Source organism: Sphingomonas bisphenolicum, assembly GCF_024349785.1.
Classification (GTDB): domain Bacteria; phylum Pseudomonadota; class Alphaproteobacteria; order Sphingomonadales; family Sphingomonadaceae; genus Sphingobium; species Sphingobium bisphenolicum.
Genome location: NZ_AP018817.1, coordinates 54,966 through 110,995 on the forward strand (window position 1 = coordinate 54,966; position 56,030 = coordinate 110,995).

53 protein-coding genes, 2 tRNA genes and 1 pseudogene (1 of these 56 only partly in view) are annotated in these 56,030 nt (G+C 65.6%); 30 read left to right on the plus strand and 26 right to left on the minus strand.

The window, feature by feature from the left end; genetic code table 11:
- Positions 1-86: 86 nt before the first annotated feature.
- The 7 genes from SBA_RS00295 to SBA_RS00325 all read right to left on the minus strand — a co-directional run bounded on the left by SBA_RS00295 (position 87) and on the right by SBA_RS00325 (position 8,254).
- A complete protein-coding gene (locus tag SBA_RS00295) occupies positions 87-653 on the minus strand; it encodes a DUF1993 domain-containing protein (RefSeq protein ID WP_261935501.1) in 567 nt (188 codons plus the stop codon).
- A 10-nt stretch (positions 654-663) separates the two neighbouring features.
- Positions 664-1,581: an acetylglutamate kinase gene (gene argB / locus SBA_RS00300; RefSeq protein WP_066605722.1), complete on the minus strand. Its 918-nt coding sequence runs from the start codon at positions 1,579-1,581 to the stop codon at positions 664-666.
- Between the two features lie 303 nt (positions 1,582-1,884).
- Positions 1,885-2,559 (minus strand): queuosine precursor transporter, encoded by a 675-nt coding sequence (locus SBA_RS00305; RefSeq protein WP_261935502.1) that lies wholly within the window; start codon positions 2,557-2,559, stop codon positions 1,885-1,887.
- A gap of 135 nt (positions 2,560-2,694) precedes the next feature.
- On the minus strand, positions 2,695-4,212 hold the full coding sequence (locus tag SBA_RS00310) for a Ppx/GppA family phosphatase (protein WP_261935503.1): 1,518 nt from the start codon (positions 4,210-4,212) through the stop codon (positions 2,695-2,697).
- The gene (locus SBA_RS00315) at positions 4,212-6,350 is read right to left on the minus strand and encodes an RNA degradosome polyphosphate kinase (RefSeq protein WP_261935504.1); all 2,139 of its coding nucleotides are present in this window, start codon (positions 6,348-6,350) and stop codon (positions 4,212-4,214) included. The genes SBA_RS00310 and SBA_RS00315 overlap by 1 nt, the downstream gene beginning before the upstream one ends.
- A gap of 3 nt (positions 6,351-6,353) precedes the next feature.
- Entirely contained in the window at positions 6,354-6,992 is a 639-nt protein-coding gene (locus tag SBA_RS00320; RefSeq protein ID WP_261935505.1) for a P-loop NTPase family protein, read from the minus strand.
- The gene (locus tag SBA_RS00325; protein ID WP_224550239.1) at positions 6,989-8,254 is read right to left on the minus strand and encodes a heavy-metal-associated domain-containing protein; all 1,266 of its coding nucleotides are present in this window, start codon (positions 8,252-8,254) and stop codon (positions 6,989-6,991) included. The genes SBA_RS00320 and SBA_RS00325 overlap by 4 nt, the downstream gene beginning before the upstream one ends.
- A 133-nt stretch (positions 8,255-8,387) precedes the next feature.
- Between SBA_RS00325 and purM the strand changes: the two genes are divergently transcribed.
- From purM to nadB, 4 genes are all read left to right on the plus strand, one after another.
- On the plus strand, positions 8,388-9,482 hold the full coding sequence (purM, locus tag SBA_RS00330) for a phosphoribosylformylglycinamidine cyclo-ligase (RefSeq protein WP_261935506.1): 1,095 nt from the start codon (positions 8,388-8,390) through the stop codon (positions 9,480-9,482).
- Positions 9,483-9,533: 51 nt separating this feature from the next.
- The gene (gene purN, locus SBA_RS00335) at positions 9,534-10,484 is read left to right on the plus strand and encodes a phosphoribosylglycinamide formyltransferase (protein WP_261935507.1); all 951 of its coding nucleotides are present in this window, start codon (positions 9,534-9,536) and stop codon (positions 10,482-10,484) included.
- Between the two features lie 42 nt (positions 10,485-10,526).
- On the plus strand, positions 10,527-11,456 hold the full coding sequence (locus SBA_RS00340; protein WP_224550236.1) for an ABC transporter ATP-binding protein: 930 nt from the start codon (positions 10,527-10,529) through the stop codon (positions 11,454-11,456).
- Positions 11,457-11,586: 130 nt separating this feature from the next.
- On the plus strand, positions 11,587-13,191 hold the full coding sequence (gene nadB / locus SBA_RS00345) for an L-aspartate oxidase (protein ID WP_261935508.1): 1,605 nt from the start codon (positions 11,587-11,589) through the stop codon (positions 13,189-13,191).
- Here nadB and SBA_RS00350 read toward each other — a convergent pair.
- Positions 13,188-14,027 (minus strand): alpha/beta fold hydrolase, encoded by an 840-nt coding sequence (locus tag SBA_RS00350; protein WP_261935509.1) that lies wholly within the window; start codon positions 14,025-14,027, stop codon positions 13,188-13,190. The genes nadB and SBA_RS00350 overlap by 4 nt on opposite strands.
- A gap of 172 nt (positions 14,028-14,199) precedes the next feature.
- On the opposite strand from SBA_RS00350, the gene SBA_RS00355 reads away from it, so the two are divergent.
- Positions 14,200-15,336, plus strand: a complete 1,137-nt coding sequence (locus tag SBA_RS00355) for a serine hydrolase (RefSeq protein WP_261935510.1) — start codon at positions 14,200-14,202, stop codon at positions 15,334-15,336.
- A 9-nt stretch (positions 15,337-15,345) separates the two neighbouring features.
- On the opposite strand, the gene SBA_RS00360 is transcribed toward SBA_RS00355, so the two are convergent.
- Positions 15,346-16,167 (minus strand): transporter, encoded by an 822-nt coding sequence (locus SBA_RS00360; protein WP_390902424.1) that lies wholly within the window; start codon positions 16,165-16,167, stop codon positions 15,346-15,348.
- A gap of 117 nt (positions 16,168-16,284) precedes the next feature.
- Between SBA_RS00360 and SBA_RS00365 the strand changes: the two genes are divergently transcribed.
- The 5 genes from SBA_RS00365 to SBA_RS25240 are packed head-to-tail and all read left to right on the plus strand — an operon-like array spanning position 16,285 to position 21,781.
- Entirely contained in the window at positions 16,285-17,544 is a 1,260-nt protein-coding gene (locus SBA_RS00365) for a glycosyltransferase family 4 protein (RefSeq protein WP_261935511.1), read from the plus strand.
- A gap of 7 nt (positions 17,545-17,551) precedes the next feature.
- Positions 17,552-18,073 carry a sigma-70 family RNA polymerase sigma factor gene (locus SBA_RS00370; protein ID WP_261935512.1) on the plus strand — a complete coding sequence of 174 codons (522 nt, stop codon included), beginning with the start codon at positions 17,552-17,554 and terminating at the stop codon, positions 18,071-18,073.
- Positions 18,060-18,788 carry an anti-sigma factor family protein gene (locus SBA_RS00375; RefSeq protein WP_261935513.1) on the plus strand — a complete coding sequence of 243 codons (729 nt, stop codon included), beginning with the start codon at positions 18,060-18,062 and terminating at the stop codon, positions 18,786-18,788. Before SBA_RS00370 ends, SBA_RS00375 begins: the two co-directional genes overlap by 14 nt.
- A 39-nt stretch (positions 18,789-18,827) precedes the next feature.
- A complete protein-coding gene (gene polA, locus SBA_RS00380) occupies positions 18,828-21,608 on the plus strand; it encodes a DNA polymerase I (RefSeq protein ID WP_261935514.1) in 2,781 nt (926 codons plus the stop codon).
- Positions 21,605-21,781, plus strand: coding sequence for a hypothetical protein (locus SBA_RS25240; RefSeq protein ID WP_390902358.1), 177 nt, complete (start codon positions 21,605-21,607; stop codon positions 21,779-21,781). The genes polA and SBA_RS25240 overlap by 4 nt, the downstream gene beginning before the upstream one ends.
- Before the next feature lie 213 nt (positions 21,782-21,994).
- Here SBA_RS25240 and SBA_RS00385 read toward each other — a convergent pair whose 3' ends face one another.
- A complete protein-coding gene (locus SBA_RS00385; RefSeq protein WP_261935515.1) occupies positions 21,995-22,288 on the minus strand; it encodes a TFIIB-type zinc ribbon-containing protein in 294 nt (97 codons plus the stop codon).
- Between the two features lie 4 nt (positions 22,289-22,292).
- Positions 22,293-23,003, minus strand: a complete 711-nt coding sequence (locus tag SBA_RS00390; RefSeq protein WP_261935516.1) for a Bax inhibitor-1/YccA family protein — start codon at positions 23,001-23,003, stop codon at positions 22,293-22,295.
- 404 nt (positions 23,004-23,407) lie between these two features.
- Here SBA_RS00390 and cysS point away from each other — a divergent pair, with 404 nt between their 5' ends.
- From cysS to SBA_RS00405, 3 genes are all read left to right on the plus strand, one after another.
- Complete coding sequence (gene cysS, locus SBA_RS00395; RefSeq protein WP_261935517.1) at positions 23,408-24,922, plus strand: cysteine--tRNA ligase; 1,515 nt, start codon at positions 23,408-23,410, stop codon at positions 24,920-24,922.
- A gap of 85 nt (positions 24,923-25,007) precedes the next feature.
- Positions 25,008-27,611 (plus strand): CHAT domain-containing protein, encoded by a 2,604-nt coding sequence (locus SBA_RS00400; RefSeq protein ID WP_261935518.1) that lies wholly within the window; start codon positions 25,008-25,010, stop codon positions 27,609-27,611.
- Entirely contained in the window at positions 27,587-27,898 is a 312-nt protein-coding gene (locus SBA_RS00405; protein ID WP_261935519.1) for a CHAT domain-containing protein, read from the plus strand. Before SBA_RS00400 ends, SBA_RS00405 begins: the two co-directional genes overlap by 25 nt.
- On the opposite strand, the gene SBA_RS00410 is transcribed toward SBA_RS00405, so the two are convergent.
- A complete protein-coding gene (locus tag SBA_RS00410) occupies positions 27,895-29,760 on the minus strand; it encodes an ABC-F family ATP-binding cassette domain-containing protein (RefSeq protein ID WP_261935520.1) in 1,866 nt (621 codons plus the stop codon). The two genes, SBA_RS00405 and SBA_RS00410, sit on opposite strands and share 4 nt — an antisense overlap.
- A gap of 469 nt (positions 29,761-30,229) precedes the next feature.
- A complete protein-coding gene (locus SBA_RS00415) occupies positions 30,230-31,060 on the minus strand; it encodes a DUF7946 domain-containing protein (RefSeq protein ID WP_261935521.1) in 831 nt (276 codons plus the stop codon).
- A gap of 91 nt (positions 31,061-31,151) precedes the next feature.
- On the opposite strand from SBA_RS00415, the gene SBA_RS00420 reads away from it, so the two are divergent.
- Entirely contained in the window at positions 31,152-32,012 is an 861-nt protein-coding gene (locus SBA_RS00420) for a hypothetical protein (protein ID WP_261935522.1), read from the plus strand.
- A 107-nt stretch (positions 32,013-32,119) separates the two neighbouring features.
- Here SBA_RS00420 and SBA_RS00425 read toward each other — a convergent pair whose 3' ends face one another.
- The 4 genes from SBA_RS00425 to SBA_RS00440 all read right to left on the minus strand — a co-directional run bounded on the left by SBA_RS00425 (position 32,120) and on the right by SBA_RS00440 (position 35,139).
- Positions 32,120-34,393: a glycoside hydrolase family 3 N-terminal domain-containing protein gene (locus tag SBA_RS00425; protein ID WP_261935523.1), complete on the minus strand. Its 2,274-nt coding sequence runs from the start codon at positions 34,391-34,393 to the stop codon at positions 32,120-32,122.
- Positions 34,394-34,503: 110 nt separating this feature from the next.
- Positions 34,504-34,824, minus strand: a complete 321-nt coding sequence (locus SBA_RS00430; protein WP_261935524.1) for a DMT family transporter — start codon at positions 34,822-34,824, stop codon at positions 34,504-34,506.
- A gap of 100 nt (positions 34,825-34,924) precedes the next feature.
- Positions 34,925-35,000: transfer RNA gene (locus SBA_RS00435), tRNA-Lys, on the minus strand.
- Positions 35,001-35,052: 52 nt separating this feature from the next.
- Positions 35,053-35,139: transfer RNA gene (locus SBA_RS00440), tRNA-Tyr, on the minus strand.
- A 104-nt stretch (positions 35,140-35,243) separates the two neighbouring features.
- Here SBA_RS00440 and rlmB point away from each other — a divergent pair.
- Both rlmB and SBA_RS00450 read left to right on the plus strand, forming a co-directional pair.
- The gene (gene rlmB, locus SBA_RS00445) at positions 35,244-35,984 is read left to right on the plus strand and encodes a 23S rRNA (guanosine(2251)-2'-O)-methyltransferase RlmB (RefSeq protein ID WP_224550218.1); all 741 of its coding nucleotides are present in this window, start codon (positions 35,244-35,246) and stop codon (positions 35,982-35,984) included.
- 25 nt (positions 35,985-36,009) lie between these two features.
- Positions 36,010-36,762: a hypothetical protein gene (locus SBA_RS00450; RefSeq protein WP_261935525.1), complete on the plus strand. Its 753-nt coding sequence runs from the start codon at positions 36,010-36,012 to the stop codon at positions 36,760-36,762.
- Between the two features lie 146 nt (positions 36,763-36,908).
- Here the strand turns inward: SBA_RS00450 and SBA_RS00455 are convergent, their stop codons facing one another.
- A complete protein-coding gene (locus tag SBA_RS00455) occupies positions 36,909-37,226 on the minus strand; it encodes a 2Fe-2S iron-sulfur cluster-binding protein (protein ID WP_066605787.1) in 318 nt (105 codons plus the stop codon).
- A 76-nt stretch (positions 37,227-37,302) separates the two neighbouring features.
- Here SBA_RS00455 and SBA_RS00460 point away from each other — a divergent pair, with 76 nt between their 5' ends.
- The 3 genes from SBA_RS00460 to SBA_RS00470 all read left to right on the plus strand — a co-directional run bounded on the left by SBA_RS00460 (position 37,303) and on the right by SBA_RS00470 (position 38,671).
- Positions 37,303-37,920: a DNA-3-methyladenine glycosylase family protein gene (locus SBA_RS00460; RefSeq protein ID WP_224550216.1), complete on the plus strand. Its 618-nt coding sequence runs from the start codon at positions 37,303-37,305 to the stop codon at positions 37,918-37,920.
- 1 nt (position 37,921) lies between these two features.
- On the plus strand, positions 37,922-38,140 hold the full coding sequence (locus SBA_RS00465; RefSeq protein ID WP_261935526.1) for a DUF2188 domain-containing protein: 219 nt from the start codon (positions 37,922-37,924) through the stop codon (positions 38,138-38,140).
- Between the two features lie 96 nt (positions 38,141-38,236).
- Positions 38,237-38,671 carry a response regulator gene (locus SBA_RS00470; protein ID WP_224550214.1) on the plus strand — a complete coding sequence of 145 codons (435 nt, stop codon included), beginning with the start codon at positions 38,237-38,239 and terminating at the stop codon, positions 38,669-38,671.
- Here SBA_RS00470 and SBA_RS00475 read toward each other — a convergent pair.
- A complete protein-coding gene (locus SBA_RS00475) occupies positions 38,619-40,145 on the minus strand; it encodes a PAS domain-containing protein (protein ID WP_224550213.1) in 1,527 nt (508 codons plus the stop codon). The two genes, SBA_RS00470 and SBA_RS00475, sit on opposite strands and share 53 nt — an antisense overlap.
- Positions 40,138-41,421 carry a UDP-N-acetylglucosamine 1-carboxyvinyltransferase gene (gene murA / locus SBA_RS00480; RefSeq protein WP_261935527.1) on the minus strand — a complete coding sequence of 428 codons (1,284 nt, stop codon included), beginning with the start codon at positions 41,419-41,421 and terminating at the stop codon, positions 40,138-40,140. Before murA ends, SBA_RS00475 begins: the two co-directional genes overlap by 8 nt.
- 210 nt (positions 41,422-41,631) lie before the next feature.
- Here murA and SBA_RS00485 point away from each other — a divergent pair, with 210 nt between their 5' ends.
- The gene (locus tag SBA_RS00485; protein WP_261935528.1) at positions 41,632-42,363 is read left to right on the plus strand and encodes a Crp/Fnr family transcriptional regulator; all 732 of its coding nucleotides are present in this window, start codon (positions 41,632-41,634) and stop codon (positions 42,361-42,363) included.
- 1 nt (position 42,364) lies between these two features.
- Here SBA_RS00485 and SBA_RS00490 read toward each other — a convergent pair whose 3' ends face one another.
- Both SBA_RS00490 and SBA_RS00495 read right to left on the minus strand, forming a co-directional pair.
- Positions 42,365-42,634, minus strand: a complete 270-nt coding sequence (locus SBA_RS00490; protein WP_261935529.1) for a hypothetical protein — start codon at positions 42,632-42,634, stop codon at positions 42,365-42,367.
- Positions 42,631-43,197 (minus strand): HNH endonuclease, encoded by a 567-nt coding sequence (locus tag SBA_RS00495; RefSeq protein ID WP_224550209.1) that lies wholly within the window; start codon positions 43,195-43,197, stop codon positions 42,631-42,633. The genes SBA_RS00490 and SBA_RS00495 overlap by 4 nt, the downstream gene beginning before the upstream one ends.
- A 95-nt stretch (positions 43,198-43,292) precedes the next feature.
- Here SBA_RS00495 and gluQRS point away from each other — a divergent pair, with 95 nt between their 5' ends.
- The 7 genes and pseudogenes from gluQRS to SBA_RS00530 all read left to right on the plus strand — a co-directional run bounded on the left by gluQRS (position 43,293) and on the right by SBA_RS00530 (position 49,429).
- Positions 43,293-44,207 (plus strand): tRNA glutamyl-Q(34) synthetase GluQRS, encoded by a 915-nt coding sequence (gluQRS, locus tag SBA_RS00500; protein ID WP_261935530.1) that lies wholly within the window; start codon positions 43,293-43,295, stop codon positions 44,205-44,207.
- 10 nt (positions 44,208-44,217) lie between these two features.
- On the plus strand, positions 44,218-44,451 hold the full coding sequence (locus tag SBA_RS00505) for a twin transmembrane helix small protein (protein WP_224550207.1): 234 nt from the start codon (positions 44,218-44,220) through the stop codon (positions 44,449-44,451).
- 124 nt (positions 44,452-44,575) lie between these two features.
- Positions 44,576-45,145 carry a cob(I)yrinic acid a,c-diamide adenosyltransferase gene (locus SBA_RS00510; protein WP_261935531.1) on the plus strand — a complete coding sequence of 190 codons (570 nt, stop codon included), beginning with the start codon at positions 44,576-44,578 and terminating at the stop codon, positions 45,143-45,145.
- A gap of 154 nt (positions 45,146-45,299) precedes the next feature.
- Positions 45,300-46,154, plus strand: a complete 855-nt coding sequence (locus SBA_RS00515; RefSeq protein ID WP_261935532.1) for a GGDEF domain-containing protein — start codon at positions 45,300-45,302, stop codon at positions 46,152-46,154.
- A 90-nt stretch (positions 46,155-46,244) separates the two neighbouring features.
- A complete protein-coding gene (egtB, locus tag SBA_RS00520) occupies positions 46,245-47,513 on the plus strand; it encodes an ergothioneine biosynthesis protein EgtB (protein ID WP_261935533.1) in 1,269 nt (422 codons plus the stop codon).
- 5 nt (positions 47,514-47,518) lie between these two features.
- Entirely contained in the window at positions 47,519-48,478 is a 960-nt protein-coding gene (egtD, locus tag SBA_RS00525; RefSeq protein ID WP_261935534.1) for an L-histidine N(alpha)-methyltransferase, read from the plus strand.
- A gap of 238 nt (positions 48,479-48,716) precedes the next feature.
- Positions 48,717-49,429 (plus strand): annotated as a pseudogene (locus tag SBA_RS00530) (IS5 family transposase).
- 240 nt (positions 49,430-49,669) lie between these two features.
- Here the strand turns inward: SBA_RS00530 and SBA_RS25195 are convergent.
- Complete coding sequence (locus SBA_RS25195) at positions 49,670-50,503, minus strand: cold-shock protein (protein ID WP_315975788.1); 834 nt, start codon at positions 50,501-50,503, stop codon at positions 49,670-49,672.
- Between the two features lie 281 nt (positions 50,504-50,784).
- Between SBA_RS25195 and SBA_RS00545 the strand changes: the two genes are divergently transcribed.
- The 3 genes from SBA_RS00545 to SBA_RS00555 are packed head-to-tail and all read left to right on the plus strand — an operon-like array spanning position 50,785 to position 52,634.
- Positions 50,785-51,402, plus strand: a complete 618-nt coding sequence (locus SBA_RS00545) for a ribonuclease D (protein ID WP_224550203.1) — start codon at positions 50,785-50,787, stop codon at positions 51,400-51,402.
- A 21-nt stretch (positions 51,403-51,423) separates the two neighbouring features.
- On the plus strand, positions 51,424-52,071 hold the full coding sequence (locus SBA_RS00550; RefSeq protein WP_224550202.1) for an LPS export ABC transporter periplasmic protein LptC: 648 nt from the start codon (positions 51,424-51,426) through the stop codon (positions 52,069-52,071).
- Entirely contained in the window at positions 52,071-52,634 is a 564-nt protein-coding gene (locus SBA_RS00555; RefSeq protein ID WP_224550201.1) for an LptA/OstA family protein, read from the plus strand. The genes SBA_RS00550 and SBA_RS00555 overlap by 1 nt, the downstream gene beginning before the upstream one ends.
- Before the next feature lie 169 nt (positions 52,635-52,803).
- Here the strand turns inward: SBA_RS00555 and SBA_RS00560 are convergent, their stop codons facing one another.
- The 3 genes from SBA_RS00560 to SBA_RS00570 form a co-directional block, all read right to left on the minus strand.
- Complete coding sequence (locus SBA_RS00560) at positions 52,804-53,511, minus strand: HAD family hydrolase (protein WP_261935535.1); 708 nt, start codon at positions 53,509-53,511, stop codon at positions 52,804-52,806.
- Positions 53,512-53,595: 84 nt separating this feature from the next.
- Complete coding sequence (locus SBA_RS00565) at positions 53,596-54,669, minus strand: DUF1176 domain-containing protein (protein ID WP_261935536.1); 1,074 nt, start codon at positions 54,667-54,669, stop codon at positions 53,596-53,598.
- 67 nt (positions 54,670-54,736) lie between these two features.
- A protein-coding gene (locus SBA_RS00570) for a NupC/NupG family nucleoside CNT transporter (protein WP_261935537.1) crosses the window boundary here: on the minus strand, positions 54,737-56,030 show its 3' portion. The gene runs 29 nt beyond the window's last position; only the last 1,294 of its 1,323 coding nucleotides appear in the window; the start codon falls outside the window, past its right edge; its stop codon occupies positions 54,737-54,739.

Consider the following 56,030-nt stretch of genomic DNA (forward strand, 5'->3'; position numbering starts at 1 on the left):
GAATCAAATATTTGCTAGTGGCCCTGATGAATCTGAAGTTCGCTCAGACCTTGCCAGATAATGTGACGAACTTCAGATTCGGGCCACTAGCCCGCCGGCATCGTCCCCGGCCGGATATGGCCGAACATATGCGCGACATAGTCCCCCTTGCCCAGCGCCACGCCCTGCGCCCGCAGGATCGCGTAAGCGGTCATCAGGTGGAAATAAAATTGGGACAACGCCCAATCCCGCGCATATTGCTCCGCGGTCAGGTCCAATATCATGCCGTTGGGCAGCGCATGGGCGATCGCCGTCCCCGCGGCCCCGTCCAGCGCATCGACCGACAGGCTTTGCAGCAGGGCGAGCGCCTCGCCGATCCGCGCCTTCGCGTCGGCGATCGAACCGGGCCGCTCGCCCGCTTCGCGCCCTTCGTTCAGCAATCCGTCCAGCCCGGCGGGGAACGCCTCGCCCTGCAACCGATAGACCGCCTCATGCGCCTGCACGCAGGCGAAGCGGATCTGCGTCGCCAGCGGATACATGTCGGGCGCCAACCGCGCCGACAGCAAGGCCTCCGCCTCGGCGGCGGGCAATTGCGCCTGCGCCTTGTCCAGCCAGCCCGACAAAGTGCCCAGCATCTGACTAAAGGTCGGGACGATCAACGAAGTCAGCGTCATCAGCCGTTCCTTATTTCCGCACCAGCGTACCGGCGCCCTGGTCGGTGAAGATTTCCAGCAGCATCGCGTGCGGCACCCGTCCGTCCAGGATGACCGCGGCGTCCACCCCGCCCTCGACCGCGCGGACGCAGGTTTCCAGCTTCGGGATCATGCCCCCGCTGATCGTGCCGTCCTGCTGCAACACGGCGATCGCCGCCGGGTCGAGGTCGCTCAGCAACTGCCCCTGCTTGTCCAGCACGCCCGCGACATCGGTCAGCAGGAAGAAGCGCGACGCCTTGAGTTCCGCCGCGATCGCCCCGGCCATCGTGTCGGCGTTCACATTATAGGTATGACCATCGGTGCCGATACCCACCGGCGCGACGACAGGGATGATGCCCGCCTGCGCCAGCGTGTCCAGGATGCGCCGGTCCACCGACACCGGATCGCCGACGAAGCCCAGATCGACATTGCGCTCGATCCCCGAATTGGGATCCGCCTCGCGCCGGCCGCCGACCTTCTCGCACAGGACCAGCCCGCCATCCTTGCCCGAAATGCCCACCGCACGGCCGCCCGCCCCGGCGATCCAGCCGACGATTTCCTTGTTGATCGATCCGGCCAGCACCATCTCGGCGATCTTGGCCGTCTCCGCGTCGGTCACGCGCAACCCGCCGATAAACTGCGATTCGACGCCCAGTTTCTTCAACATCGCGCCGATCTGCGGCCCGCCGCCATGGACGACGACGACATTGATGCCCACCGCCTTCATCAGCACGACATCCTCGGCGAAATCGCGCGCCGCTTCGGGATCGCCCATGGCATGGCCGCCATATTTCACGACGAAGGTCTTGCCCGCATAGCGCTGCATATAGGGCAGCGCCTCGACCAGGGTTTCGGCCTTCGCCAGGAGCGCGGGATCGGGAGCGTGCTTGCTGTTCATGCGCGGGCGCATAAGGCCATATGCCGCCCGCCGCAAGGTTTGCGCACACCCCGCCGTGCACCTGCAAAGGCGGGAGTCCGGTCCAGGCGCTGAAGAGGGATGACTCTACATTGGCCCGTTCGCTTCGAGCGAAGTCGAGAAGCCGGTAGCGCCACGCCCACGTTTCTCGACTTCGCGCGAAACGAACGGAACAAGTTGGATCGACCTATCGCCAGCAGGCTCCACCCGTCGCCGAATCATACGCGCCATGGTCGAACAATTAGTTCGCCAACTAACGAGAATCGCGAATGCGCCACAGCTGTTGCACTCGCCGTCTCAGCGACGATCCAGCCGCCGCCCCAGCGCGACCAGCAGATAGATGACGGGCGGCACCAATATCGCCGACAGCAGCACCTTGGCCAGCATCTGGCCCAGCAGCAATTCGCCGATCGGAAATACGCCGTAAAAGGCGATCGTCACGAACAGCAGCGTGTCGACGATCTGCGACAGGATGCTGGCGACCGCCGCCCGCAGCCACAGCAGCCGCGCACCCTCCCGCCCCTTGAGCAGCGCGAACAGCGTGACGTTGAGCGTCTGCGAAATGCCATAGGCGATGATCCCGCCCAGCCAGATGCGCGGCGTGCCGCCCATCATCATGGCGAAGGCTTCGGCCCTTTTGGGGTCCATGTCGCCCGCCGCCGGCGCGGCCAGCACGACGATCGACAGCAGGATCGACGCGATCAGCGGCAGGAAGCCGATCTGCACCAGCCGGTTGGCGACCGCCCGGCCATGCAGTTCCGCCACCGCGCTGGAAATCGTGACCAGCAGCAGGAAGGCGAAGATCCCCGCCTCCACCGCCAGCGGCCCCAGCCCGACCATCGGCCCGATCCCCGCCAACGGCCCCAGCGCCACCTGCTTGTTGCCCAGCACCCCGGCAATGCAGACCATACCGCCATAGAAGATCGAGAATCCGAAGAGCGAACGGCTGATGGGCGCGGAAGATGCAGTCATCGGCCGCCCTTACCGGCAATTACGCAGTGGGGGAAGAGTCACAAGCGGCGCTCCTTCACCTTCTTCCCGTGGGGGAGAAGGATACGCAGCCTTGCCGCGTAGCGGCTAGGCGAAGTTGGAAGAGGGGTGGGCACCCTACCCCGCGAACAAGCGATATTTGACCCCCATCGCCTGCGCCAGGTTGCGCAGGCGGCGCTCGACCGTCTCGCCATAGAGGTCGGCGTCCTCGTCGCGCAGTTGCAAATCGATCTGCCCCTCCGTCCGGCTGAGTTGCGACACGGCCAGCGGCCCTTCGACCCCGCCCGACAGGCGCTGGGCCAGACGGATGGCCAGCCCCCACAGGGCCGCGCGACGCAATTCTTCGGGCTTCGCCAGCCGCTCCACGCCCGGCGGACAGCCCATGCCGCCGCCGAAATGGCTGTGCAGCGCCTGCGCCAGCATCGCCCTTTCCGGTGCGGTGATCCCCACCCAATTGCTGTGCAGCGCGATCTCCACGCCGCGCTCGGCCCGGAAATCGGGATTGGCGCGCCAGCCGACATCGGCCAGCAGGCAGGCAGCCCGGCGGATGCGGCGGGCGGCGGCATCGTCGTCGGCGAACAGCGGTGCGATCCACTTGTCGATCCGGTCGCCATGGCCGCGAAAACGCGACTGCGCCTCCCCTTCCGCCTCGGCCGCAACCAGCAGCGGGTCGTGCGCCCGGATATCCTCCGGCAGATCCTCATAGAGCAGCCCTTCGCGCAGGCCATAGGCCGACACCACCAGCCGGCTCGACTTCAACTGCCGCACCACGACCGACAGCAGGGCCGCGGCATCGGGCAGCGTCGGCACGCGCGATCCCGTCATCGCCGGAATCTGCTTCAACCGCGTCCGATCGACATGGCTGACGATCCGGGTCAGTTGCTCGGCCCGCGCGGCGGTCATCTCATATTGATGGACGACGGGCAGCGGAAAGCTGGTCAACTGCATGTCGAACCGCGCCAGCGCGCGCCACGACCCGCCGACCAGATAGAAGGGCAGGTCCGGTTCCGGCGTCCATCCCGCCTTCTCCAGCATCTTGACCACCTGCCGCTCCAGAATCCGCGACCCCTTGGCCCGAATCTGCGGCAGACGCAGCACCCCAAGCGGCAGCGAGATCGTCTGCTCCACCGCCCCGCCCCTGATGCGCGCCAGCTCCAGGCTGCCCCCCCCCAAGTCGCCGACGATGCCGTCGGCATGGGGAATGCCCGACAACACGCCCATCGCCGCGCCGATCGCCTCCTGCGCGCCGGTCAGCAATTCGACGGTCAGGCCCATATCCTTCGCGCGGGCGATGAACGCGGCCCCGTTGGTCGCATCCCGCACCGCCGCGGTGGCGACGCAGCGTATCTCGGTCACCTTCATCGCGCGGCATAGATGGGCGAAACGGCCCACGGCGCGCAGGCCGCGGTCCATCGCCTCCGGCTCGATCGCCCCCGTCTTCGCCAGCGACGCGCCCAGCCCCGCCATCACCTTTTCATTGAACAGGATGAAGGGGATGCGCCGCGGCCCGTCATACACCACCAGGCGCACGCTGTTCGACCCGATGTCGATGATCGCGGTCCGGGCATGGGCCGGCTCGGGCGACGTCGCCATGCTTTCGGCGACGGCGCGAACGCGGCTGAGCATCGAATTCATCAGGCGCGCCCGCTCAGGCGCAATGTCGGCACCGCCTCATTGTCCAGCGCCGCGCCGCGCCCGGACAGCGACGGGTTGGTCATGAAATATCGATGCAGGTTGAATGGCCTGTCGCCCGGTTCCAGCCGCGTATAATGGCCCTCGTTGTCCAGCGACCAGCTCTGTTCGGTGTCGATCAGGTTGGCGACCATCACCTGGTCCAATATCTGGTCATGCACGGTCGGATTCTCGATCGGCGCCATGAACTCGACCCGCCGGTCGAAATTGCGCTGCATCCAGTCGGCCGAACTGATGAAGACCTTCGCGCCATTATTGGGCAGCGCCTTGCCGTTGCCGAACACGGCGATGCGGCTATGCTCCAGGAAACGGCCGACGATCGACTTCACCCGGATATTGTCCGACATGCCCGGCACCCCAGGCCGCAGGCAGCATATGCCCCGCACGATCAGGTCGATCTGGACCCCCGCATTGCTCGCCGCATAGAGTTTCTCGATCATCGCCGGATCGACCAGACTGTTCATCTTGGCCCAGATGGTGCCGGGCCGCCCGGCGCGGGCATGATCGATTTCCGCGTCGATCAGGCGGCACAGCGTGTCGCGCAGGTCGCGCGGCGACATGACCAGCTTTTCCAGCCGCTCCGGCTCGACATAGCCGGTGATATAGTTGAACAGCGCCGCTGCGTCCCGGCTATAGGCCGGATCGGCGGTGAAGAAGCTGAGGTCCGTATAGATGCGTGCCGTGATCGGGTGATAATTGCCCGTGCCGAAATGGCAGTAGCTGCGGAACTGCTCGCCCTCGCGCCGGATCACCATCGAAATCTTGGCGTGGGTCTTCCAGTCGATGAAGCCATAGACCACCTGCACGCCCGCGCGCTCCAGCGCGTCGGCCCACATCAGATTCTGTTCCTCGTCGAACCGCGCCTTCAACTCGACCACGGCGGTTACCGACTTGCCCGCCTCCGCCGCGTCGATCAGCGCGCGGATGATCGCCGACTGCTTGCCCGCGCGATACAGCGTCTGCTTGATCGCCACCACATCCGGGTCGACCGCCGCCTGTTTCAGGAAGGATACGACGACGTCGAACGCCTCATAGGGATGGTGGACGACGATGTCCTTGGCCCGGATCGCGGCAAAACAGTCGCCGCCATATTCGCGGATACGCTCGGGAAAGCGCGGCGCATAAGGCTCGAACTTCAAATCGGGCCGGTCGGCGTCGACGATGCCGGACAGGTCGCCGATGCCGACGAACCCCTCCACCTCAACCACCACCGCTTCATGGCCCTGGAGCATGTCCTGCAACATCTCCTCGACCGGTTCGGGGATGCGCTCCTCAATCTCCATGCGGATCACCCGACCGCGCCGACGCCGCTTGATCGCGCTGCGGAAATGGCGGACCAGATCCTCGGCCTCTTCCTCGATCTCGATGTCGCTGTCGCGGATGATGCGGAACACGCCGCTGTTGCGGACGCGATAGCCGGGGAACAGGTCGGCCGAAAAACGCCGGATCACCGCCTCCAGCGCCATATAGCGCGCCGGATCGCCGGGAATCCGCACGAACCGAGTCAGCGTCGGCGGGATCATCACCAGCTCGCGAATCGGCTGTTTGTCCGACAGCCGTTCCAGATCGAAGATGATCGACAGCCCCTGATTGGGGATGAAGGGGAAGGGATGGGCCGGATCCAGCGCCTGCGGCGTCAGGATCGGAAAGATCTGCGTCAGGAAATGCTCGCGCAGCCATTGGCCGCAGGCCGCGTCCATCTCGCTCGCCGGGCCGATGACCTCGATGCCCACCTGCGCCAGTTCGTCATGGACCGCCCCCCACACCTTCTGCTGCGCGACCATCAGCCGCGTGCTTTCCTCGGTCAGCGCCGCGAGCTGCTGCGCCGGTGTCAGCCCGTCGGCGGAGCGCAGGTCGACATCCTGCAATTGCTGGCCCTTCAGCCCCGCGACCCGGACGGAGAAGAATTCGTCCATGTTCGCGCCGGATATGGACAGGAAGCGCAACCGCTCCAGCAGCGGATGGGCGCGGTTCATCGCCTCTTCCAGCACCCGCTGGTTGAACGCCAGCCAGGACAGCTCGCGATTGAAATAGCGGTCGCTGGGCAGCGCCAGGCTGGCGGAGGGATCGGCTTCGGCCACGGATTACTCGCGTTGCTGAGGAGGGGGATCGGGCGGGACTATAGGCAGAAAGCCTGCGGCTTGCAGAGCCTCTTTCGCCATTGCGACAGAAATCTTGCGTCCAGATGACAGTGCGGCGCGATCAAGCAACTGCGTTACCGCCGCGAGTCCGCCATAGCTGCGCTCGACCCGGCGCAGCAGCCAGTCGGGCAGGTCGGCGGCATAGCCCGCCCCGGCGGTGTCGAACGCCCGCTCGATCAGCGCGCGGGCCAGCGCCTCGTCCGGCTCCAATATCGCGACATGGGGCGCCGCGGCCAGCCGCGATCGCAGATCGGGCAGCGCCACGGTCCAGCTTGCCGGCGGCGCCAGCCCCACCATCAGCAACGGCCGCCGCTCGGTCTGCGCCGCGTTCCAGGCGTGGAACAGCCCATGTTCGTCCTGTCCCTGCGCGTCGTCGATGATCTCGCCGCCGCTCATCTGCGCGAAATGGCGCGCCAACGTGGACCGGCCGGACCGCGGCGGGCCGGTCAGCACGCTCACCGACAGCGGCCATTCGCGCCACCGTTCCAGATGCGCGACGGCCTGGGCGTTGGCGTCGCTGACCAGAAAGTCGCCATCACCCGCGCCACCATGCCATTCGAAGGGCAGGCTGATCTGGGTCATTGCGGGGGCGGGGACGCCTGTCGCCGCGTAATCCGCAGCGTCGTGCCGGACACCGCGACGCTATAGCCGCGCGCCTGCAACCCTGCGCGCAGCATGTCGACCGTTCCGTCGAAGCTGACCTGCATCACCGACGTCCCGCCCAGCGCCAGGCTGCTTGTATTGGCGGTGCGCACGCCGGGGATCGACCGCACCGTCGATTCGCCGGCGCCGATCGACCCGACGTCAGGCGTGTCGAACTGAATCGAAAAGCTCGTGCCGCTGGACGCCACGCTCGGCAGTTCCACCGCCTCGACCGGCGCCTCGACCGCATTCTCGATTTCCAGCGCGGCCGGATCGACCGGCTCCTCGATGATGAGCGACGGGTCAGGCCGCAGGCGGCCGTCGTTGAGCGCCCGGATATAGAGTTCGTCGATCCGCCGTGCGCCCTCGTCCATCATCTTGGGCAAGCCGCTGTCGTTGGACGCGCGCAGCGTCACGCTGCCGATCAGGCTGTTGTCGGGGCCGTAGCGCGCGGTGAAGGTGCCGGTCACCGGCCCGCCGGGATAGGCCCGGTCGAGCCGCGCGATCGGGATCACCACATCGGCGGCGCCATATTGGTCGAGCAGCACGCGCCACCACAAGCGCCCGCGCCGCCCGGTCTGGCCAGCGTTCAGCAGTATGGGATCGGCGATCGATCCGGCCACCCGGACATAGTCGATCGCGCTGTCGCCGGTGCGGTATCGCGCCCAGGCCTTCTGCCATTCGTTGGTGCGTTCATAGGATACGGCCGATCCGCCGTCCCACAGCACCGGGATCACCAGCAGCGGCGGCGATCGCATCACATTGCCCGACACGCCCAGCACCGCGCCCGTCCGCGCGCGGTCGAACAAGATGCCCAGCGTCGCGACATAGCGGGTCGGCCCGGCCTGCTCATAATCGATCTCGATGCCGGAGATCATCGCCTCAAGCTGCGAATCGGACAAAGCCGGCGCGCCGCCACCGCCATGGGTGCGGGTCCACAGCATCCGCCACGCCTGTCGCTGCGCCATGCGCCAGCCGGCATAGCGGGCGCTGTCGGCATCCTTGGCGAACACGTCCACCTTGACCCCGCGCACCTCGAAATCGCCGCCGCTGGCGATCGGCGGCACGCCGCGCTCGCCTTCCATCTGCGCGAACAGGGCCGCTGCGGCCAGGCCCAATGCGATGGCGATCGCAATCTGGACGGGCCGCGAGAGCAGGCGCAACAGGGCTGCGGGGCGGGAAATGGTCTGGCTCAGGCTCACGCGCGCCCTTTTGGCGACAATTGCCCGCCATGCCAAGCGGCAACGCGAGACTTATCCCCACCTCCATGCCAGAAGATATGCCCTTTACATCGAAGGTTCCGTTTTCCGCGCCTTTGCTCTAGGGGCCGGAACTATGAGCGAGAACGAATCCTACAGCTACGCCAAGGCCGGCGTCGACATCGCCGCGGGCAACGCCCTTGTCCGCGCCATCGCCCCCCTGGCCAAGGCCACCCGCCGCCCCGGCGCCGACGCCGAACTGGGCGGCTTCGGCGGCTTTTTCGATCTCAAGGCTGCGGGCTATGACGATCCCCTGCTGGTCGCCGCCAATGACGGCGTGGGCACCAAGCTGAAGCTCGCGATCGACCATGACCGCCATGACGGCGTCGGCATCGACCTGGTCGCCATGTGCGCCAACGACCTGATCGTGCAGGGCGCCGAGCCCCTGTTCTTCCTTGACTATTACGCCACCGGCAAGCTGGAGAGCGGCGTCGCCGAGCGCGTTATCGCCGGCATCGCGCAGGGGTGCCGCATGGCCGGCTGCGCGCTGATCGGCGGCGAAACCGCCGAAATGCCGGGCATGTACGGTCCGGGCGACTATGATCTCGCCGGCTTCTGCGTCGGCGCGGTCGAACGCGCCAAGGCGCTGACCGGCAACAAGGTGACGGCCGGCGACGTCCTGATCGGCCTCGCCTCTTCCGGCGTCCACTCCAACGGCTTCTCGCTGGTCCGCCGCCTCGCCTCCGACAAGGGCTGGCGGCTGGATCGCCCGGCGATCTTTGATCAGGACATATTGCTGATCGACGCGCTGATGGCGCCGACGAAAATCTATGTGAAGAGCCTGCTGCCGCTGGTCCGCGCCGGCATGATCCACGCCCTCGCCCATATCACCGGCGGCGGCCTGCTCGAAAATATCCCTCGCGTCCTGCCCGATGGCTGCCACGCCACGGTCGACGCCGACGCCTGGGAACAGCCGCGCCTGATGGCCTTCCTCCAGGCGCAGGGCCATATCGAGCCGGAAGAAATGGCGCGCACCTTCAACTGCGGCGTCGGCATGGTGCTGGCCGTGGACGAAGCCCATGTCGCCGCCGTCACCAAGGCGCTGGAGGATGCAGGCGAAACCGTCTTCCGCATCGGCGCGGTGAACGAAGGCGAAAAGGGCTGCACCGTCAAGGGCAGCACGGAAACCTGGAGCGCCAAGGCCGACTGGTCGGCGACGCATCTGGGCTGATCTAATAATCCCCCTCCCTTCAGGGAGGGGTTAGGGGAGGGCATGTCGGATATGCACAAAGCAAAAGTCGGCGTCCTGATTTCCGGCCGCGGCTCCAACATGGCGGCCCTGCTCTATGCCGCCAAGGCGCCCGACTGCCCCTATGAGATCGTCCTGGTCGCCGCCAACGATCCGCAAGCCCCCGGCCTGACCCTCGCCGCCGCAGAGGGCATCCCCACCTTCGGCCAGAGCCACAAAGGCCTCAAACGCGCCGAATTCGACCAGATCATCGACGCGCAACTTCGCGCGGCGGGCGTCCATTATGTCGCGCTCGCCGGTTACATGCGCCTCCTGTCCCCCGCGTTCGTCGCTGGCTGGGACAACCGGATGCTCAACATCCACCCCAGCCTGCTGCCCAAATATAAGGGCCTCGACACCCACCGACGCGCGATCGACGCAGGCGACAGCCATGCCGGCTGCTCGGTCCATATCGTCACGGCCGAACTGGACGACGGCCCAGTGCTGGGCCAGACACCGGTGGCGATCCTGCCCGGCGACACGCAAGACAGCCTCGCCGCCCGCATCCTCATCGCGGAGCATCAGCTCTACTCCCGCACCCTTGCCGACTTCGTCACCCGCGAACGCCAGCCCGACTGGCTGCTGGGCAAGGTGCGCGAAGCCGCGCTCGCCCTGCCGCAGGCGGACGAGATCGTCTCGCACGGCATGCCCTGTTTCGGCGTCGTGAAGGGCAAGAAGTTCGCCTATTTCACCCGCGACCATCATGGCGACGGAATCATCGCCGTGCTGGTGAAGACCACCGCGCCGGAAGAACAGGCGACGCTGATGGAAGCCGACCCGGAACGCTATTACCGCCCCGCCTATTTCGGCACCGAATGGGTCGGCATCCGCCTCGACCTGGGCGACACCGACTGGGATCATATCGCCGAACGCCTCCGCGCAAGCTGGCGCCAGATCGCACCGAAGAAGCTGCTGGGCCTGATGGATATCGCGGACGAGTTTTGATCCTCTTCCTTTTGCCGGCTTCGATCCCCATAGAGTTGAGCCATGACCGACAGCCCTGCCCCCGCCGCCATCCAGATCCGCAACCTCACCAAAGTCTATAAGGGCGGCAAGCGCGCACTCGACGGGATCGACCTGTCCATCCCGCGCGGACAGATTTACGGCCTGCTCGGCCCCAATGGCGCGGGCAAGTCGACCACGATCAATATTCTGGCCGGCATGGTGAACAAGACGGCGGGCGACGTCAGCATCTGGGGCTTCGACATCGACGCGCACCCGCGCAATGCGAAGAACAGCATCGGCATCGTGCCGCAGGAGATCGTCTTCGACCCCTTCTTCACCCCGTTCGAAACGCTGGAAAATCAGGCCGGCTTCTACGGCGTGCCCAAGGACCGCCGCCGCACGATGGAATTGCTGCGCGCGGTGCATCTGGACGACAAGGCCCATGCCTATGCCCGCACGCTGTCGGGCGGCATGAAGCGCCGCCTGCTGGTGGCCAAGGCGATGGTGCATAGCCCGCCGATCCTGGTGCTGGACGAGCCGACCGCGGGCGTGGACGTGCAATTGCGCCAGCAACTGTGGGCCTATGTCCGCGAATTGAACGCGCTGGGCGTGACGATCGTGCTGACCACCCATTATCTGGAAGAAGCCGAGCAATTGTGCGACCGCATCGGCATCATCAACCATGGCAAGGTCATCACCGACAAGCCGACCCGCGAGCTGATCGCCATGGCGCAGGAAAAGGTGGTGCAGGTGACGGTCGACCGCGACCTGACCGCCGCGCCGCAGGCCCCCTGTTTCGAAAAGGTCGAACTGTCGGGCGACCGCACCCTGACCATCACCTATATGAAGGACCGCGCCAATGCCGGCCAGGTGCTGAGCGCGGTGCAGGCCAGCGGCCTCGCCATCGTCGACGTGGTCACGCGCGACCCGGACCTGGAGGATGTCTTCCTCAACCTGACGGCGGCCGCTTAGAAACTTTCTCCGTTCGGGCCGAGCTTGTCGAAGCCCTCGCCTGAGCGTAGCGAAGGCAAAACCTCACTCCGTTCGGTCGAACCCTTCGGCTTCGCTCAGGGCAAACGGTAAAAGAGCATGTAGGACGACGATGACCACCACCACCCACGACGTCATCATCATCGGTTCCGGCGCGGCCGGGCTGACGGCCGCCATCAACCTCGCGCAGGACCGCAAGGTGCTGGTGCTGGCCAAGGGCGCGCTCGATGGTGGCTCCACCAACTGGGCGCAGGGCGGTATCGCCGCCGTACTCGACGCGGGTGACAGTTTCGAGGCGCATGTCGAGGATACGATGGTCGCGGGCGCAGGCCTGAACGATCGCGCCACCGTCGAATTCGTCGTCTCCCAGGCCCCCGCCGCGATCGAGCGGCTCGCCGACCTCGGCGTCCCCTTCAACGGTGGCGAAGCCTTTGGCAAGCGCTGGGATCTGACGCGCGAGGGCGGCCACAGTCATCGCCGCATCGTCCATGTCGACGACGCCACCGGCCATGCCGTACAGATCGCGCTCTTGAAGGCCGCCCGCGCCAATCCCAACATCACCTTGGTTGAGGATCTGATCGCGATCGACCTCATCACCTCCCGCCATGGCGAACGCTATTCGGGGGACGGCCATGTCTGGGGCGTCTACGCCTTCAACAAGAAGACCAAGCGGGTGGATGCGCTGCTCGGCAAGGCGACGATCCTGTGCACCGGCGGCGCGGGCCGCACCTATCTCTTTTCCACCGCGCCGCGGGGCGCGACCGGCGACGGCATCGCCATGGCCTGGCGCGCGGGCTGCCGCGTGTCGAACATGGAGATGAACCAGTTCCACCCGACCTGCCTCTATAATCTGGAGATCAAGAATTTCCTGATTACAGAAGCCGTGCGCGGCGAAGGCGGCCACCTCAAGCTTCCCCCCGGCGTGCCGGGCGGCGGCGAGCGCTTCATGCCCCGCTTCGACCCGCGTGAGGAACTGGCCCCGCGCGACATCGTCGCCCGCGCCATCGACCATGAGATCAAGCGCCTCGGCCTCGACTATGTCCATCTCGACATCAGCCATAAAGACCCGGCGTTCGTCCGGCATCATTTCCCGACCATCTACGCCCGCCTGCTGGACCTCGACATCGACATCACCAAGGAGCCGATCCCGGTCGTGCCCGCCCAACATTATACCTGCGGCGGCGTGGTGATCGACCTCGACGGCCGCACCGACCTGCCCGGCCTCTATGCGGCGGGCGAAGTCACCGAAAGCGGCCTGCACGGCGCCAACCGCCTCGCCTCCAACTCGCTGCTCGAATGTTTCGTCTTCGGCGAGGCGGCGGCGAAACATATCCGCGCCCATTGGGACGAGCTGCCCGCCCCGCCGCCGATCCGGCCCTGGGACGAAAGCCGCGTCACCAACAGCGACGAAGAGGTTATCGTCCAGCATAACTGGAAGGAAATCCGCCGCTTCATGTGGGACTATGTCGGCATCGTCCGCACCACCAAGCGGCTGGAGCGCGCACAGCATCGTGTCGCCCTGCTGGCGCAGGAAGTGGACGATTATTACGGCAATTTCCGCGTCACACCCGACCTGATCGAACTGCGCAACCTGCTGGAGGTCGCGCGGCTGATCGTCCGCTCCGCCCTCCACCGAAAGGAAAGCCGCGGCCTGCACTATACGCTCGACTATCCCGAAACCTTGGCAGAAGCGGTCGACACGGTATTGGCGCCTTAACTCAAGAAATCCTTCAATACCGCATTGAAGCGCGCCGGCTGGTCGCCCATCACCATATGGCCGCTCGGCCCGATCGCTTTCAGCAAAGTGGCTTTGCGCGGCGCATAGGCGGCGCGGAAGCGGCTGGCGATGGCGGCGGCCTGCCCGGCGTCGCTACCCACGGCATAGACCACCTCCAGCGGCGCGGCGAGCCGCGGCAATTGGGGCGCAAGGTCGATATTGGCCAGGTCGCGCAGCGCATTGGCGATGACATCGGGGTCGCTGCCCCTGGCGCCGGGCGTCTGCGCGACCATCTGCGCCAGATAGCGTCGTCCCGCCAGCGTGCCGGTCAGATAGCCGCTGAGCTGGTCGGCCAGAAAGCCCATGCCGCTGGCCGTGCCGCCCACCATCGCCGCGCCGGCGGGCAGCATATCGACCACCATCACCCGGTTCGCCAACCCCTTCAGGCCCAGCAGCATCGCCAGCGTGCCGCCCATGCTATGGCCGACGATCGCCGGCCGCTTCAGCCCGGCCGCGGCGATATAACGCGCGATCTCGTCCGCGATCGGCTGGAGCAGCCCGCCGCTGGCATTGGCCTCCGCGGCCAAGCCGGCAAAACCGCGTACATGGACCAGATGATAGCGATAGCCCGGCACCCCGCCCAGCACCCCGTTCCAGATGCCGGGACCGCTGGCCAGGCCGGGGATCAGGACGACATCGCCCCCTTCCCCGCGGATATTCATGGCGATCCGGCGTGATGCGAAGGGCGCGGCCTGCGCCACCCCGCTCCACAAAGCACCGCCTGTCGCCAGCGCGCCCAACATCAGCGCGCGCCTGTCCATCCTTGTATCGATCATGCCGCCTTCTTGCCCGTCCGGCCCTGAACCGCAACTGAGCGATAGCGTGTCCCGGCAAGCGGTTGCATCGTTCATCCTCCTTACATCGCATTTGTGGAATCATTCGTCGCATGGGTCTTGCCGGGCGACCGGCGTCCCGCCCCTATGACGCCAAGAGAGTGCGGGGACGCTAATGACATTGCATAAAAACCGGGGCGGTTCTGCGCGCCTGGTCCTGTTGATCGCGGCGCTGTCGGCCTGTGTGAGCGCGCCGGAGCCGCCACGCGCGCAGGCCGCTGCCGCCGTGCCGCAAAAACCGCAACCCACCACCAACACATGGCCGATCCGGCCGGTCGCCAACCCGCCGCTGCCCTATCGCGACATCGACCAGAATGAAGCGCCGCCCCCGGCGCTGGTCAGCGTCGTGCGCAACCTCGGCCAAAGCTTCCATGGCAAGGTGGGCATCGCCGTGCGCCGCATCGGCGCGGACTGGACCGTGGCGTGGAACGGCACGTCGCTGTTCCCGCAACAGAGCGTATCGAAGCTCTGGGTATCGATGACCTTCCTCGACGCGGTGGATCGCGGCAAGCTGCGCATCACCGACACGACCACCATCACCCGCAACGACCTGACCCTGTTCCACCAGCCGAGCGCGGCGCTGGTGGCGCAGAATGACGGCTGGACCACCAGCTATTCCGACCTGATGCGCCGCGCGATGACGCAGAGCGACAATACCGCCAACGACACGCTGCTGCGCGCGGTCGGCGGGCCGGAGGCGGTGCGCAGCTATCTGGCGCGGCGGATGATCAAGGATATTCGCTTCGGCCCCGGCGAACGGCTGCTGCAATCGGCGACCGCGGGTCTGGACTGGCGGCAGGATTATTCGATCGGCCGCAATTTCTATGCCGCCCGCAACAAGCTGCCCATGTCGGTGCGGGTGAAAGCGCTCGACAATTATCTCGCCAGCCCGCCCGACGGCGCGGCTCCCTCCTCGATCGTGCAGGCGCTCGCGAAGCTGAAGGAGAACCAGATGCTCTCCCCGGCCTCCTCGCGCCTGCTGCTGTCGATCATGTCGGAGGCCAAGACCGGGCCGCAACGGATCAAGGGCGGCGTGCCACCGGGCTGGTCCTATCTGCACAAGACCGGCACCGGCCAGGATCTTCCGCCCCGTTCGACCGGCTTCAACGATATCGGCATCATGACCGCACCCGACGGCGCCAGCTATGCCGTGGCGGTGATGATCGGATCGACTACCGTGTCGATCCCCGAACGCTGGGCGCTGATGCAGGCAGTGGCGAAGGCGGTCGCGGCGAACCACGAACCGCGGTAGATTCCGCCTTCAGAAGCGCCGCACCACGCCCAGATAGACTTCGCTGTCGGGGCTGTCCGCGTTCAGCCCGATATTGGCGCCGATATCGAACTGCATGTCGTCCGACGGCTGCCAGGCGAAGGACAGGCCGCCCAGCGCCTCGGTGGCATGGCCGGCCGGATCGTCGTCGCGCGTCACTTGCGCCTCGATCGCGCCCGACACGCTGTCGCTCAGCGAAAAGCCCAGCCCCGCGACGCTGCCATAGGCGAAGTGACGGCCCGACCGGTCCTCATCCACCGCCGCATCGATTTCCGGGGTCAGCCCCAGCGAAAAGCCGCCGCCAAGGTCGAAGCTGACCGGCACGATCAGCCCCGCGCCCCAGTCGCCGTCGCCGATCGCCGATCCGCCGGCCGGCAACGACACATAGGGCATGATCGCGATTGAAAAGCCTGACCCGTCGGGATTGGACAGGTTCCGGCGCAGCGCCACCTGCACGTCGCCCACCCCGCTATCCTTCTCCACCGCACCGCTCGGCCGGTCACGCGTGCGGACATGGCCATAGGCGGTCCAGCCGATCTGCGCTTCCAGATGATCGCCCAGCCCCAGCCGCACCAGCGCGTCGCCTGCCTGGATCGTGTCAGTCCGGCTCGATGCATCCTTTTCGCGTGTCCAGTCGCCCAGCCCCAGTTCCACCACCACGCGCCCCGTGTCCACGGTGCAGGCCGGCGTACCCAGACCCGGCCGGTCGGCGCACAGATCGCGCGCATCCTGCGCAAGAGCCACGCCCGACCAGGCGGCGCCTGCCCCCATGATAGCCGTCACCGCCGTCCGCATCGTCCGCCGCAGTCGCATCGTCATTTCCCCCTCATGCCCCCGCCCTTATGCGCCATGTTACCGGAAATGATGCAGAAATGTTCGAGCGGTCAGTCAGCAGGGGAATAAGGCGATCCTGGCAGGCGTATAGGGGGCATGACTGCCCTTTTTCCTCCCCCGACCCCGTCCAGCGTCGTCCCGATCCGCCCGCCATTGCCGGCCGATCGTCGCCCGGCCATCCGCGTCGCGCTGTTCTCCGGCAATTATGACTGCGTGCGCGACGGCGCCAACCGGGCGCTCAACCGGCTGGTCGGCCATCTCCTGCATCGGGTCGGCGCGCAGGTGCGCATCTATTCGCCCACCGCCCCGCGACCCGCCTTCGCCTCCATCGGCGACATTCGCTCGGTGCCTTCCCTCAGCCTGCCGGGGCGGCCCGAATATCGCCTCGCCATCGGGCTGACGCGCGGGGTGCGCCGCGACCTCGACGCCTTCGCGCCGGACATCGTCCATCTGTCCGCCCCCGATCTGCTGGGCCGGCAGGCGCAGAAACATGCGCGCGCGCGTGGCATCCCCGTTATCGCCAGCCTGCACACGCGGTTCGAAACCTATCTCGACTATTATCGGCTCGGCTTCCTGCGCGGCGCGATGGAACGCTATCTCGACCGTTTCTATGGCGACGCCGATCACATATTGGCGCCCACCCCGCCGATCAACGCCGAGATGGCGGCGCGCCACGGCGCGGCGCGCGTGTCGGTGTGGGGACGCGGGATCGACCCGCATCAGTTCGCGCCGACGCTGCGCGATCCCGCATTGCGCGCCGCACTGGGTTATGACGAACAGGATGTCGTGCCGCTTTTCTTCGGCCGGCTGGTGCTGGAAAAGGGACTCGGCATCTTCGCCGACGCCATCGCCGCGATCCGGGCGCGCGGCCATCAGGTCCGCCCCTTGGTCGTCGGCGACGGGCCGGCGCGATCCTGGCTGGCCCAACGCCTGCCCAATGCGACCTTCATCGGCCATCTGAGCGGCATCGATCTCGGCCGTGCGGTGGCGAGCGCGGACCTGCTCATCAACCCCAGCGTCACCGAAGCCTTCGGCAACGTCAATCTGGAGGCGATGGCGTCCGGCCTGGCGGTGCTGTCGGCCGATGTGCCCAGCGCCGCCAGCCTGATCGATCAGGGCCGTACCGGCCTGTTGCTGCCCCCCGCCGATGTGGACGCCTATGCCGACGCCGCATCGGCGCTGATCGCATCGCCCGCCCGGCTCGCACGGCTGCGGCAGGCCGCTGCTTTGGCCGCCAGCCATCATCGCTGGGACGATGTGCTGGACGCCGTGGTGTGCGCCTATGCGGCGCTGCTGCCCGATCGTGCCCCGCCGCTCGCGATCGCGCCTTGCCCGGCACGCTCCGGAACGGGATAAGCGAGCGATGGACGATGCGCGCGACATGGAAGCGGACCTGCTGGCGATGCGCCGCTACGCCCGCGCGCTCGCCCGCGATGAGTCCGACGCCGACGATGTCGTGCAGGACGCCCTCCTCCGCGCGATCGAGCGTCGGGCGACCTATCAGCCGGAACGCAGCCGAACCCGCTGGCTGCTGGCGATCGTCCACAATGTCTTCGTGTCGGCCAAGCGCCGCCAGGCCGCCGAAACGCGCCGAAACGATCGCTTCGCCCAGACCTTGCTATCCAGCATCGATCCGCAGCAGGAGGAGCATGTGCGGCTGGCCGAGATCGCGCAGGGTTTCGCCGCCCTGCCCGACGCCCAGCGCGCGGCACTGCACCTGACCGCGATCGAGGGGCTGAGCTATCAACAGGCCGCCGACATATTGGGCGTGCCGATCGGCACGGTGATGTCGCGCCTGTCACGGGCGCGCGCCGCGCTGCGGGACGGACAATCAGGAACAGGCCGTCCGCATCTGCGGCTGGTGGGAGGACATGATGACCAATGACGTGAACGCGCTGGAGATCGACGCCTATGTCGACGACCAGCTCGACCTTTCCCGCCGCTTCGTGGTGGAAACCCACCTGTCCCGCCATCCCGATCAGGCGGCGCAGGTGATGGCCGACCTCTCCACCCGCAGCGCGCTTCGGCTGATGGCGCCCCGGCCCGCCGCCCCGCCGCCGGCCATGGCCGATGCCGCCGCCCTGTTGCCGGCCGCGCCCCTGCGATCGCGCTGGCGCCGCGCCCTGCCGCTGGTCGCCCCGCTTGCGGCCGCCGCCGGTCTGGCGCTGGTCTTCCTGCGTCCGTCCGGCCCGCCCGACTATGTCGATTATGCCGTCAACAGCCATCGCATCGCGATGATGCGCGCATCCATGGTCTCGCAGGTCGAAACCCCCAAATATGACGCGCGCGAAATAGCGACCAACACCCGCATCGCCATGCCCCACTTCCCCGCCGACTGGCGCGTCACCGACGTCCAGCTCTTCCCGACCGAGCGCGGCCCCGCTTTGGTGGTGGCGGTGAAGACCGAAGGGGGCAAGAATTTCTCGCTCTTCGCGCTGCGCGACCGCAGCCGCGCGCCCGAACGCCCCGATGCCGTCCAGGAAGGCGCGGAATCGGTCGCCTATTGGCGGCGCGGCGACATGTCCTATGCGCTGACCGGCAGCGGCGAACCCCGCCTGATGGACGCCACGGCGGAGGCATTGACGCGCGACTGGTCCTGACCACTGGAGGGGCGGCGCGTAACCCGCTATCTCCCTCGCATGACCCAGAATCACCTCTATCTCGTCGATGGCAGCGGCTATATCTTCCGCGCCTATCACCAGCTTCCCCCGCTCACCAACCAGCATGGCCAGCCGGTCGGCGCTGTCTATGGCTATACCACCATGCTCTGGAAGCTGGCCGAGGAACTGGGCAAGGCGGAAGGGCCGACCCATCTGGCGGTGGTGCTGGACAAGGGTTCGCACACCTTCCGCAACGACATGTACGACCAGTATAAGGCGAACCGACCGCCCGCGCCGGAAGATCTGGTCCCGCAATTTCCGATGATCCGCGACGCGACCCGCGCCTTCTCCCTCCCCTGTATCGAGGAAGCCGGGTTCGAGGCGGACGACATCATCGCCACCTATACCAGAGCGGCGGTCGCGGCCGGCTGGCACGTCACCATCGTCAGCTCCGACAAGGATCTGATGCAGTTGATCCAGCCCGGCGTCGACATGTACGACACGATGAAGAATGAGCGGCGCGGCGCCGACTATGTCATGGGCAAGTTCGGCGTGCAGCCCGAACAACTGGGCGACGTGCTGGCGCTGATGGGTGACAGCGTCGACAATGTCCCCGGCGTGCCGGGCATCGGCCCCAAGACCGCATCGAAGCTCATCACCGAATATGGCGACCTGGAAAGCGTGCTGACCGCCGCGCCCGCCATGAAGAAGTCGAAGATGCAGGAAAACCTCATCGCCCATGCCGATATGGCGCGGCTGTCGCGGCGGCTGGTGGCGCTGCACGACAGCATGGACCTCCCCGAACCGCTCGAAGACCTGACGCTCAAGGGCATCCCCAAGGAACCGCTCCAGCAATTTCTGTCCCACCACGGCTTCAAGACGCTGCTCAATCGCCTCGGCGCGCCCGCCGCCGCCGTCGCAGTAGCCAGCGTCGCCGCCACGACCGCAGCCCCCGCCGCCCCAGCCACCGTCGAACATCCCCCGATCGACTGCGCCCTCTACGAAACCGTCACCACGGTCGCGCAACTGGAAGCCTGGATCGCCGAAGCGCAGGCGCTGGGCGTCGTTGCGGTCGACACCGAAACCGACAGCCTCGACAGCATGGAATCGGGCCTGGTCGGCATCAGCCTGTCCACCGGGCCGGGCCGCGCCTGCTACATCCCGCTCGCCCACCGCTCCGCCGACGACATGTTCGGCGAGGTGCCGCCGCAAATCCCGCTCGACGCCGCGATCCGCCTGCTCCGCCCGCTGCTCACCGACGACGCCGTGCTCAAGGTCGGCCACAATATCAAATATGACCTCAACGTCCTCGCCCGCGTCGGGCTGGAGGTGACGCCGATCGACGATTCGATGGTGATGAGCTTCGACCTCGACGCCGGCAAGTCGCTGGGCGGCCACGGCATGGACGAAGCGGCCAGCGTGCATCTCCAGCACACATGCATCAGCTTCAAGGAGGTGACCGGCACCGGCAAGAAGGCGATCAGTTTCGCCCATGTCCCGCTGGACAAGGCGACCGCCTACGCCGCCGAGGACGCCGAAGTCACCTGGCGGCTGTGGCACACATTGTCGCAGCGCCTGGCGGCCGAGCGCGTCACCCGCGTCTATCAACTGGTCGACCGGCCGCTGATCCCCGTCGTCGCAGGCATGGAGCGGCACGGCATCAAGGTCGATCGCGAGCAGCTCTCCCGCCTGTCCGGCACCTTCTCCCAATCGATGGCGGGGCTGGAAGCCGAAATCTACGAACTGGCCGGCCACCCCTTCACCATCGGATCGCCCCAGCAGCTTGGCGTCGTCCTGTTCGACGAAATGGGGCTGAAGGGCGGCAAGAAGGGCAAAAGCGGCACCTATTCCACCGACGTCACCGTGCTGGAAAAATTGAAGGCCGAAGGCTCGGCGATCTGCGGGCTGGTGCTGGAATGGCGCCAGCTCTCCAAGCTCAAATCCACCTATACCGACGCCCTGCAACAGCAGATCAATGCCGATACGGGCCGCGTCCATACCAGCTACTCGCTGACCGGCGCGCAGACCGGCCGCCTCTCCTCGACCGACCCCAACCTCCAGAATATCCCGATCCGCACCGAAATCGGCCGCCAGATCCGCCACGCCTTCGTCGCCGAACCCGGCAATGTCATCCTCGCCGCCGACTATAGCCAGATCGAGCTGCGCCTCGCCGCGCACATGGCCGACGTGCCCGCGCTCAAGGAGGCATTCGAACAGGGCGAGGACATCCACAACCGCACCGCCCAAGAATTGTTCGGAGAGGTCAATCGCGACACCCGCGGCCGCGCCAAGACGATCAACTTCGCCATTCTCTACGGCATCTCGCGCTGGGGGCTGGCGGGCCGGCTGGAAATCAGCGCGGACGAAGCGCAGGACATGATCTCCAAATATTATGAGCGCTTCCCCGGCATCAGCGTCTATATCAACGAAACGCTGGAAAAGGCGCGCGCCAACGGCTTCACCGAAACGCTGTTCGGCCGCAAGACCTGGTTCCCGCGCATCACCGCGCCGATCCAGCACGAGCGCCAGGGCGCCGAACGCGCCGCGATCAACGCCCCGATCCAGGGCACCAGCGCCGACATCATCAAGCGCGCGATGGTCCGCATGGGTCCGGCGCTGGAAGCGGCCGGGCTGAACCGGGTGCGGATGCTGCTCCAGGTCCATGACGAACTGGTGTTCGAATTGCCGCAAGGCGATGTGGAAGCCGCGAGCGCGGTCATCCGGGACGTGATGGAAAGCGCGGCGGAGCCGATCGTCAGCCTGTCCGTCCCGCTGGGCGTAGAGATCGGCACCGGGCCGAGTTGGGGCGCGGCGCATTGAGCTTTATTGAGGAGATAGAGGAAGTCGGGATCGACGCGGAAGGCAGGATTTACGTCCGCCCCGCCCAAACCAACTTTAACCGTATTTATCGAGCCGCGATGGAGGTGCATTGGGATGAATCGCAAAGACGATTATATAGTCCTGTCCCTTGCAAGCTTACTCACGGCCAATGATTTGCCCAAATTTTGGCTGCCGCTGTCGACGAATATGGTATTCAGCTCAGACTAAAGCCCGGTACTATCTGGATAAACATACCGGACGAATTGCGCTCGCATTTAAAGTGAGCATCCACATAAAAACTTGGTCATGCCAGCGAAAACTGGCATCTCTCTTTTCTTTTCATGCTCGCCAAACAAAAAGGCCGATCCCTTGGGACCGGCCTTTTCTCAATCGAACAACTCTTCCAGAAAGCTCTTCTTCCGTTTCTTCGGATAGCCACGCCCGTCGTCGCGATAGTCCCGATCCGGGCGATAGCTCGTCTGCCCGAAGGGCGATGGTTGCGGCGTTGGCGCGCTCGCCTGCCCCGAGCGCTCGATGATCTTGTCCAGCTCGCCCCGGTCCAGCCAGACGCCCCGGCATTGCGGGCAATAGTCGATCTCCACTCCCTGCCGGTCCGTCATCGCCAATCCGACATGACAGACCGGGCAGAGCATGGCCGATACGGTGGCCTGATCCCGCATCCGCTTATTCCCGCTCGCCGGTCAGGCTAAGCAGCATCTGGAACAGGTTGACGAAGTTCAGGTACAGCGACAGCGCGCCCATCACCTGCATCTTCTGCGCGACCTCATGCCCGGCATAGACGAAATAGTCCGACTTGATGCGCTGCACGTCCCAGGCGGTCAGGCCGGTAAAGACGACCACGCCGATGATCGATATGACCATCTGCATCGCCGACGACCCCAGGAAGATGTTGATCAGGCTGGCGACGATGATGCCGATCAGGCCCATCATCAGGAAGCTGCCCATCTTCGTCAGGTCGCGCTGGGTGGTATAGCCCCACAGGGACATGGCGAGGAACATGACCGCGGCCGAAAAGAAGGCTTGAGCGATGCTGCCGCCGGTGAAGACCAGGAATATGCTGCCCAGCGACACGCCCATCACCGCCGCGAATGCCCAGAAGGTCATGCGCGCGGTCGCGGTCGTCATCCTGTCGATGCGAAAGCTGAAGAAAAACACGAAGGCCAGCGGCGCGAAGATCGCCACCCATTTCAAGGGCGTGCCGTAAATGGCGGCGGCCAGCGCCGGCGTATTGCCAACCAGCGCCGCGACCAGGCCGGTGATGACCAGGCCAAGGCCCATATTGCGGAAGACGCCCAGCATGTGCGCGCGCAGGCCGGCATCGGTCTGCGCCGTCTGGCTGGCACCATAGCCCGGCATGCGAACGGGATTATTCATAGGACACACTCACTCCATAAGTTGGTTCGAGTGGCCCGGTGCGGTCTCCTGCGACGACGAGAGGGGGCAAATCGCCGCAAAACCTGCACCGGGCACACCCGATGCGGTCCGACATCGCGACAGGGATCAGGGGGAAATCCATGTCGCCAGAGGGGCCCGGCCCGCATCGACAATATCGGATGCCCAGTGCCCGGCCGCAAGGGATCGGCCCGCCCGCAACATTTTATTACAATCGCGCTGCTTCGCGACGGTCGCGGATTGGCCAAGCCTTCACAAATGAGACAACGAGTTGAACAATTGAATCGACTGCCCAATTTAGTTGCTTAGCTAACTAAACAACTCTCTGTATCACGATGATCGGGAAGGATTGACCCCTGCGCCGCTTCGCTACATGGCTCGTCCCCATGTCCGACGACCAGCACATCCCCGCGCCGCTGCGCCTGTTCAACAGCCTGACCCGCACGATCGAACCCTTCGCGCCGATCGAGGATCATCATGCGCGGGTCTATAGCTGCGGCCCGACCGTCTACAACTACGCCCATATCGGCAACCTGCGCGCCTATGTCTTCACCGACACGCTGCGCCGGACGCTGCTCTGGAAGGGGCTGGCCGTCACCCACATCATCAACATTACCGATGTTGGCCATCTGACCAGCGACGCCGACGCCGGCGACGACAAGATGGAGGCGGCCGCGCGCGCCTCGGCCAAGAGCATCTGGGATATCGCGGCCCATTATACGACCGCGTTCAAGCAGAATATCGCCGACCTCAACATCCTGTCGCCCAGCGAATGGACGGTTGCGACCGACTATGTGCCGCAGATGATCGCCTTCGCCGAAAAGATCGCGCCGGACCATTGCTACGAACTGGATAGCGGCCTCTATTTCGACAGCAGCAGCGTGCCCGATTATGGCGCACTGGCGGGCGGGCGTGACGATGCGGCGCACGCGCGGATCGATCCGGTCGCGGGCAAGCGCAACGCATCCGACTTCGCGATCTGGCGCAAGTCGCCGCCGGGCGAGCAGCGCCAGATGGAATGGGACAGCCCCTGGGGCAAGGGTGCGCCGGGCTGGCATCTGGAATGCTCCGTCATGAGCCAGGCGCGCCTCGGCCAGCCGTTCGACATCCATACCGGCGGCATCGACCATCGCGAAATCCACCATCCCAACGAAATAGCGCAGAACCAGGCTTTCCATAGCTGCTGCGGCGATCCTGGCGCGGCGGCGGCCGGCTTCACTGGCGCGCGCTGGTGGATGCACAATAATTTCCTGGTTGATCGGCAAGGGAAGATGAGCAAGTCGAAGGGCGGGTTCACCACCCTCTTTTCGCTGATCGATGCGGGCGTGCATCCGCTGGCCTACCGCCTGCTGTGCCTGGGCGCGCATTATCGGTCCGAACTGGAATTCAGCGCCGACAATCTCGCCGCGGCGCTGACCCGGCTCAAGCGGCTGGTGATGGGGGTCGAGGGCCTTAAGGCCCGGGCCGAGGGCGTGACCTGGCAATCCCCGCGCCTCGACTATCTGCGCGCCAACCTGCACCCCAAGCTGGCGCCGCTGCTGGAGCAGTTCGACGCGGCGATCGCCGACGACCTCATGACGCCCCGCGCCCTGCCGCTGCTGGAAGAGGTGACGGCCATGAAGAAGGTGCCGGTGGACGAGAAGCTCTGCCTGATCGCGGCCTTCGACCAGGCGCTGGGCCTCAACCTGTTGACGCTTGCCCGCGCCGACCTGCGCCTGCGGCCCAAGGATGCGCAGATCACGCCGGAAGACATCGAGGCCGAACTGGAACGCCGCACTGCCGCCCGCGCGGAGAAAGACTTCGCCCTGTCGGACGAGATCCGCGACGCCCTGATCGCCCGCGGGGTCGAGGTGATGGACGGCGATCCGCTGCGCTGGGACTGGCGGCTGACGCTGGGCTGACGGTCAAGCATCGGCATCGGCCTTGACGGCCGCCCGCCGCCGACCCAAGAGGTGCGCGGGTCGAGTGAAAAGCGGGGGTGGTGTCATGCAGCTTTCCACGCGGTATGCGGCCGTGCTTCTGGCGCTGGCGCTGCCGGCCCATGCGGCGTCCGCGGCCGCTCCGGCAGCCGCCTTTTCGCCCACCGACCCGCGCCATGCCCGGCTCTATTCGCTCGAACGGCAGGCTTTCGCCCTGTTCGACAGCGACGATTATGCGCTGTCCATGTCGCAAAAGACCCGCGATGCCTGGGCCCGGCTGCACGCCGCTGCGCTCAGGGCGAAGGTCGCGGGCAAGCCGCATCCGCTGGCCGGGGTCGCCCTGATCAACCTGTCTTCCATGGACCAGATCGACGGCAAAAATCCCGACGCACTGGCCCATGCCAACGAAGGCCTGGCGCTGCTCGCGCCCTTCGCCGACGCCTACCCCGTCGCGTGGATGCAGGGCCTGTCGATCAAGGGCTATGTTCAGGCTACACTGGGCGACGTGACCGGCGCGGCGGAGGTTTTGGCGCAGGCCAGCCGCTATATGGACGGCTATATCGCCCGCACGCCGCCCGACAAGCTCGACCCGTCGACGCATATGCTGCGGTCGAACATCGCCTTCTCCCACGCGCAGGCGCTGACCCGCCTCGGCCGCAACGTCGAAGCGGTGGACGCGCAACGGGCCAGCATGGAGGCCCGGATCGCGGCCTCCGGCCCCAACAGTCCCGATACGATCGGCGCTTATTACACCTATGCCCAGATGCTCCAGCGCGCCGATCGCGATGTCGAAGCGGAAAAATATGCGCGCATGGCGGTCGACATCGCCACCGACCATATCGACCGCAAACATCCCAGCTACGCCCGCGCGCTCGAAGCGCTGGGCCTGCTGCTGTCGCGGACCGGGCGGCGTAACGAGAGCCTCGACTATCTGCAGCGCGCCATCGCCATCAAGCGCGATACGGTGGGGACCGGCAGCCTCTATTTCCAGTTCGGCCTGCAAAATCTCGGCACGGTGCTGCTGCCGCTGGAACGCTATGCCGACGCCGAACCGCTGTTCATGGAAGCCGAACGTGGCTTTCGCGGGATCGAGGGCGAGAATAGCCCGCAATCGGCCCGCGCCCTCGCCTTCGCCGCATCGGCCGCGCTGGCCGAGGGCCGTCGCGAACAGGGCGTCGAGCGGTTCAACGCCGCATTGGCGCGGGTGCGCGCCGGATCGGACAAGGACCGGGATATCGGCCAGCGCGTCTATCCCTATCTGATCCCGGCTTTGATCGCCGCCGGGCATGGCGGAGAGGCCCGCGCTGCGGCGGCAGCCTTCGCGGCCGAAACCCGCCAGCTCGACAATGCGCCTGCGATTCCCTTGGCGCAGGCGGCGATGCTGTCGGCGTGGACCGGACCGGATCGGACGGTGCTCGGAGAGACGGCACGCCGACTTGTCGGCCTGTTGCGCGACGACGCCAGCGTCCATGACGACGCCGAACTGACCGAGGAACAGCGGGCCGCGCTGGATACGATCCTGGCGGTGGCGGCGCAGGCGCAGGACGCCGCGCTGGCGCTGGACGCGATGGCGATCCTGGCCGGATCGCGCATCGCCCAGGCCAACCGGCTGGTCGCCCAGCGGCTGGTCGCCGATCCGGCGCTGGCCGCGAGGGTGCGCCGACTGCAGGACCGGACCAAGACGCTTCAGGCCGCCGACAGCCGCTTACTCAAGGCCTTGGCGGTCGACAGCGGCGTCGCGGCGGCGCGCACCGAACGCGCCGCCGTGGCGGCAATGGTCGATGTCGAGCGCGTCGCCATCGCCCGGAACTATCCGCGCTGGGTGGAAGCCAATGGTGGTGAGCGGCCCGATCTTGGCGCGCTGCGCGACGGGCTGGGTGAGCGCGAAGCGCTGCTGGCGGTAATGCCGGCTTTCGACGGCGTCTATCTGCTCGCGGTCAGCGCCGGCGGCACGCGGATCGAGCGGGCGCAGATGGATCGCGCCGCGCTGGTGGCGCTGGTAGGGCGGCTGCGCGGTTCCCTGACGCCTGCGGGCTTCGACCAGAGCAGTGCCCACACCCTATATAGCCAGATATTCACCCCCGGCATCCTCGCCACGCTGGGCCGGGCGCGGACGCTGCGCATCGTGCCGACCGGCGCCTTCGCCTCGCTACCCTTCGGGATGTTGCCGCAGCGCCCGGTCGCCGCGGTGACGCCGCATACGCCCTGGCTGATCCGCCGCTTCGCAATCGAAGTGCAGCCCGGCTTCAGCGCCACCCCAGATAGACGGCAGCAGATGGCGGCGCGCGACCAGCGCTTTCTGGGCATCGGCGCGCCGCTGACCTTCGGCGCCATACAGACGGCCGATGCGCCGCGTGGGGCCGGGGCGCTGTCGCAATTGCCGCCGCTGCCCGGATCGCAGGCCGAATTACGGGCAGTGGCGCATCGCTTCGGTATGGAGCGCACCACGCTGCTGGTCGGACGGGATGCCAGCGAGGCCGGGCTGCGGGATCGTGATCTGTCGGGCTATGCCGTGATCCTGTTCGCGACCCATGGGCTGGTGGGCGGGGAGATGGAGGGGGTGAGTGAACCTGCGCTGGTATTGTCCCCCCGGCCGCCGATGCGGCGGGGGACGACGGGCTGCTCACCGCGTCGGAAGTGGCGGGGATGCGGATCGGCGCGGATTGGGTGATCCTGTCCGCCTGCAACACGGCGGCGGGCGATAATGCCGCGGCCCCCGCCTATTCGGGACTGGCGCAGGCGTTCCGCTATGCCGGGGCGGGATCGCTGCTGGTGTCGCACTGGCCGGTGCGGGATGACGCCAGCGCCTTCGTCACGCTGGAGACGGTGAAGGGTGCGGCGCGCGGCCTGCCCCGGGCGGTGGCGTTGCAGCGGGCGATGCTCAAGCTGATCGGATCGAAACAGCCCGGCGCCGTCCAGCCCTATATCTGGGCGCCGTTCATCCTGATGGGGCGTTAACCCGCTTCCAGCGCGGCGCCGGCCTCCATCCAGATTTCCTCGGCGCTTTCCAGCTTCTTTTCCACCTCGGCCCGCTTCACCATCAACTGGCTGGTGGTCATCTTCGCCTCCACGCCGGTCGCGGCCTTGGGGTCGGACAGCACGGCGTCGATCCGCTTGCGCTCGGCGATCAGGGTCGTCATTTCGCGCTCCGCCTTGTTGACGGCGTTCTTCAAGACCTTCTGCTTCTCGCGCCATTCGGCCGCGGCTTTCTTGTCGGCCTTGCGGTCGACCTTCGGCGCGTCGCCGCTGCTGTTGCCGTCCGCCTTGCGCAGGATGATATCGGTATAATCATCGAGGCTGCCGTCGAACGGCTGGGCGGTGCCGTTGTCGACCAGGACGAGGCGGTCGGCGACCAGTTCGATCATGTGGCGGTCGTGGCTGACGATGACCACCGCGCCGCTATAGTCGTTCAGGGCCTGGACCAGCGCCTCGCGGCTGTCGACGTCCAGATGGTTGGTCGGTTCGTCCAGGATCAGCATATGCGGCGCGTCGCGGGTGATGAGCGCCAGCGCCAGACGGGCGCGCTCGCCGCCGGACATGGAGCCGACCTTCTGCACCGCGCGCTCGCCGGAGAAGCCGAAGCGGCCCAACTGGGCGCGGACCGCGCCGGGGGTCGCACCCTTCATCACGCGGGTCATATGTTCCAGCGGCGTGTCGGTGACGTCCAGTTCCTCCACCTGATATTGGGTGAAATAGCCGACATTCATCTTGGGGCTGGAGGCCATCGTCCCTTCCATCGGGGCGAGTTGCGCGGCGATAAGGCGGGCCAGCGTCGTCTTGCCGTTGCCGTTGCGGCCAAGCAGCGCCAGCCGGTCGTCGGGGTCGATGCGCAGGTTGATGCGCTTGAGGATCGGCGTTTCGGTGTAGCCGACCGACGCCATGTCCATGGTGATGAGCGGCGGGCGCAGTTCGGCGGGGCTGGGAAAGCCGAAATGCAGCGTCGGATCTTCGATCGCGGCGGCGATGGGCTGCATCCGGGCCAGCGCCTTGGCGCGGGACTGGGCCTGTTTCGCGGTCGAGGCGCGGGCGGAGTTGCGGGCGACATAGTCCTGCAACTTCTCACGCTCCGCCGCCTGCTTGGCGCGGGCGGATTCGAGCTGGGCCAGCCGTTCGGCGCGTTGCCGTTCGAACGCGTCGTAACCGCCGGGATAGAGGGTGACCTTCCCCCCTTCCAGATGGAGGATATAGTCGACCACATTGTTGAGCAGGTCGCGTTCGTGGCTGATGACGACCACGGTGCCACGATAGGCCTTCAGGAAATTTTCCAGCCAGAGCGTGGCTTCGAGGTCGAGATGGTTCGACGGTTCGTCCAGCAGCAACAGGTCGGGATTGGAGAAGAGCAAAGAGGCGAGCGCCACGCGCATCTTCCAGCCGCCCGAATAGCTGTCGAGCGGGCGACCCTGCATTTCCTCGTCAAAGCCGAGGCCCACGAGGATGCGGGCGGCGCGGGCGGGCGCGGTGTAGGCGTCGATCGCCGTCAGCCGCTCGTAAATATGGCCGAGGCGATCGGGGTCTTGCGTATGCTCCGCCTCCGCCATCAGTTCGGCGCGTTCCTTGTCGGCTTCGAGCACGGTGTCGAAGGGGGTCGCGGTGCCGGACGGGGCTTCCTGCGCGATATAGCCCAGCCGCGTGTCGCGGGGCATGTCGCACGATCCCTCGTCGGGATCGAGCTGGCCGATCATCACCTTCATCAGCGTGGACTTGCCCGCGCCGTTGCGGCCGATGAGGCCGACGCGGCTGCGCGGCGGCAGGGCGGCGGCGGCACGATCGAGAATGACGCGGCCGCCAAGGCGCACGGTGATGGCGTTGAGATTCAGCATGGGCGCGCCCTTAGCATGGGTGCGCGGGGTCGGAAAGCCGTGGTCGCGGCGTTTTGCAAGGCGGCGTGGCGTTGCGAAGTTCACACCGTCGTGGCTGACGCGAAAGCGTGGGGACGGACGGGTGGCATGGATTTCGCAATAGGAGAATTTTTGCGAAATGGGGGCGGGTCGCGATGGGGTGTTGCGCGGGGGATGGGAGGCTGACGGTGGGAAAGAGCTTGGGGGATTATGGCACGGGGGGGGGGTGTAGGACAGGGGGAAGTGGTCGATTGCGGAATGGCAGCTTACAGATACACTACTCGAAAAGCAGACGTTGGAAGCTCGCGCAAATTCTTCATTGACATATGTAAAATACGCGACGTGGTAAAGCCAAGGGTCGTCATATCTAGTAGTCACAACCATTGAGAACAAAGATAATTTCCTGCGGCGCTGTCACGGTTGACGCTTTACTCTGTGAGAGCGAATGGAACTAAGCGACAGCCCTTTCAGCACTGTGGATAACGTATCGCTTCGGTCGGCCGTCCATCGCGAGAATTCGAGTGAACGTGGCATTGACCTTACCGCCAGTTCGGTTTGTGTACTGGTCTAAGCCCCATGAGAATACCTGTCTAAATTGCCTCAGCTTCTCGCGCTTCATACTAAATGGTATGACGTGACCATGATCTTGGTCAAAAACGCTTCCATATCCGGAGTTGGCATTGAATGCTGAAACGCTGAAGGCTTTCGTTATCTCATGATTATCCTCAACGTTCTGCTTGACGTATTCCTTAGTTGATTCATTGAAGGTCGCTATGGGATTTATGTTTATACCCCCGGAGATCAACATCTCCTCGGCCCCAGATCCGATAACGCTGTGGGCTTGGCGGATGGGAGCTTCTGTTATTGCTACAAGGGCCTCGACATCACCTGTTCGTGCGCGATTAGCGAGAAGTTGGGCTAAAGCTTCGTCGTCGGCGGTCTGACCTAGGTTCTTATTGATAACTCGCCGGACTAGCGCGTCGAGGAAGCTACCACTGGCAGCACCTCCAGCCACCGCACCAAACACGACAGCGGGATTGTTAGTCAACTTGACAAAGAAGTCAGCGATGACGCTGCCTTCCTCTGGGGCCTTGGCTCGAACGGCGTGCCTGCCGTCGAACTCACCCCGCTGCCTTATCTTACCGGTGTCGGCATAGTTGGCGACCAGTGACAGGGTCCAAGCGAACCCAGCAAGTGCCATGTAACCATCATAGCCTTCAAACTGATGATCGTCAGCAAGGTCGCCAGTCAGCTTTAGGCGATAAGGTACGATCGCAGGCATTGCCCCCCACTTATCTACTATCTTCCCCCGCGCAGCATCTGTGCTAAACCACTGTCGGTCAAGGGGTAAAGGCTAAGGTGCGGACATCTGAATGGGCGGGGACATCAGCATTGGGGCCGTAGGTGCAGCGCTCATCGCTGGTGTTGTGTCACTCCTTGGCCTCATTATCAGCAAGGAACAGAAAACTTCCGAGTTTCGTCAGGCTTGGGTGGATGCGCTGAGATCCGAGATTACGGCCTACCTGACAAGCTTCAATGCCATCGCCGACGCCTTGGGGGTGACATACAAGGATCACGCCGAAAAGGTTAAGGCGCTTGCTCCGCTTTATTCGCAGCTAAACCAAGCAAGCTTCGCTATAACTCTGCGGGTCAATCCCGACGAGAGCCGGTCAAAGGCGGTGCTGGCTTGCATGAAACGATTTCAGCAGCTTACTGCTAATGACAGTAATATGGTGCCTGCCAACATTAGGCCAATCGAACTTGACTTCCTTAACGCCTCTAAGGAACTACTCAAGTATGAATGGAAGCGCGTTAAGAGAGGCGAGTTAACGTTTATCATCACGAAGGTACTGGCGGCACTCGTAGTCATCGCAGCGCTATGGTATTGGTTGTTCGCTGAACATAAGGATGAGTTTGAGAAAGACAAGCTTGATGGCAAGGCGGCTATAATCAGCAACGTGATCAATGATTTTAATCAGCCGAATCAGCCTCTTATCGCGCCGCCGCACAGTAAATTACCAATTGTACGACCCTTATGTGATGAACATGTGCGATGGAATACCTCTGATCACGTAAGGCTTGCAGGCCCGAAATACCCGGCCCGTCCCCAGCGCAAAACGAACGCTCCAGCCCAGCCCGCAACATCTGGCGTCAAACCCAATTCCGAAGCCGTCTGCCCTCGTGATAATGTTTCGCCGCAAACCAGAGAAAACGGCGTTGTACAGAATGACTAAGCGAACGTGTGTGAATGGGAGACACGCATTTTGCAGACGGCAGCTTTTGACGCAATCCCGACAGCCCCCACCCCAACCCCTCCCCTGAAGGGGAGGGGCTTTAAGTTCTACCCCTTCGCCGGCTCCGCCGCATAAAGCGTAAACTCGCCCTTCAATCCGCCCACGCTCGATTGCCCGACCCACAGGTCGAACGCGCCGGGTTCGGCGATGCGCTGGCTTCGGGCGCCGACGAATTCCAGATCAACGCGCGACAACGAAAAGCGGACGGTCTTGCTTTCGCCCGGACCCAGCGTCACGCGGGCCATGCGCTTTAGTTCGCGGATCGGGCGGGTGCGGCTGGCGACGCGGTCGCGGGTGTAGAGCTGGACCACTTCGCTGCCCTTGCGATTGCCCTTGTTGGTGATGCGGGCGGTCACTTCGATCGCGGCGTCCCAGCGCAGCGCGCTGTCGGACAGTTTGAGCTGGTCCAAGACAAAATCGGTATAGGTCAGGCCGTGGCCGAAGGGGAAACGGGCGCTGTTGTCGGTGGTAGCGTAGCGGGCCTTATATTCGCTACTGCCATTGCCCAGCACCGGGCGGCCGGTCGATTTGCGGTCATAATAGAAAGGCTCCTGCCCGCTTTCCCAGGGGAAGCTGACGGGGAGTTTGCCCGATGGATCGACCTTCCCCAGCAGGATGTCGGCGATGGCGTGGCCCGCCTCGCTCCCCAGGAACCAGGTGGCGAGGATCGCCTGCGCATTGGCGACGCCATCGTGCAGGGCGAGCGCGCGGCCGTGGCGCAGCAGGATGACGACCGGCTTGCCGGTGGCGGCGACGGCGTCAGCCAGCGCCTGTTGCGCGGGCGGGATTTCGATGACGGTGCGGGATTGGGCTTCGCCCGACATGGCCTGCGATTCGCCGATGGCGAGCAGGACGATGTCCGCCGCCTTGGCCGCCGCGACCGCCTCCGCGATGCCGCCGTCGATCGGCCCGCTAATGTCGCTGCCGCGCGTGACGGTGAGTTTCGTCGGGTCGGGGAGCGCGGCGCGCAGGCCCGTGGCGATGTCCACGCCCTTGTCCGGGTCGCCGTAAAAGGCCCAGGGGCCGTAGAGATTGGCGGTGTCCTGCGCGAAGGGGCCGATGAGGGCGATGGCCTGCCCCCTGGCCGGGTCGATCGGCAGGACGCCTTCATTTTTGAGCAGGACGACCGATCGGGTGGCGGCTTCGCGGGACAGGGCGCGGTGGGCGGGGGTGAAGATGCGGGTCTTTTCCGCTTCCTCGTTCAGCGATCGATAGGGGTTGTCGAACAGGCCGATGGCGGCCTTTACATAGAGGATGCGGCGCACGGCGACGTCGATCGTGCCCATCGGCACCGCGCCGCTCTTCACCAGATCGGGCAGGTAGCGGATGTAGAGGCCGCTCTGCATCGACATATCGACCCCGGCGAGGACGGCGAGGCGGGCGGCGTCACGGTCATCCTCCGCAAAGCCGTGGGCGACCAGTTCTTCGTCGGCGGTGTAATCGGAAAAGACGAAGCCGCGAAACTGCATCTCGCCGCGCAAAATGTCGGTGAGGAGTTCGCTGTCGGCGGTGGCGGGGACGCCGTTGATCTCGTTGAAGGCGGCCATGGTGGTGAGCGCGCCTGCCGCAAACGCCTTGCCGAAGGGGGGCAGATGGGTTTCGCGCAGCGTTTCCTCGCTGATGTCGACATTGCCATATTCCAGGCCCGCGGCGACCGCGCCATAGGCGGCGAAATGTTTGGGACAGGCGAGCAGCGCGTCGTCGCGGCGCAGGTCGCGGCCCTGATAGCCGCGGATGCGGGCGGCGGAGAGGATGCCGGTGAGGGTCACGTCCTCCCCTGCCCCCTCCACTACGCGGCCCCAGCGCTGGTCGCGGGCGACATCGACCATGGGGGCGAAGGTGAGGTGGAGGCCCGCTGCGGTGGCTTCGATCGCCTGGGCGCGGGCGGTGCGCTCGCACAAAGCGGGGTCGAAGCTGGAGGCTTCGGCGAGGGGGACCGGGAAGATGGTCTTGAGGCCGTGGATGACGTCGCCCGCGAACAGGAGCGGGATGCCGAGGCGGCTGTCCTTGACCGCGATCTCCTGCGCGCGGCGGCCGCCTGCGACGCCGATGCCGTTGAAGAGGCAGCCGACACGGCCCCGGCGGATTTCCTGCGCGAGACGCTTTTCATCCTGGATGCCGACCTGCGGGTTGGGCGGGTTGAAGGGGCGGAAGCTGTCGGCGAGGCAGGTCATCTGGCCCGCCTTTTCCTCCAGCGTCATCTTGGCGATCAGGGCGTCGACGCGCTCGACATCGCCCTGCGCCAGCGCGCGGCGGGGCAAGCCGATGGCGAGGACGCCGCCAAGGGTGCGGATGAGCAGGTCGCGGCGATCAAATGTCATGCAAAGCGGGACGTAACCGGGAAAGGATGAATGGAACTTGTCCAGCGAACGTGCCTGACCCGATTTTGTTGCGATGCGGCAATGGTCCTTGCGATGTGCCGTGCGCGCGGTCAGGCCGAGGCGAAGAGCTTCGTGCCCACGACGCCCACCACGATCATCGCCATGAAGGCGATCTGCGCCGGATTGACCCGGTCGCCGAAGAAGAGGACGCCGCCGATGATGACGCCCACCGCGCCAAGGCCCGTCCAGACCGCATAGGCGGTGCCTGCGGGAATGCCCTTCATCGCCAGCGCGAGCAGGCCCATGTTGAGGAAGCTGAGCGCGATCGGCACGGCGGACGCTTGCCAGCTTCCAAGGGTCGCGGCCCATTTCAGGCTCAAGGCCCAGCAGATTTCGGTGAATATGGCAATGCCGAGGATGAGCCACGCCATGGGCGCTGTCCCTTCGTCTTTCAACGGGCTCGAACGGGAGGCACGCAAGCCGGAAACCCGAAAAGAGGCGGCGCGCCTGAAGGCCTGTCGGGACAGGCTATGGTGGACGCACTTGGGCTCGAACCAAGGACCCGCTGATTAAGAGTCAGCTGCTCTACCAACTGAGCTATGCGTCCACACCGGCCTGTTTCCGGTCCGTAAAAGACCGCCTGCATCGGCCCGATGCAGTGGTGGACAGGGCTGGATTCGAACCAGCGTACGGGAAACCCGGGCAGATTTACAGTCTGCTGCCTTTAACCACTCGGCCACCTGTCCAGTGCCCTGCGCGACAAGAAATTTGCGTTCCCGCCGCGCTGGAGGCGGCTCAATGGCGAAAGGAGACTTGCCTGTCAATGGGGTGATGTGAAAAGAGCGCAATCATGAAAAAGCCGCATCGCTCCACCAAGCCCAAGGGCACCTTCCCCCGCTTCTACGGTCGCCACGCCGTCATAGCGGCGCTCGCCAACCCCAACCGCATCGTGCGCAAGATATGGGGCACGCGCGAAGCGCTGGGCGCCCTCGACCTGCCGCCGGTGCTGCCGATCGTCTATTCCGACGTCGCCGACATGGGCCGCATGGTCCCGTCCGACGCGCCGCATCAGGGCATCGTCGCCGAAGTCGAGCCGCTGGACGATGTCTGGCTGGGCGAAGTACTGGAGGAAGGACAGGACGACAGGCGGCCGATCCTGGTGCTGGACCAGGTGACGGACCCGCATAATGTGGGCGCGATCCTGCGCTCCGCCGCCGCTTTCGATGCGCTGTGCATCGTCACGCAGGACCGGCACGCCCCGCCCGAATCGGGCGTACTGGCGCGCGCGGCGTCGGGCGCGCTGGAAAATATACCCTGGGTGCGGGTGGTGAACCTGGCCCGCGCGCTCGAAGAGATTGCCGAAGCGGGCTATTGGCGCATCGGGCTGGACGGCGACGCCGACACCACATTGGGCGAGGCGATCGGCGAATCGCGTGTCGCTTTGGTGCTGGGAGCCGAGGGCGAAGGGCTGCGCCACAATACGATCGCCCATTGCGACATCATCGCCAAGCTGCCGATCAGCCCGCGGATGGAGAGCCTGAACGTGTCCAACGCCGCGGCCATCGCGCTATACGCTGCGACGGTGCGCTGACCCGCCTGTCAGGAAGGAGAATGCCATGAACCGCTTGTATCGCACCCTGGGGGCGCTGGCGGGGCTGCTGGCGCTCTCCGCCTGCCTGGTGACGCCGGGCACGTTCGAATCGACCCTGGACATCCGCGCCGATCGCAGCTTCGCCTTCGCCTATAAGGGGGAGATATTGGCGTCGGACATGGGCAAGAGCGGCATGACAGGCGGCGTACCGTCCACCAGCGATGACACGGACGGCGAGGCCGAGGCCGCGCCGACCCTGTTGCAGATCGCGGCGCGCGACGAGGATTTCAGCGACGCCGTCGCGGATAGTGCGGACAAGGGCGACGAAGCGCAGATGCAGGCGATCGCCGCCGCTCTGACCAGGGAAAAGGGGTTTGGGTCGGCCCGCTACATGGGCAACCGCAAGTTCGAGATCGACTATGCGATTACGGGCAAGCTGACCCACGCCTTCCTCTTCCCCTTCAACATCGACGCCCAGATCGTGCTGCCCTTCGTCGCGGTGGAACTGCGCGGCGACGACCGGGTGCGCGTCAAGGCGCCTGGCTTCGCCAACGGGTTCGACAAGAGCCAGGGACCGGCCGGCCTGGGCAGCGGTGGCGCGGGAGACGAGGCGGCCAAGGCGCTGAATGGCAGATTCACCCTGACCACCGACGCGGAGATCGTCAGCCAGAATCAGGAGGAGGGCGCGGAAACCACGCCCCAGGGCAAGCGGATCATCTGGACGATATCGCCGCTGACCAGCGACGCGCCGGCGGCCACGCTGCGGGTGAAGAATTAGGGCATCTACCGTCGTTCGCTTCGAGCGAAGTCGAGACGCGGCTAGCAAAGCGCTTCCTGTTTAGCTTCGCTGAACTCGGCTCTGCCTCGTTTCTCGACTTCGCTCGAAACGAACGGCGGTAGGTATATCGGCGCCTATGCGCCTATTCAGTCTTCCGGCGCGATGGTGACGCGCAGGCCGTCGAGCGAATCGCTCAGCATGACCTGGCAGGACAGGCGGCTGGTCTCGTTGCGGTGATCGGAGCTGTCGAGCAGGTCGTTTTCATCCTCGCTCATGGCCGGCAGCGCGTCGGCGAAGGCCGGATCGACATAGACATGGCAGGTCGCGCAGGAGCAGCAACCGCCGCACAGCGCCAGCAATTCATCAAAACCGTTGTCGCGGATGATTTCCATCACCGACAGGCCATTGTCGCCATCGACAGCCTGTTCTTCACCTGCACGGTTGACCACGATCAATTTCGGCATCTATCCAATCCCCTCGAATTTTCTTCGCCGCTCTGACCCACAGACGCCGGGAAATCAAGGGCTGGACAGCAGAGACATGGTTACGAGTGCAGAACAGTTACGCACCAGCCTGGACGCCATCGCCGCGCTGGAGCCCGGCTTTGGCGCAGCGATCGGCCGGGTGGGCTATCCCGCGCCGCGGGTGCGGGCGCCGGGCTATGAAACGCTGTTGCGGACGATCGTGGGCCAGCAGGTCAGCGTGGCGGCCGCAGCGGCGGTGTGGCGCAAGCTGGAAGCGGAGCTGGGCGAAGGCTGCGCGCCCGACGCCCTGCTGGCGCGGGATTATGACGCCTTGCGTGCCTGCGGCCTGTCCCGCCAGAAGCAGGGCTATGCCCGCAGCCTGGCCGAACTGATCCTGTCGGGCGCTCTGGACCTGGGCGCCCTGCCGGCCGACGACGAGGAGGCGATCGCGCAGCTCGTCCGGATCAAGGGCATCGGCCGCTGGTCGGCGGAAATCTATCTGCTGTTCGCGGAGGGGCGTCCCGACATCTGGCCCGCTGGCGACCTGGCGGTGCAGATCGAGATCGGCCGCATCCTGGGCCTGCCCGAACGGCCGAGCGAAAAACTGACCCGCGACGTCGCCGAAGCCTGGCGTCCGCATCGCGGCGCCGCCGCGATCATGGCCTGGCACCATTATAACACCGAGGTACTCTGACATGGCCCTGCCCCACGCCCGCTACATCGTCCTTCAGCATGAGGGCGTCTGGAAGATCAATCTGGACAATAAATATTATGGTCCCTTCCCTACCCAGGCGCTGGCGGTGGACAGCGCCACCGGCACCGCGCGGCAGGCGAGCGAAGCGGGCTATCCCGCGTCGGTGCTGCTGATGCAGGGAACCCAGTTCGAAACGCTGTGGACCAGCGTTGCGGACTGACCTGTCCTTTGGGGCAATCTGGTCGGTTTTTTGCACCGCAGCGGAACCAAGAGACGGGCAAGGACTTTATTTGCATCAAGTTTAACGAGTTAGGCAATGCGCAAGAAGGTTCTGATAGTCGAGGACGAGATTTTCGTCGCTTTGGAGATTGAGCAGATCGTCGAAGATGCCGGATTCCAGGTCGGCGCGATCGCCGCCGATCGCGAAGGCGCGCTTGCTTGCGCGCAAGATTGCGACATCGCCCTTGTCGACCTGAACCTGCGGGATGGCCCGACCGGGCCGGATATCGGCATCGAGCTGGCCACCCGTCACGGCATTCGCGTCATCTATGTCACCGCCAACCCGACCCAAATCGGCGCAGCGTCGGTCGCGGCGCTGGGCGTCATCACCAAGCCGTTCCGCGCGCACAGCATCTCCGCTACGCTGCGGCTGGCTGCGGCGGAGCAGCCCGACCTGACAGCAGCAGAAATTGCCGGTTTTACGCCGTTCCCGCCGTCCGGCTCATGGAACGCGATGGAATCCAGAGGCTGATGCGCAGGCCGTCCGGCCGCCAGTCTCTTTCTATTCGCCCACCCAGTTGCCGTTCGACGCTCAGCGTCATCAGCCGGTTGCCGAAGCCGTCGGCGCCGCCAGGCACGACCACAGGACCATGTTCTTCCTGCCAGTCGATGTGGATGTCTTCGCCCTCGACCCTTATGTGCAGATCGATCCGGCCCTCGGCCACCGACAGCGCGCCATATTTGGCTGCGTTGGTCGCCAATTCGTGGAACAGCAGCGCGAGCGGCGTCGCGGACCGATCGTCGATCGCCGGATCGTCGCCCGACAACAGGATGCGCGATCCCGCTTCGTTGCCATAGGGCGCGAAAATCTGGTCGAGCAAGCCCCACAGACTGGCTTGCCCGCCGCCAACCTGCGGCGCGGATTCGGCGCTGTGCGGCCGCACGAAATCATGGGCACGGCCCAGCGCCAATATCCGATCGCGCAGGTCGTCGGCCACGTCCGCAATCGCCGGATGCTGCCGCGCCGACAGGCCGATCAGGCCAGCGATCACCGAAAAGATGTTCTTGATCCGGTGCGACAGCTCGTGCGCGATCATCTCGCGCTCTTCCATCATCAGCTTCTGTTCGTGAATTTCGGTGCATGTGCCGATCCAGCGCACGATCGCGCCGTCGCCATCGCGGATCGGCAGCGCCCGGCCGAGCGTCCAGCGATAGTCGCCGCCATGGTGGCGCAGCCGATATTCGATCTCATAGGGTTCGCCGGTCGTCAGGCTATGACGCCAGCGCGTCCAGGCCCGATCCTGATCGTCGGGATGGAACATGCCGTTCCACGCCTCGCCATCGGTCGATCCGGTCGGCACGCCGGTATATTCGTACCAGCGGGCGTTATAATAGTCATGATAGCCGTCCGCCAGCGTCGACCAGACCATCTGCGGCATGGTGTCGGCCAGCGAGCGAAACAGGCGATCGCTTTCGGCGACGGCGGCGGCGTCCATGCGCTGGCGCAGGATCGTGTCGCGGTCGCGGCGGCGCCCTTCCAGTTCCACCATCACCTGCCGGGCGAGCAGGGTCAGACCCTGCCGCTGCAACGGGGTCAGGTCGGGGCGCGGGACCGTGTCGATGACGCACAGTGCGCCCAGCGGCGCGCCATCCGCGCTCACCAGCGGCGCACCGGCGTAGAAGCGAATATGCGGCGCGCCGGTGACCAGCGCATTGTCGGCGAAGCGGGGATCGCGGGTCGCGTCCGGGACGAGGAAAATCTCCTCCCGCAGCATCGCCAGGGCGCAGAAGGAGACGTCGCGCGGCGTTTCTTCGGCATCCAGGCCGACGCGGGACAGGAAGCGCTGCCGCACATCCTCGACGATGCTGACCAGGGCGATCGGCACATCGCACAATTGCGCGGCGAAACCGGTAATTTCGTCCAGATTACGGAATCCGCCGGCATCCAGGTCGTAGAGCGACAGCAAGGTCGCCCGATCGGTCGCCAGCCCGCACCCCTCAGCCATCGCTGACCCGCTCGATATCGGCGCCGACGGCCGAGAGTTTTTCTTCCAGCCGCTCATAGCCGCGATCGAGATGATAGACGCGCTGGACCTGGGTTTCGCCTTCGGCGGCGAGGCCCGCGAGGATCAGGCTCATCGAGGCGCGCAGGTCGGTCGCCATCACCGGCGCGCCGACCAGCCTGTCGACGCCGCGCACTACGGCGGTACGGCCGTTGACGGCGATGTCCGCCCCCATGCGCGCCAGTTCGGGCACATGCATGTAGCGATTTTCGAAGATGGTTTCGGTCAGCACCGACGCGCCGTCCGCCTTGGTCAGCATCGCCATGAACTGCGCCTGCATGTCGGTCGGAAAGGCCGGGAAGGGCGCGGTCGACAGGGTCAGGGGCTTGAGCTTGCCATCCGAGGCAATGCGGATGCCGTCCTTGTGCGGATCGACCTGCACGCCCGCGTCGCGCAGCGCGGCGAGGATGGCGTGCATGTCGTCGGCATTGGCGCCGACCAGGTCGACCGACCCGCCGGTTATGGCGGCGGCGCAGGCATAGCTGCCCGCCTCGATCCGGTCGGGCATGACGCTGTAGGTCGCGCCGTGCAGCCGATCGCGCCCGTGGATGACAAGCTTGTCGGTGCCGATCCCCTCAATGTCCGCGCCCATGGCGACGAGCAGGTTGCACAGATCGACGATCTCCGGCTCGCGCGCGGCGTTTTCGAGGATGCAGGTGCCCTTGGCGAGCGACGCCGCCATCACCGCATTTTCTGTGGCGCCGACCGACACGACGGGGAAAGTGTAGATGCCGCCCGGCAGGCCGCCGTCCGGCACGCTGGCGCGGACATAGCCGGCCGTGGTTTCGAGCGTCGCGCCGAACGCTTCCAGCGCCTTCAAGTGCAGGTCGATCGGGCGGTTGCCGATGGCGCAGCCGCCGGGCAGCGATACCCGCGCCTCGCCCACGCGGGCCAGCAGCGGGCCGAGCACCAGGATCGAGGCGCGCATCTTGCGCACGATATCATAGGGCGCCTCGGTCGAGGTGACGCGGCCGGCGCGCATCGTCAGGACGCGGCCGAAATCCTCCGGCCGGGCGCCCTCGATCATGGTCGATACGCCCAGTTGGTTCAGCAGATGGCCGAAACTGTCGACGTCAGCGAGGCGCGGCAGGTTGCGCAGCGTCACAGGTTCGTCGGTCAGCAACGCGCAGGGCAGCAGCGTCAGGGCGGCGTTCTTCGCGCCGGAGATGGGAAGGCGGCCATTGAGCGCGTTGCCGCCGCGGATGTGAATGCGGTCCATTGGACAGGGTTCATAGCGTCTATTGCGCCCCGTGCAAGGCGGCTCGACCGCCATTCGTCATGGTTAACCCGGTGGCACGGCGAACATATGCAACATAATTGCAAAGCGGGCGGCAACCTTGATCGAGTTTAGTGCGCGTCCTGAAAATGCAGCCAAAAGGCGCATGGGGCGTTTTGCCATCGTAACAACAATTGGAAAAAGGTGTATTGGGTGGCAACGAGCTGTTTCGCGGAAAGGCTGGCAAAACAGGTGCCCCTGTCCGACGCGGAAAAGAAGGCATTGGCTCGGCTCGAGGAAAATCCGCGCAAGATCAAGCGCGGCGGGATGATCCAGCGGGTCAATGACACGGTAACGGAACTGTTCGTGCTGAGAGAAGGCCGGGTGATGAGCTTCGTCATCCTGCCCGATGGCAGCCGCCAGATTTTGCGCGTCTATTTCCCCGGCGATTTCATCGGATCGGCCAGCACCATCTACAGCAAGGCGCCCGAATCGCTGGTCGCCCTGTCGGACGTGATCGTCTGCCCGTTCGACAAACATGCGCTGCGCCGGCTGCTGGAGGAATATCCGCGCGTCGCGGCGCTGCTGTTCCTGTTGTCCAATGCGGAGCGGGTGGCGATGACCGACCGGCTGGCCGCGCTGGGCCGGACATCGGCCAAGGCGCGCGTCGCGTCCTTCCTGCTCGACATGTTCGACCGGCTGCGCGTCACCGACGACAGCATCGTCGACAGTTTCGACCTGAAGCTGACGCAGGAGGAAATCGGCGATTCGATCGGGCTGACATCGGTCCATGTCAACCGGATGATCCGGCAGATGGAGCAGGAAGGCCTTATCAGCCGCTCCAACGGACGCATCATCCTCAACGACATGGCGCGGCTGGAGGAGATTGGCCATTATACCAACCGGCTCAAAGATATAGACCTGGACTGGTTGCCGGTATCCTGACCTAATGCACGGCCTTCGGTTCCGGCGCAAAACATGTTTGGCAGCGACGCCAGCAGGTGACGCCGGGCATGACCAGCGCCGGGGCCAGGCCGCGTTCGGGATAGAGGCCGCGCATGATGGCCGGCGCTATCCCCTCCGGCGCGGCGCGGCTGTGGCACATCAGGCAGTTGCGGACATATTTGGCGCGGGTCAGGCTGGAGTGATCCTCCTGCGCGAAGGCCATGCCCGGCAGCAGCAGAAGCGCCAGCAACGCCGCGCGTCGCGGCCTCACGCCATCAACTCGACATCCCAGTAGAGCCAGTCGTGCCAGCTTTCGTGCAGATAGCCGGGCGGGAAGGCGCGGCCATGTTCCTGCAAATGCCAGCTGGTCGGGCGGATCGGCTCGACGTGCAGGCGCATCCCCGCTTCCTTGGGCGTGCGCCCGCCCTTTTTGAGGTTGCAGGGCGAACAGGCGGTCGCGACATTCTCCCAGGTTGTGCGCCCGCCCGCGCGGCGGGGCACGACATGGTCGAAGGTCAGGTCGCTGGTCGTGCCGCAATATTGGCAGGAGAATTTGTCGCGCAGGAACAGGTTGAACCGGGTGAAGGCGGGATGTTCGGACGGACGCACATATTGTTTGAGCGCGATCACCGACGGGATCTTCATATCCAGGCTGGGGCTGTGGACCTGCCGCTCATAGCTGGCGATGATGTCCACCCGGTCCAGAAACACCGCCTTGATCGCGGTCTGCCAGGGCCAGAGGCTCAGTGGATAATAGCTGAGCGGCGTGTAATCTGCGTTGAGAACAAGCGCCGGGCAGTTTTCCGGATGCCGTATAAGGTCGGGATGGTACATAGAAACGCTTCTACCCCCTTGCCGACGCCGCTGATCCACCAACAACGTGACACGAGCATGACAGCATTAACGAATATCACTCGTCAAGAGCCTGTATGACACTATCCGTCGCACCACTGCATATGGTGACCCGCTTCGCTCCTAGCCCCACTGGGCTGCTGCATGTCGGCCATGGCTGGTCCGCCTTGATGGGACATGACATGGCCCGCGCGGCCGGTGGCGCCTTCCGCCTGCGGATCGAGGATATCGACGGCACCCGGAGTCGGCCCGACCATGTCGCGGGCATCATCGCCGACCTGACATGGCTGGGCGTCGCGTGGGACGGCGATATCATCTTCCAGTCGCAGCGGCTTGACGCCTATGAAGCGGTGCTGGAGCGGCTGCGGGGACAAGGGCTGCTCTATCCCTGTTTCTGCACGCGAACCGACATCCAGGCCAGCCTGACCGCGCCCCACGGACCGGAGGGGCCGGTCTATCCGGGAACGTGCCGGGGCCTGGGCGATGCGGAACGCGCACGGCGGATCGCCGCGGGCGAAGCCCATGCCTGGCGGATCGACATGGGCAAGGCGGTGGCGCGGGTCGGCACGCTGGAGTGGGAAGACCATCCCAGTCCGGTTCGGACCGACCCTGCCGCAGGGCGAGCGGGGTTGGTCAAGGCCGCGCCCCTCGGCCATGGCGACATCGTGCTGGCGCGCAAGGATGCGCCGGCCAGCTATCATCTGTCCTGCACGCTGGACGATGCCGCGATGGGCGTGACCCATGTGCTGCGCGGCGACGACCTGCGCGGCGCGACCGACGTCCACCGGCTGCTCCAGGCGCTGCTCGACCTGCCCAGCCCCGCCTATGTCCACCATCCGCTGCTGGCAGGCCCGGACGGCAGGCGCCTCGCCAAGCGCAGCGGGTCGATCGCGCTGGCGCAATTGCGGGCGCAGGGCGTGGACCCCGCTGCGCTGGCCGCCGACCTGCGCGCGGGACGCTTTCCGGTTGGAATCGGGCTGGCGAGCGCCTAGACTGCCGCCCATGAACACCATCCTCGTCATCGCCCTGATCCTTGCCATGATCGCCACGCTGGTCGCGCTGATCCGGGGCATCATCGCCTTCCTCCAGACCACGAAGGAGGAACTGAACCTGCCCGAAGGCGCGGTCCGGCCGTCCAGCCTGAAGCAGAACAAGATGATGATGAACCGCATCCTGTTCCAGGCCGCGGCGATCATCATCGTCGCGATCCTGCTGATCGCCAAGGGGCATGGCTGAGGCCCGCAACTTGCCCTGTCGTCACTCCGTTCGTGCTGAGTAGCCATTTCGACAAGCGCAATGGCTACTCAGGACGAACGGGTGCTTCAAATTCATTCGGTTGCCAAAGGGCGTGCCTACAGAGATGGTCAAGCTGAACAAGATCTACACCCGGACCGGGGACAATGGGACGACAGGTCTGGTCGATGGATCGCGTCTGCCCAAGCACGCGCCGCGGATGCAGGCCGTGGGCGATGTCGATGAAGCGAACAGCGCGATCGGACTGGCCGTCGTCGCCTTGGGCGAGCGGCCCGAAGCCGCCTGGCTGACCGTCATCCAGAACGACCTGTTCGACCTGGGCGCCGACCTGGCGACGCCGGTTCCCGAAGGCGCGGACGAACCCTGGGCGTTGCGCATCATTCCCAGTCAGGTGACCCGGCTGGAGCAGCAGATCGATACGATGAACGCCGATCTCGCCCCGCTCGACAGCTTCATCCTGCCGGGCGGTTCTCCCGCTGCGGCGGCCGTCCACCTCGCCCGCGCGATCACCCGCCGGGCCGAGCGCAGCGCAACCGCCGCGGCCGTGGAGGTGGCGCTTAACAGCCAGGCGCTGGCCTATCTCAACCGGCTGTCGGACCTGCTGTTCGTGCTGGCGCGCCGCCTGAACGACAATGGCGCGGCCGACGTCAAATGGGTGCCGGGCGCGTCGCGCTGAAACGCGCCGCCCCGGTGCAGCAACCGACTGGAAACGCAGCCTGACTCGCCTGCTGCACGGCCTGCCCGGTAGCGCGGGATTAACCTTGTTTCTTCAGACGGCATTTAGATGCCGCCCGGACGGTGCGCTCCATTCGCATCAGTCGGGGATCGCCATGCATTTCTACCTCGCCACCTCCTTCATCTTTCCGCGCTCGCTGCGCCTGCGACTCTTCACCCTCTGCTTCATCGCGACCCATATGCCGTTGCTGGCCTATCTGGGCTGGGGCTTCGCCAGCGGCCGCATCGCGCTCGCCGAGTTCGTCCTGCTGACGCTGGCCACGATCATTGGCACCGGCATAGCCCTGCTGGGCATCGGCGCACTGCTCAATCCGATCCATGCGCTGGCCGAAACGCTGCATCGCGGCGAGGACGTCGCCCCTGCGCTGCCGGACGTCGGCGACGTCATCCATACCCTTTATGCCGGGGTGCAACGCGTCGCCAGCGCCACGCGCGAGCGGCTGGATGACCTGCATCAGGCCGCGCATGAAGACCCGCTGACCGGCATCGCCAACCGGCGCGGATTCCTGGCCCATATCGACGCGCTGCCGGATCACCGGCGCAAGGGCTGTATCGCGATCATCGACATCGACTATTTCAAACGGGTCAACGACCTGCTGGGCCATGAGGAGGGCGACCGGGTGCTGGCCAGTTTCGCGACCCGCCTGTCCGCACTGGTCCGCCGCGTCGACATGGTCGCCCGCTGGGGCGGCGAGGAATTCGCGATCTTCTTCCAGGATTGTATCGAGGACGAGGCAAGCTGGTCGCTGGCGCGGATCGCCAGCCGGATGCGCAGCGAACCGATCGGCCGCGTGCAGGACCGGCCGATCAGCTTTTCCGCCGGCGTGTGCCGCTGGACCGGCGGCGAACTCGATGCGGCGCTGCGCCGCGCCGACGACGCGCTGTACGAAGCCAAGCAGTCGGGCCGCGACCGCGTCTGCCGTGCCGCGCCGATCCTGCAGGAGCTTTGATCCTGCCCTAAAGGACACGGGCCGGAACCGCCCGCCGCGTTATGCGCTTGTCCCTTCAAGAGAGCGGTGCAACCGTATCGGAGGGCAGGCATGGCGAAAAGCTGGACGGACGCGCATCAGGACGACCTGGAAGAGCGCTATCGCGCCGTCCGCGCCCTCACCGAAGCCCTGGCCGCCCCGCTTTCGGACGCCGACGCCACGGTCCAGTCCATGCCTGACGCGTCGCCCGCCAAATGGCATCTGGCGCATGTGACCTGGTTCTTCGAAACCTTCGTCCTGCGCGACCATGTGGCGGGATACCGCCCCTTCGATCCGCGCTACGCCTTCCTCTTCAACAGCTATTATGAGGCTGAGGGCGCGCGCCATGCCCGGCCGATGCGGGGGATGCTGACCCGCCCCTCGCTGACCGAGGTTCGGGCCTATCGCGCCCATGTCGATGCGGCGCTGACGGGCGCGCTGGGCATGTTGCCGCAACCCGCGCGGGCGCTCGTGACGCTGGGATTGCAGCATGAACAACAGCATCAGGAACTGTTGCTGACCGACCTGCTCCATCTCTTCTCGCTCAATCCGCTGGAACCGGCACTGTTCGGCGCGCCCAGCGCTGCGCCCGTCGCCCTGCCCGGCCCGCTCCACTGGATCGAGGGGCGCGAGGGGCTGGTCGAGATCGGAGAGGACGGGCGCGGCGGTTTCGCCTTCGATTGCGAGGGCCCCCGGCACAAGGCATTGCTGCATCCGCACACGCTGGCGCACCGGCCGATCAGCAATGGCGAATGGATCGCCTTCATCGAAGATGGCGGCTATCGCACCGCGGCGCACTGGCTGTCGGACGGCTGGGCCTGGGTGCAGAATGAAGGCGTGGACGCACCGCTCTACTGGAAGCCAAGCGAGCAGGGCTGGACCCGTTTCGGCCTTGACGGCCGCCAGCCGGTGAACCCCGCCGCGCCGGTCACCCATATCAGCCTGTACGAAGCCGACGCCTATGCCAGTTGGGCGGGCGCGCGATTGCCCACCGAAGCGGAATGGGAAAGCGCGGCGCAGAATGTCGCGGCGGTCAGCGGCAATCAGCTCGACGGCCCCGACAGTCCCCGGCCGCGCCCGGCCGAGGACGGGTCCGCGCTGACGCAGATGTTCGGCGATGTGTGGGAATGGACCGGCAGCGCCTATCGCCCCCATCCCGGCTTTCGCGCGGCGCCGGGCGCCGTCGGCGAATATAATGGCAAGTTCATGTCCGGCCAGTTCGTGCTGAAGGGTGGCAGTTGCGCCACCCCGCGCGGCCATGCGCGGAGCAGCTACCGCAATTTCTTCTACCCCCATCAACGCTGGCAGTTCACCGGACTGCGGCTGGCCAAGGATCTGTGAGCGCCATGTTGCTGACCGAGGACGCCCCCAACATCGCCCGGTCGATCGACCCGGCCTTCCGTCATGATATCGTTACGGGCCTGTCGCGCAGCCCCAAGGCGACGCCGCCGACATGGTTCTACGACCGGCGCGGGTCGGAACTGTTCGAAGCGATCACCGACCTGCCCGAATATTATCCCACCCGCACCGAAACCGCCCTGCTCGCCCGTCATGGCGTGGACTTCGCCGCGGCGGTCGGCAAAGGGCGCGCGGTGGTGGAGTTCGGCGCGGGCAGCGCGCGCAAGACGCCGCATCTGCTGCGCGCCATCGCGCCCGCCGCCTATGTGCCGATCGACATTAGCGGGGATTTCCTGCACGCGAGCAGCGCGGCGCTGGCGGCGGCCTTTCCCGGCCTGCCGGTGCTGCCGGTGGTGGGTGACTTCAACCGGCCGCTGGCCCTGCCCGGTGCGATCGAGGATTTGCCGCGGCTGGGCTTCTTCCCCGGATCGACGATCGGCAATATGGAGCCGGATGCGGCGGTCGACCTGCTGCGGGCGATGCGCCGGCTGCTGGGCGATGGGGCCAAGCTGCTGATCGGCATGGACCGGATCAAGGATCGCGACAGGCTGATCGCAGCCTATGACGATGCGCAAGGCGTGACCGCGGCCTTCAACCTCAATCTGGTCGAGCGCATCAATCGCGAGTTGGAGGGCGACCTGCCGATCGAGAGTTTCGTCCATCGCGCGATCTGGAACGACGACAAGGCGCGGATCGAAATGCATCTGGAGGCGCTGCGGTCGCTGCATTTCCACGTCGCGGGTCAATGTTTCCACATGGACGCGGGCGAGACGATCCACACCGAGAGCAGCCACAAATATGGCGCGCGCGACGAACGGCTGCTGCTGCGGGCCGGCGGATGGGAACCGGCCGCGGAATGGATCGACGATGAAGGGCTGTTCGCGCTGGTGCTGGCGGACGCGGGTTAGGGCGTTGCGGTAGGGCCGGGAATGGGCTGGACGCGTGACATGGTTACGCGAGGCTGATTGTATGCAAAAGAGCATTTTCGGCCACGCACAGGCAAGCATAATGCCTGCGTAATGGCGGCACGGGGCGGCATCGTTACCCAACTAAGGGCTGTGGGGATTTAGGATTCCCCTTTTGCTGGAGTTGTGATTCACACTCTGGATGGATCGCTTTGTACTGACGGACGCCCAATGGGCGCAGATGGAACCGCACTGTCTGGGCAAGATCACCGACCCCGGACGCAGCGGCAGAAACAACCGGCTGTTCGTGGAGGCAGTGCTGTGGATTGTCCGCACTGGAAGTCCATGGCGCGACCTACCGGCGATGTTCGGCAATTGGAGCACGGCATTCCGCCGATTTCGCGATTGGCGGGAAGCCGATGTTTTCAAGCGGATTTTCGATGCTCTGTCGGATGAACCCGACATGGAATACGCCATGATCGATGCCACCATCGTCAAGGTTCACCGGCACGGCCAGGGCGCAAAAGGGGGACTCAGAGCCAGGCCATTGGTCGTTCCAAAGGAGGCATGACGACCAAGATCCTGGCTTTGACCGATGCGCTGGGCAACCTTGTCCGCTTCCGCTTGATGCCCGGCCACCGCTTCGACACGGTTGGCGTTGCTCCACTCATCGACGGCATCAAGTTCGGCGCACTGCTCGCTGACAAGGCTTTCGACAGCAACGATATCGTCGCCGATCTCAACGAGCGGGGTGCAAAAATCGTCATCTCGCAGCACCCGCGACGCGCCAGACCCATCCCGCTCGACGCCGAAATGTACAAGTGGCGCCACCTCATCGAAAACTTCTTCTGCAAACTCAAGGAATTCAAGCGTATCGCCATGCGCGCCTGCAAAACCGATCGCAGCTTCGAGGCCATGATCCACCTCGCTGCAGCCGTCATCAATTCCCGGTGAATCCCCACAAGCCTTAGAGCATCGTACGGAAAAGTGGGAACCGGTTTTCCGCCAAAGACGATGCGAAAGCAGAAAACGAAAGCGTGCGACTTGTGTCCGGTTAAACGCAGCCCGCTCCAGCCACGCCAGATCACACCGACCGCGCGATCCGCGTCGCGATTCCCAAAAGCAAAAGGGCCGCCCTTGCGAGCGACCCCTTCCCTATCCTCTCCCCGGTAACAGGGATGGCCAGCCTCGGCCTTATTCGGCCTTCGACTGGAGATTCACCGCCGCATATTTGCCGCGACGATCGACTTCCAGTTCGAAGTCGAGACGGTCGCCCTCGTTCAGGGCGGCCATGCCGGCGCGTTCGACGGCGCTGATATGGACGAAGGCGTCGGGCTGGCCATCATCGCGCTGAATGAAGCCGAAGCCCTTCATCGCGTTGAAGAACTTCACCGTACCGCTGGAGCGCTCGCCGGTCAGCTGACGCTGCGGGCCGCCACGATCGGGCGCGCCACCGAAACCACCGGCGCGCGGTTCGCGCGCTTCACGCGGCGGACCGCGATCGGTGACGGGGAGCGGTTCGCCGTCGATCACCAGATCGGTCGCCGACACCTTGCCGCCACGATCGACCAGGGTGAAGCCGAGCGGCTGTCCTTCGGCCAGACCGGTCAGGCCGGCCTGCTCGACGGCGCTGATGTGCACGAACACGTCTTCGCCGCCATCGTCACGAACGATAAAGCCGAAGCCCTTCTGTCCGTTGAAGAATTTTACGACGCCCTTGCCTTCGCCGACGACCTGGGCAGGCATGCCGCGACCACCGCCGCCGCCACCGCCGAAACCACCGCCGCCGCCGCCGCCGAAGCCGCCGCCACTGCGACCACCGCCAAAGCCGCCGCCGCGATCACCGCCGCCAAAACCTCCACGATCACCGCCGAAGCCGCCGCCACCGCCGCCAAAGCGATCGCCGCCACCGAAGCCGCCGCCGAAGCCACCGCCGCCGCGGCCGCCCTGATCGTAGAAATTGTCGTCGCCGAAACCGTCGCGCTTGTCCTTGCCGCGCCCGCCGCGGCGACCTCTATCAAAACTCATGCCCTGTTAGTCACTTTCGCTTCGCCCCAAGACCAATCGGACAAACACATGTCGGGCGAATGACATGCAGAATCCACCGCAGACGCGGATTTGGGAATCACTATATCAACTTTTCTCGGCCGCGCGAATGATTTTCACTGTCGCGGTCCCGTTCCGTTCCAATTGGCCGAAATCGCCTTTCCTGTCCGTCATTCGCCGCGCAAAAGCCGTGTTTCGTCGCGAAGATTTCTCCCGACAAAGCCTTGATTGCGGTTGGCCCTGTTTCGCCATAAGGGGAGGACATGACCGTTCATTTCCATGAAGAAGATCTGCCCGCCGGCGTGCTCGCCCCCGGCCCGATCGCCATCGATACCGAAACCATGGGGCTGATCACCCCGCGCGACCGCCTGTGCGTGGTCCAGATCAGCGATGGCAAGGGCGACGAGCATCTCGTCCGCTTCAAGCCCGGCAGCGATTATGCCGCGCCCAATCTGAAGGCGGTGCTGGCCGATCCCGAGCGGCTGAAACTTTATCATTTCGGCCGGTTCGACCTGGCCGCGATCAAACATTATCTGGGCGTGGTCGCCGCGCCCGTCTATTGCACCAAAATCGCCTCGCGCCTGATCCGCACCTATACCGACCGGCACGGCCTGAAGGAACTGGTCCGTGAGCTGCTGGGCCAGGACATCAGCAAGCAACAGCAGTCGAGCGACTGGGGCGGCCCCGTCCTGTCCGACGCGCAGAAGGATTATGCCGCGTCCGACGTGCGCTATCTCCATGCGCTCAAGGCCGAGCTGGACAAGCGGCTGATCCGTGAAGGGCGGATGGAACTGGCCCAGGCCTGTTTCGATTTCCTGCCCCATCGCGCCGAGCTCGACCTGGCGGGATGGCCGGAGATCGACATCTTCGCGCATATGTAACGCAGCCTGAAAGGTCCAACCATGTCCGTCCAGGCCGATCAACAACGCGACGTCCGCCGCCATTGGGCGCAGCCGGGCGGCAGCCATGATCGGCTGGTCGCGCTGCTCAAAAACTGGCTGCCGGTCGCGGTCGGCGTGCTGGCCGCGCTGCTGGCGACCGCGCCCTTCACCGGCGGCGACAAGGTCAGCTTCGTCCTCGACAAGAACAAGGTCGAGGTGGCGAAGGACCGGATGCGCCTGACCGAGGCGCTGTATCGCGGCGAGGACAGCAAGGGCCAGCCCTTCTCCCTGCGCGCCGGATCGGCGGTGCAGAAAAGCTCGCGCGAGCCGATCGTGGACCTCAACAGCATGTCGGCCCGCATCCTGTTGTCGGACGGCCCCGCCGTGCTGACCGCGCAAAAGGGGCGATACGACATGGACACCGAACGGGTCGGTATCGAAGGGCCGGTGCAGTTCGAGGCGGCGGGCGGATACCGCCTGACCACGCGCGACGTCGGCATCGACCTCAAGACCCGGCGGATGAAGAGCGCGGGCCGGGTAGACGGCCGCATTCCGATCGGCACCTTCAGCGGCGACCATCTGGAAGCGGACATGGCCGCGCGCACGGTGACATTGAATGGCCGGGCAAGCTTGCGTATCGAGCAAAATGGCCTCAAAGGGCGAAACTGATGAAACGCACCCTGATCCTGCTCTCGACCGGCTTTGTGGGCGCCGCCGCGATGATGTTCGCCGGCGCCAGCGCCCCGTCCTTCGCGCAGGTGTTCAAGAATCACGACAGCAACGCGCCGGTCAATTTCAACGCCGACCGGATCGAGGTGCAGGACCGCGCCGATCGCGTCGTCGTGTCGGGCAATGTCGTGGTGACGCAGGCGGGCATGACGCTGAACGCCGCCCGCATGACCGTCGCCTACAGCAAGCAGCCGAGCGGCGGGACGAATGGCGTGGACATCGACCGGATCGACGCATCGGGCAATGTCGTCGTGACCAAGGCGGACCAGACCGCACGCGGCAATGTCGCCATCTACGACCTCAACAGCAAGCTCATCACCATGTTGGGCAATGTCACGCTGACGCAGGGGGCGAACAAGCTGACCGGCGGGCGGCTGGTGATGGACCTCAACAGCGGCCGCTCCACTGTCGATGGCCGTTCGTCGGGCGGCGTGCCGGGCGCCGCGACCAGCCCCAGCGGGCGCGTGTCGGGCACCTTCACGGTGCCGCAGCGGAAGAACTGACCAGCAGGACGACTCGCTGACGGCTGGGTCGGGAAGCAAGCTTCCCGGTCACGCACGACCGTCATCCAAGCGAAGGCCGGGATCACGCTTCTTCTAGCGAACCGCTAGGAAGAAAAGAAAGATGCCGGCCTCCGCTGGCATGACATTGCGGACAGCGAACAGCCCCCCCCTATTCCGTCGCCAGCAACAGGTCGCGCAGGTCGGTGAGGCTCGGCAATATCTGCGCGCAGGCGAGCGTCAGTTCCTCGGTCGGCGGCAGCAGGTCGGGCACCATCACCGTCGCGATTCCCGCTGCCGTAGCAGAGCGGACGCCGGCATGGCTGTCCTCCACCGCAACGCAATGCGCCGGATCGACGCCCAGCAGGCGCGCCGCCAGCAGATAGGGCTGCGGATGCGGCTTGGGCTGATCAACATCGCTGCGCGTCACGACAACGTCGAAATAATGCAGCAGGCCGCTCTTCTCCAGCCGCTGCTGCGCATAGGGCGCGGCGGTCGAGGTGGCGAGCGCCATGGGGATGCCCGCCTGCGCCAGATGGTCGAGCAGCAGCTGCGCGCCGGGGCGCAACGGGATGCCGGCCTCAACCGCTGCCTCGAACAAGGCGTCGCTGTCGGCATAAAAGCGGGCGAGCGGGAAGTCCGGTCCCAGATGGGCGGCCAGCATCCGCTCATTTTCGTCGCGATGGATGCCGACCATCGACAGCAGCAGGTCGTCCGCCATCGGCCAGCCGATCGCGTCACCCGTTTGCGCAAAGGCGCGGCGATGCGCCGCTTCGGTATCGAGCAGGGTGCCATCCATGTCGAAGATGACGGCCCGCACCGGGTTCGGCAGGGTGGATGCAATGAGCGATGGGGCGGATTGGCGCAGCGACTGGGTCATGGCGTCAATATGGCCGCGTCCTGTTCCAATACCATTGCAAAGCGCGGTGCGGCGGTTGCGGAATATATCATCCTGCCGACAGGATTATTCCGCCACCTGCGCGGACCATGTCCTGATCCAATGCCATGCGCCGCGGCATTCGCCCATGCTGGTTGCCTCGATCAGGCGGAAGCGGGTGCCGTCCCAGACATAGGCTTCGCTGCCGCCGCAATCGCCGATTCCGCGCCCCTTGGCGAAGCTGTCGAGCCGCAGCTTGTCGGCAGTCCAGCCGACATTGACCAGCATCGGCCGGGCTTCTTCCTCGCTCCAGCCCGGCTTCAGATCGAAACTGGCCAGGCGAAACGCGCGGCGGCCGGCATCGCCGGTGGCGATGACGGGGACCGAGGTGAAATTATAGGCGCCGCTGCCGCAGGGGACCAGGATCAGCGTTTCGGTGCGCGACAGGCGATAGAGTTGCGGCGGCTCCGCGCCCTTCATCTCGTCGGCGCAGCGGGTGAATTTACCCAGGGCGGTCAGTTCCTCCCGCCACAGCGCGGCGGGCGCGGTCGCAGCGGGCAAGGGCGCCCGTTTGATGACCGGCGCAGCGGGCGCAGCGCGCACCGCGAGCGGTCCGAGCGGGCCGGTGGCGACCAGCGCGGTGCTGGTCCCGGCCCGCCCCTGCCGCGCGTCCATATAGCGCAGGGCCGCCCCGGACCCGGCCAGCGACGGCTTGCCCAGCGAGCGATTGCCCATGCGCAATTCCAGCGCGCTGCCGCGCGCCATGGCGATGGCGAGCGCGGCGGCCTGCGGCCCTCTTATGGTGGCGTCGCCGTCACGGCTCATGGCGCTGGCGACACGGCGTCCGTCGACATGGATGCTGATCTCGCCCCCGCTATTAGTGTCGCGACTGACCCAGACTTCGGCGGCGGCATCGGGTCCGGCTTCGCGCACGACGCCGACCATGACCGGACTATCCGGCCACGCGCCGCCGTCGGGCAATAGCGACACGGTTTCGCATCGGTTGCGATTGTCGCAGCCGATGGTCCAGTCCTTATAGGTTTCCAGCGCGGCCGGCTTAGGCGGCAGCGCCCTTGCCTGCGTCGCAGGCGCCTGCGCGGACACGGCACCCGACCAGCCTAGGGCCGCCAGAGCGACCATGAAAAAATCTTTTGCCCCCATGGGTTAACCATAACCGATTTGCAGGGACGATGGTAGCGTTTCCGTTACGGAGCCGACCTGATCGAAATTACAGGCTGAGCATAAGCCCCGCCAGCGCCGCGCTCATCAGGTTGGCGAGGCTGCCGGCGACCAGCGCCTTCAACCCCAGTTTCGCGATCATCGGCCGCTGGTTGGGGGCGAGATTGCCGGTGACGGCCATCTGGATCGCGATCGAGCTGAAATTGGCGAAGCCGCACAGCGCGAAGGTGATGATGGCGATGGTCGCGGGCGACAGCGCGCCCTGCACCTGGCCGAGGTTGATATAGGCGACAAATTCGTTGAGGACGACCTTCGTGCCGAACAGGCCGCCCGCTACCTGCGCTTCGGCCCAGGGGATGTTGAGCAGATACATGACCGGCTGGAAGAGATAGCCCAGCAGCATCTGGAAACTGAGCGTCGGGTAACCGAACCACGCGCCGATGCCGCCCAATATGCCGTTGGCGAGCGCCACCAGCGCGACGAAGGCCAGCACCATCGCGCCGACCGCGACGGCGAGCTTGACACCTGTCTGCGCACCCTGCGCCGCGGCCATGATGAGGTTGGCGGGCCGTTCCTCGTCATGGGTGGCGACCGGCATGGGTTCGCCCGGCGTGCCTTCGGGCAACAAGGCGGCGGGGCCAACCCCGCTGATCCGCGTATCGGGCAGAGGGAGGTCGGGATGGTCGCCCAGCGGCAATTCGCCCTGCACCGGCACGCGCGGGTCGGGCATCATGATCTTGGCCATCAGCAGGCCACCGGGGGCCGCCATGAAGCTGGCCGCCAGCAGATAGTCGATCTTGATCCCCATCGACGCATAGGCGGCCAGGATGGTGCCCGCGACGCCCGCCATGCCGCTGGTCATCACCGTGAACAGTTGCGGCGGGGTGAGGCCGGCGAGATAGGGGCGGATGACGAGCGGGCTTTCGCTCTGCCCCACGAAGATGTTGGCGGCCGCGCACAGGCTTTCCACCTTGGACACGCCCGTCACCCATTCGATCGCGCCGCCGACCCAGCGGACGATGAACTGCATGATCCCCAGATAATAGAGGATCGACACCAGGCTGGCGAAGAAGATGATGACCGGCAGCGCGGCGATGGCGAAGCTGGCCCCGCCGATTTCGGGCTTCGCGAGCGGACCGAAGATGAAATCCGTCCCCGCCTGCGCATAGCTGAGCAGGTTGGCCACGCCCCTGGACATGCCGCCGATGATCGCGCGACCCGCCGGCACATAAAGGACCAGAATGGCGATCCCCGCCTGCAACAGGAAAGCAGCGCCTACGACGCGCGGACGGATGGCGCGACGATCGGAGGACAAGGCGAAAGCGATGGCGAGGATCAGGAGA

Excerpts from the sequence above, each read along its gene's own strand:
- SBA_RS00295 (WP_261935501.1), bottom strand. The coding sequence starts at position 653 with ATGACGCTGACTTCGTTGATCGTCCCGACCTTTAGTCAGATGCTGGGC.
- argB (WP_066605722.1), bottom strand. The coding sequence starts at position 1,581 with ATGCGCCCGCGCATGAACAGCAAGCACGCTCCCGATCCCGCGCTCCTG.
- SBA_RS00305 (WP_261935502.1), bottom strand. The coding sequence starts at position 2,559 with ATGACTGCATCTTCCGCGCCCATCAGCCGTTCGCTCTTCGGATTCTCG.
- SBA_RS00310 (WP_261935503.1), bottom strand. The coding sequence starts at position 4,212 with ATGAATTCGATGCTCAGCCGCGTTCGCGCCGTCGCCGAAAGCATGGCG.
- SBA_RS00320 (WP_261935505.1), bottom strand. The coding sequence starts at position 6,992 with ATGACCCAGATCAGCCTGCCCTTCGAATGGCATGGTGGCGCGGGTGAT.
- purM (WP_261935506.1), top strand. The coding sequence starts at position 8,388 with ATGAGCGAGAACGAATCCTACAGCTACGCCAAGGCCGGCGTCGACATC.
- purN (WP_261935507.1), top strand. The coding sequence starts at position 9,534 with ATGCACAAAGCAAAAGTCGGCGTCCTGATTTCCGGCCGCGGCTCCAAC.
- SBA_RS00340 (WP_224550236.1), top strand. The coding sequence starts at position 10,527 with ATGACCGACAGCCCTGCCCCCGCCGCCATCCAGATCCGCAACCTCACC.
- nadB (WP_261935508.1), top strand. The coding sequence starts at position 11,587 with ATGACCACCACCACCCACGACGTCATCATCATCGGTTCCGGCGCGGCC.
- SBA_RS00350 (WP_261935509.1), bottom strand. The coding sequence starts at position 14,027 with ATGATCGATACAAGGATGGACAGGCGCGCGCTGATGTTGGGCGCGCTG.
- SBA_RS00355 (WP_261935510.1), top strand. The coding sequence starts at position 14,200 with ATGACATTGCATAAAAACCGGGGCGGTTCTGCGCGCCTGGTCCTGTTG.
- SBA_RS00360 (WP_390902424.1), bottom strand. The coding sequence starts at position 16,167 with ATGCGACTGCGGCGGACGATGCGGACGGCGGTGACGGCTATCATGGGG.
- SBA_RS00365 (WP_261935511.1), top strand. The coding sequence starts at position 16,285 with ATGACTGCCCTTTTTCCTCCCCCGACCCCGTCCAGCGTCGTCCCGATC.
- SBA_RS00370 (WP_261935512.1), top strand. The coding sequence starts at position 17,552 with ATGGACGATGCGCGCGACATGGAAGCGGACCTGCTGGCGATGCGCCGC.
- SBA_RS00375 (WP_261935513.1), top strand. The coding sequence starts at position 18,060 with ATGATGACCAATGACGTGAACGCGCTGGAGATCGACGCCTATGTCGAC.
- polA (WP_261935514.1), top strand. The coding sequence starts at position 18,828 with ATGACCCAGAATCACCTCTATCTCGTCGATGGCAGCGGCTATATCTTC.
- SBA_RS00385 (WP_261935515.1), bottom strand. The coding sequence starts at position 22,288 with ATGCGGGATCAGGCCACCGTATCGGCCATGCTCTGCCCGGTCTGTCAT.
- SBA_RS00390 (WP_261935516.1), bottom strand. The coding sequence starts at position 23,003 with ATGAATAATCCCGTTCGCATGCCGGGCTATGGTGCCAGCCAGACGGCG.
- cysS (WP_261935517.1), top strand. The coding sequence starts at position 23,408 with ATGTCCGACGACCAGCACATCCCCGCGCCGCTGCGCCTGTTCAACAGC.
- SBA_RS00400 (WP_261935518.1), top strand. The coding sequence starts at position 25,008 with ATGCAGCTTTCCACGCGGTATGCGGCCGTGCTTCTGGCGCTGGCGCTG.
- SBA_RS00405 (WP_261935519.1), top strand. The coding sequence starts at position 27,587 with ATGCGGATCGGCGCGGATTGGGTGATCCTGTCCGCCTGCAACACGGCG.
- SBA_RS00410 (WP_261935520.1), bottom strand. The coding sequence starts at position 29,760 with ATGCTGAATCTCAACGCCATCACCGTGCGCCTTGGCGGCCGCGTCATT.
- SBA_RS00415 (WP_261935521.1), bottom strand. The coding sequence starts at position 31,060 with ATGCCTGCGATCGTACCTTATCGCCTAAAGCTGACTGGCGACCTTGCT.
- SBA_RS00420 (WP_261935522.1), top strand. The coding sequence starts at position 31,152 with ATGGGCGGGGACATCAGCATTGGGGCCGTAGGTGCAGCGCTCATCGCT.
- SBA_RS00425 (WP_261935523.1), bottom strand. The coding sequence starts at position 34,393 with ATGACATTTGATCGCCGCGACCTGCTCATCCGCACCCTTGGCGGCGTC.
- SBA_RS00430 (WP_261935524.1), bottom strand. The coding sequence starts at position 34,824 with ATGGCGTGGCTCATCCTCGGCATTGCCATATTCACCGAAATCTGCTGG.
- rlmB (WP_224550218.1), top strand. The coding sequence starts at position 35,244 with ATGAAAAAGCCGCATCGCTCCACCAAGCCCAAGGGCACCTTCCCCCGC.
- SBA_RS00450 (WP_261935525.1), top strand. The coding sequence starts at position 36,010 with ATGAACCGCTTGTATCGCACCCTGGGGGCGCTGGCGGGGCTGCTGGCG.
- SBA_RS00455 (WP_066605787.1), bottom strand. The coding sequence starts at position 37,226 with ATGCCGAAATTGATCGTGGTCAACCGTGCAGGTGAAGAACAGGCTGTC.
- SBA_RS00460 (WP_224550216.1), top strand. The coding sequence starts at position 37,303 with ATGGTTACGAGTGCAGAACAGTTACGCACCAGCCTGGACGCCATCGCC.
- SBA_RS00465 (WP_261935526.1), top strand. The coding sequence starts at position 37,922 with ATGGCCCTGCCCCACGCCCGCTACATCGTCCTTCAGCATGAGGGCGTC.
- SBA_RS00470 (WP_224550214.1), top strand. The coding sequence starts at position 38,237 with ATGCGCAAGAAGGTTCTGATAGTCGAGGACGAGATTTTCGTCGCTTTG.
- SBA_RS00475 (WP_224550213.1), bottom strand. The coding sequence starts at position 40,145 with ATGGCTGAGGGGTGCGGGCTGGCGACCGATCGGGCGACCTTGCTGTCG.
- murA (WP_261935527.1), bottom strand. The coding sequence starts at position 41,421 with ATGGACCGCATTCACATCCGCGGCGGCAACGCGCTCAATGGCCGCCTT.
- SBA_RS00495 (WP_224550209.1), bottom strand. The coding sequence starts at position 43,197 with ATGTACCATCCCGACCTTATACGGCATCCGGAAAACTGCCCGGCGCTT.
- gluQRS (WP_261935530.1), top strand. The coding sequence starts at position 43,293 with ATGACACTATCCGTCGCACCACTGCATATGGTGACCCGCTTCGCTCCT.
- SBA_RS00505 (WP_224550207.1), top strand. The coding sequence starts at position 44,218 with ATGAACACCATCCTCGTCATCGCCCTGATCCTTGCCATGATCGCCACG.
- SBA_RS00510 (WP_261935531.1), top strand. The coding sequence starts at position 44,576 with ATGGTCAAGCTGAACAAGATCTACACCCGGACCGGGGACAATGGGACG.
- SBA_RS00515 (WP_261935532.1), top strand. The coding sequence starts at position 45,300 with ATGCATTTCTACCTCGCCACCTCCTTCATCTTTCCGCGCTCGCTGCGC.
- egtB (WP_261935533.1), top strand. The coding sequence starts at position 46,245 with ATGGCGAAAAGCTGGACGGACGCGCATCAGGACGACCTGGAAGAGCGC.
- egtD (WP_261935534.1), top strand. The coding sequence starts at position 47,519 with ATGTTGCTGACCGAGGACGCCCCCAACATCGCCCGGTCGATCGACCCG.
- SBA_RS25195 (WP_315975788.1), bottom strand. The coding sequence starts at position 50,503 with ATGAGTTTTGATAGAGGTCGCCGCGGCGGGCGCGGCAAGGACAAGCGC.
- SBA_RS00545 (WP_224550203.1), top strand. The coding sequence starts at position 50,785 with ATGACCGTTCATTTCCATGAAGAAGATCTGCCCGCCGGCGTGCTCGCC.
- SBA_RS00550 (WP_224550202.1), top strand. The coding sequence starts at position 51,424 with ATGTCCGTCCAGGCCGATCAACAACGCGACGTCCGCCGCCATTGGGCG.
- SBA_RS00555 (WP_224550201.1), top strand. The coding sequence starts at position 52,071 with ATGAAACGCACCCTGATCCTGCTCTCGACCGGCTTTGTGGGCGCCGCC.
- SBA_RS00560 (WP_261935535.1), bottom strand. The coding sequence starts at position 53,511 with ATGACCCAGTCGCTGCGCCAATCCGCCCCATCGCTCATTGCATCCACC.
- SBA_RS00565 (WP_261935536.1), bottom strand. The coding sequence starts at position 54,669 with ATGGGGGCAAAAGATTTTTTCATGGTCGCTCTGGCGGCCCTAGGCTGG.